Here is a 56,376-nt window from a genome sequence, read left to right on the forward strand (position 1 = left end):
CGAAGATCAGCGCTAATCACCAAAAAACAATATGAATCAAGCCGCACGTTTAACAGCAAATTAATCATTTCTATTTGCAAAGATTACTTCCCTGTCGGAATTTTTTACACATGACGGGCAATATACTTATCCTACTGAACAAAAACAAGGAGTTATGAAACTGGCACGTTCCATGCTCATCCTTATGCTAAGAACAATCACATGAGGGATGCCCAAAATGAACTCGATCACACGTCGTTGCGCCGCACTTGCGTTGCTGGGGATGGCCGGCATCGCTTCCAACGCGGCCTTGGCAGGACCGCTGCCAAGCTACTCCAGCACCTACCCCACGCCCAATTCGGCCTGCGCAACGTACGGCAATTTCGTTTCGTGTTCGACGGGCGTACTGAACTATCTGTCCGGAAGCAGCGTCACCGGATTCACGGGCGATTACACCTTCAGCGCGGCGCAGGGCGCCCTGCACGATTCGATTGTGGTTGCCTCGAACGGCGGCGCCATCCTGGCCAACGGCGACGCCGTGCTGCCGTCGGAAGATGGATTCAAAACCAACAATGGCGGCCAGAAAGACTATTTCTTCACCGGCGACCAGAACGACCCCAGCAATAACGGCGCACTGGCCAACGACACGGCGTTCAGCTGGGACATGGGCCTCGCTACACTGAACAGCAAGCTGACCTTCGACGGCGACTACCACCAGATGATGATCGCCTTCGACTTCAATAATCCGCAGAATTCGACGGCCAGCCTGCCGGTCTGGGCGCTGGTGACGATACGCGATAGCGAGGGCAACCTGGCCAACAAATATTTTGAAACCCAACAGCTCGACCTGTTCGACATCTTCAAGGACCCGTCGCTGTTTCAGTCGACAAAAACCTTCAACGGCACTGGCGTCACGACGCCCAATTCGACCGACTTTGCAATGACGGTCGGTGCCATCTGCGTGGTCAGCAGCACCACGTCCTATCCCTCGCCCGATGGCAGCAACTGCCCCTCTGGCGGCCAGCTGATCAACACCAACCAGGCGTCGAACGCCGTGGAATTCATCAACTACATCCCCAGCCTCGATTTGAAAGGACTCCAGGGCGCAGGCTACGACACCATGTCGGTGCAGGTCTGGATGGGTTGCTTCGGCACCGGCGGCAATACCTCTGGCCCGACATTAGCCAATGGCATACCGGTCGGTCCGTGCGATACGGGCGGCTATGGCGACATTTTCCTTATCGCGGGCGCGGCCATACCGGACCGGAATGGCGTGCCGGAACCGGGGTCGCTCGCACTGGTCTCGCTGTCGCTGTTCGGCCTGTATGCCGCGCGCCGGCGCCGCCAGGCACCCTGATGCGTCCTGCGACGCACGCCCTGGTGCGCACAGTCGACCCGCACCGTGGCGCTTGCTTTAGCGCTTGCCTTGGCGCTGCCATGTCGCGCACACCCGGTGCGCGACATGACAACGGCCTTATCGCACACCGCACCCGCACGTGACCGGCACCCGGTCCGGGCGGACGAATCCGCTGCCCGATCCACCCCGCGTCCTTTGCTTCTCCTCCTCCCTGCCATGCCATCGCGCTGACCTGACCAGGCAGGGCGATTTCTTTTGGAACAGCGCTTGTTCCGTTCAAATTTCCACACACCAGCATTGATTTTTAGCAAGCCGAAGGGCTTGACATCCCGGCCTTGGATTTTTGACAGCTATCAAAGCCGGCAAGGTCTCCCTCGATAAACTCAAATCTCATCTGCTCGCCTGCCGCCGCGTTTCAGGCCACAACACAATAACAACCACTGCGAGGCCCTATGTCCAGGAACACCGCCCTACTCGCCCTCTGCGCGCTGTCGCTCGGCTGCATGCTCACCGCGGCAGCCCGGCAAGCGCCGCCGCAAGACGCGCAGGACAAGCTCGATAACGCCGGTCGCGTGCTCGCGTCCGATACCGACAGCGGCGTCGTCACCAGCCAGGCCGTCACCGTTGCCGGCCACGATTTTTGCCAATACTTCATTGCTGCTTGGCGCGAGAAAGAAGGCAGCGAACGCTACACCCTTGCCATCCTGGAACGCCCGTCCGCACGCCGCGGCAGTGAAGTGCGCATCGACTTCGCCCAGCGCCGCGTGTTTGAAACGCGGCTACCGGCCGCCCGAGCGGCGATCAAGGCGCTCAGCGAAGACGCCGCCGAAAGAACCTACCAGGCGGTCGTACAAGCCGATGCCGAGCGCCAAAGCATCAACGACGCCGACCTCGCGCCCGACGAATTCTGATCCTGTCCAATGCTGTCTCTGTCAACGCCGTACAAGTAAGGAAATCAGCCATGCCACTCCATTCCATCACGCGCGCTGTCGCGCCATGCCTGGTCGTACTGGCGAACGCCGCCACCGCGACTGAACTGGTGTATTTGCCCATCAACCCGTCATTCGGCGGCTACCCGGCCAACGGTGCCGGCCTGCTCGCCACCGCCACAGCCACCAGCAAGCACACGGAGAACAAGGGCCTCGGTGGCACTTCCTTGTTCGACCAGTCGCCGCTCGCCCAGTTCAATCAAACGCTCGAACGTTCTGTGCTAAGTCAACTCGCCTCCGCCGCCACCTCCAAACTGCAAGGGCCGGATGGCAAGCTGGTGCCCGGGACGTTTTCCAGCGCCAACTTCACCATCACCGTGGTCGACCTGGGCGGCGGCATGCTGCGCATCACGACGACCGACCGCAGCACCGGCGCCACCACCACCTTCGAGGTGGCGCAATGAACGCCCTGCGCTGGGCGCTCGCCGCCACGGCCGGGGCCAGCCTGCTCACCGGCTGCGCCTTCCGCCATCCACCCTCGGCGCTCACGAGCGCTGCGCAGCTGGCGCCCGCCACGCCCGGCACGCGCGACCTGCTCAAGCTGCCGGCCCCGAAAGGCAAGGTGGCCGTCGCCGTGTACGGCATCCGCGACCAGACCGGGCAATACAAGCCGGCGCCGGACAGCTCGTTTTCGACCGTGGTCACCCAGGGCGCCTCGTCGATGCTGGTCAAGGCGCTCAAGGAGTCGGGCTGGTTCATCCCGGTCGAGCGTGAAAACCTGCAAAACCTGCTTACCGAACGCAAGATCGTGCGCGCGCTGGAAATGCCGCAACCGGCCGGTACGCCGCCGGTGCAAATTCCACCGTTGCTGGCCGCCTCGGTGCTGATCGAGGGCGGCATTGTTGCCTACGAAAGCAATGTGCGCACCGGCGGCGCGGGCGCGCGCTTCCTGGGCATCGGCATGAGCACGCAATACCGGGTCGACCAGGTCACGGTCAACCTGCGCAGCATCGATATACGCGGCGGACAGGTACTGCAGAGCGTCTCGACCACCAAGACGATCTACTCCTATGAGATCCATCCCAGCGTGTTTAAGTTCGTGAATGTGAAAAATTTACTTGAACTGGAGGGCGGCATGACGCGCAACGAGCCGACCCAGCTGTGCGTCAGCGAAGCCATCGAAGCCGGTGTGGCCCACCTGATCGTGGCGGGACTCAAGGAGGGCAGTTGGGCGCTGGAGGATGAGGGCCAGTGGAGCAATCCGGTGCTGCAACGTTACCTGGCCGAACGCGAGCCACTGTCGCCAGCGAAACCGGCCGCCAGCGGGTCAGGAGGTGTGCCATGAACGCGCGTCCGACCTCATGGGTGCGCACCAGCCTCGCTGTCATGGGCTTGTGCGCGGCCCGCTTCGCGGCAGCAGGCGACCTGGCGCCGTCCGAACTGAATGCCGCGCCGGTACAGGCTCATGCGCTGGTGCTGCGCCAGCAAGGCAGCGGCAACGCCACCGCCATCGAGCAGGCCGGACAGCAGCACCTGTTCGAGGGTGTCCAGGCAGGCAGCGGCCAGCGCGCCAGCATCGCGCAGCGCGGATCGCTCCAGCGGGCCACACTGTTGCAGGAAGGCAGCGCCAATACGCTGAGCCTGCTGCAAAGCGGTAGCGGCAACCAGTCTGCCGTGGAGCAGGCCGGGCAGGATAATCAGGCCAGCATCGTCCAGGATGGCGTGGACCACCGCGCCGATATCGACCAGCGCGGCAGCCTGAATACAGCGCGCATAGAACAATACGGCCGCGAAGGAAGCGCACGGCTAAGCCAGTCCGGCAGCGGCAAGACTGCCACGCTGATTCAACACCAGGGGCGCTGACTTATTCCAGGTCCTCCCCTTCACTGTCCCGGAGTATTCACATGAAAACCATGTTCCCGCTACTCGCGGCAGGCATCGCCTTGTCCGTCTCGGCCAATGTTGCCCGCGCCGCCAGCAATGCTGTCGGCACCCAGCACGGCAATGCCAATCCGGGCAGCATCCTGCAGGTATCGAGCGCCCTCGCCCGCGCCAGTATCAACCAGACCGGCAATGCGAATCATGGCCAGATCGCGCAGAACCAGATCTATTACGTCGACGCGCTGGTCGAGCAGGACGGCACGAACAACTATGCCAGGCTGCGCCAAAACGATGTGGGCAATCTGGATGCCAGTGCACGCCAGAGCGGTAGCGCCAACCGGATCGAGGTGGTCCAGCATGACGCCGGCATGGGCGGCGCCCGCATTACGCAAATTGGCGGACTCAATACGGCAACGGCCGATCAGAACCACATCGCATTTACCCAACTCGGTATCGAGCAGTTCGGCATCGGCAACCGCGCAACGGCGAAACAGTTCGTGACCGACCAGACTGTCATGGAGATCACGCAAAACGGCGCGGGGAATGTCGCCGACGGCGCCCAGTCCGGCAGTCGAAACCTGAGCACTGTCGTCCAGAGCGGCATCGACAATGTCGTGGTGCAGACGCAAAACCTGGTGGGCAATGAATCCCTGATCATGCAGACCGGCAGCGACAACAAGGCCATCGTGAACCAGACCGGCATGACCGGCTTGGGCCTGGCGTCGAATACCGCCTGGGTAAGCCAGAACGGCGACGGCTTCGTGGCGCAGCTCACGCAAACCGGGGCGATGAACCGTGTCGGCGTCAATCAGCAATAGCGGCGCATGGCCGCTGTGCGCCAATAGAATTCAGCTACCGGGGTCGCTGAACCTGATCCGACCTGACCCCGTCCATGTATGGAGGCATTTCATGAAACTGCATTTATCCACTCTGGCAAGCGCACTGACGCTGGCGTTCGCCGCCACCTCGGCCCACGCCCAACTCGAATCCATCACGGCGCAAAAAGGCGTTGGCAACAGCGCCTATACGGTGCAGCAAACCGCGTCAGGCTTGATCAAGGCGACGATTACGCAGATCGGGGATAACAACAAGGCGGGCGATCCCGTTGCGAAAACCGGCGGCATTGTCCAGATCGGGGCGAACACCGATATCAGCGCCACGATCGCGCAGCAGGGCAACCAGAACAACGCCGGCATTCGTCAGGAAAAGGCCGTCCGTGCCAGCGCGACCGTGGCGCAAACAGGCAATCAGAATATCGCCGCGGTCCGCCAGAACGGCGCCTGGCAGTCCGATGCCACGCTGTCCCAGAGCGGCCAGAAAAACAGCGCCACGCTCGATCAGCAGGGCGTTGTCGATTTCGAGATCATCGCCAAGCAGTTCGGAACGGATAACAAGCTGGCCGTCAACCAGATCAATTCCGGCCACCAGGGCGCCTATGTCACGCAGAACGGCGTCGCCAACGGCGTGACGGTGGCCCAGACCCAAACCGACTTCGCCGAAGTGACAATCAATCAGATCGGCACGGGAAATAACGTCAAAGCGGTTCAAAAGAACGCACAGTTCGTCCAGTCGACGGTTGCCCAGAATGGCACCGGCAACAATGCGCTCACCGACCAGGCGGGCATCCGGAATAAGAGCGCCATTAATCAGAAAGGCAATAACAACCTGGCCACCCTGACGCAGAACGCCAATGCGAACGAATCGCTGGTGACGCAAAACGGCATCGCCAACAAGGCCACCGTGAGCCAGACCGGCACCGGCAATGCCGGTGCGCTGGCCAATGTCTCGTATATCACGCAAACCGGCAATGGCTATATCGCGACCCTGACCCAGAACGGCAGCAATAACCATTCCGGCATCGTTCAATATTAAAAAGATGGCCATGATGGCGCGGGCAACTGCGCCGTTTTCGCCGGTTCATGCGCTCCGCATCGCGTTATGCAATAAAATAGCGCGATGCAACTATCAACCATCCGCCAGCGCCTGCGCGCCTTGGGCGCCCTGCCCTTGCACGAACAGCGCGTGCTGCGCGACTGGGTCCAGGGCCGCCCCTACGATCAGGGACGGCGCCGTCCCAACGACTTCCTGCCCCTTGGCGTGCGCACCGCCCTGCCCGCGCTCGACGCCGAGCTGCAGGCGATGGCACGGCTGATTTCCTCGCATCCCGCTGAAGATGGCTCGGCCCGCTTGCTGGTCGGACTGGCCGATGGCCAGGCGGTCGAAAGCGTGCTGCTGCCGCGCGACGGGCTGTGCGTGTCCAGCCAGGTCGGCTGTGCGGTCGGCTGCCAGTTTTGCATGACCGGGCGCGAGGGACTCATCCGCCAGGTCAGCAGCGGCGAAATCATCGCCCAGGTGGTGCTGGCGCGCACCCGGCGGCCGGTGAAAAAAGTGGTGTTCATGGGCATGGGCGAACCGGCCCACAATCTCGACAATGTGCTCGAGGCCATCGAACTGCTGGGGACGGAAGGCAATATCGGGCACAAGAACCTGGTGTTTTCGACGGTCGGCGACCCGCGTGTGTTTGAACGTTTGGCGCAGGGCGTGGTCAAACCTGCATTGGCACTGTCGCTGCACACGACCAAGCCCGCGCTGCGCGAGCAATTGCTGCCGCGCGCGCCGCGCATCACGCCCGAGCAACTGGTCGAGGCAGGGGAGCAGTACGCCCGGCTGACGGGCTATCCGGTGCAGTATCAGTGGACCCTGCTTGAAGGCATCAATGATGGGGAGGACGAAATCGACGGCATCGTACGCCTGTTAAAGGACAAGTATGCCGTGCTGAACATGATTCCATACAACACCATTCCGGATCTGGCGTTCAAGCGGCCCAGCTGGGAGAGCGCGCGTGCCATTGCCGCCACCTTGCATCAGCGCGGAGTGCTGACCAAGCTGCGCGATTCGGCGGGGCAAGATGTCGATGGCGGCTGCGGGCAACTGCGCGCACGCTCCGCTGTGCCGGCACGCAAGACGATTGCGATCAGTCGCGCCGACGCATCCTGACGGTTCGGTTCCGGTGGGAACATGGCGGGGCCGAACCGCCAGGATGGGACAGCCTGTACGGACGCTATCTGCGCCGTTCCCGCCACTGCGTGCGGGTGTAGATGGTGTCTCAGCCGTTGCCTTGCCTGAACCGCTGCCTGGTCTGAGCCGGGGCGTCCTTGCGCCGCCCTGCCTGTGCCGCCGCTCGCCTGCGCCGCCGCTCGCCTGTGCCACCGCTCGCCTGCGAAACCGCTCGCCTGTGCCACCGCTCGCCTGTGCCACCGCTCGCCTGTGCCACCGCTCGCCTGTGCCACCGCTCGCCTGCGCCACCGCTCGCCTGTGCCGCCGCTCGCCTGTGCCACCGCTCGCCTGCGCCACCGCTCGCCTGTGCCACCGCTCGCCTGCGCCACCGCTCGCCTGCGCCACCGCCCTGCCTGCGCCGCCGCTCGCCTGCGCCTATACATCTGGGCCCTTGCACTCCATCCCCCTTGCCGTCGCGCCCCGGCCGGCCCGTCGTTTAGCGCGCCGGAATGCCTTGCCCGGCCTCCGCTTCGGCCGGCTTGCGCTGCACCCAGTTGTCGTACTTGCGCTCAAGCCGGCGTGAGGTGCCGTCGCGGTCCATCGCGTCGAGCGCGGCATTCATCTTGCCAATCACGGCGTCGGGAATGGCGGGGTTGCAAGCGAGATAGACCTTGATCCGGTTAAACACCAGCACGGGGACAATCTTCCCCGCCCAGCCGTTTTGCTCCATGACGCCGCTGCCAGGACGCAAACCGGCGGCCCACAGGTCGATCCTATTCATCAGCAATTTTTGCGGATTGAGCATGTCGTTCGGCGCCGGATCGACCTGGAAACCGCGCGAGCGCAGATAGTCGTCGCGCGCGTCGCCGTTGTAGGTGCCGATGCGCAGCCCGCGCGCGTCTTCCAGCGTGCTGAGCTGATAAGCGCGGTCGGCCCGTCCCAGCAGCACCCACTCGCCCTCGTCGGTCGGCCCCACCCATTTGAACAGTTGCTCGCGTTCGGGCGTGCGCGTGGTCGCGTAGACGCAGCCGTTGGGCCGCTGCACGGCCGCGGTATAGGCGCGCTTCCAGGGAAGCAGGTCAATCGAATAACTGATCGATGCGCGCGCCATGATTTCGCGGACCTTGTCGGTGGAATAGCCGATCACGCGCTCCCCGTCCAGCATGCTGGCCGGGGGCGAATATTCGGTCGTGATGTACAGCCGGGGAGCAGCCTGCGGCGCGGCGGCCTGGACATCCGCCCCGGCCAGCAATCCCGCAACAAGTAATAACTGCTTTACCATACCCGGCCCTTGCGATTCCCTCGTCAAAGCATACCAGTTCCCGCGTTGGGGCGGCAATCGTGCTGCTGAGTACGAATCAGCCAGGGGAAATTTAATCCGGGAATGCAAAAAAGGGGGGCGGAGGAGAATATTGAGCAAGTCATTTTGGCCCTGACATTCAACACCGCCATGCCTGCCACTGGCAGAAATGACGGTGTTGAAGTGTATGGTCAAAAACGCTTCACTTAGCGGCATTAGCCACTGACAGGCATGACGGTGTCACGTCCGGGGCCAATAAGGCCGATCAATCTCTGCGCAGCGGGCAAGGCCGCCGCGAAGATTTACGCCTGGACTTGCGCCAGCGCCACGGTGGCGTGACGCGCCACCAGCTCGTGATACAGCGCGGTGTAGCTCTTGGCCATCTGCTCGGCGGTAAACAATTCCCAGTAGCGCGCTTCGGCACGCTTGCCCATGGCTTGCGCCAGTTCCGGGTTGTCCCACAGCGTGCGCATGGCCTCGCCAAACGCTTGCGGATCGCTCGGCGGCACCACCAGACCAGTTTCAGCGTCGATGTTGATGTAGGTCGTGCCGGTACCGATCTCGCTCGAAATCATCGGCTTGCCGTACATCGCCCCTTCCAGCAGCGAAATACCGAACGCTTCCGAACGCAAATGCGAGGGGAACACCAGCGCGTAGCACAGGGTCAGCAAGGCCACCTTGTCGGCCTCGTCGAGCGCGCCGACGAACAACACGTGGGTCAGGCCGAGCCGTTCGGCGTGCGCCTTGAGTTCGGTCTCGATCGGACCGGCGCCGACGATCACCACCGGATAATCGGTATTGGCGACCGCATCGAGCAAGATATGCAAGCCCTTGTAGTAGCGCAGCACGCCGACGAACAGGAAGAAGCGCTCGCCGATCTGGGCACGCCATTTATCCATGCGCGCCTGGTCCGGTTCAGGATAAATGGTCTTGTCCAGGCCGTAGGTGATGACGCGCGTCTTGTCGCGATAACGGTCCAGCACGGCCGACGAGGCCATGTAGTTGGGCGAGGTGGCGACGATGGTGTCGACACTTTGCAGGAAACGGTGCTTGAGCGGCTGGTACAGGCGCAGCAACTGCTTCTGGCGCACGATGTCGGAGTGGTAGGTCACCAGGCTCGGCTTCTTGATGCGCGAAATAAAGTGCGCCAGGTCCATGAAGGGCCACGGGAAGTGATAGTGCACCACGTCCGCTTCCTCGGCCATGCGCGCCAGTTCGCCAAAGGCGGCCAGCGAAAAACCGGTCGAGGAAATCTCGAAGTCGAGCGGCAGCAGGCGCACCTTGTGGCCTTCGAAGTCGACGTCGCGCTTTTCCTTCTGGCGCGTGAGCGTCAGTACCTCATTGCGTACGCCCAGGCGGCCCGTGCCGACGCACATCTGCCGGATGACCTGCTCGACGCCGCCCACCGATTCCGGGAAATAGGTTTTATAGAAATGTAGGACACGCATAGTTTCGCAAATGGCTCAGTACGACGTCAGATTATTGGGAAAGGACAGCACGATACACGGCGGCGGTTTGCAGCGCGGTGTCGTGCCAGGTCAACTGGGCTGCGCGAGCGCGGCCCGCCGCGATGCAACGCGAGCGCAGCGCATCGTCGCGCGCCAGCGCTTGCATCGCCGCGGCGATGTCGCCAGTGTTGCCCGGATCGACGTCAAGCGCCGCGCCCCGGGTTACTTCCGGCAAGGAACTGCTATTCGAGGCCACCACCGGCACCCCCGACGCAAACGCCTCGACGACGGGGATACCGAAACCTTCATACAAAGACGGAAACACAAACACGCCCGCGCCCGCATACACATGGCGCAGGCTGTCGGCGCCGGTCAGCTGGTTCAGCCACACGACCTGCTCGCCGTCCTGCCGCGCCGCGGTGATGCGCGCGATCAACTCTTCGCAGCGCCAGCCGGCGCCGCCGACAATCACCAGCTGACGCTCGGCCCGCAGCGCATCCGGCAAACTCAGGTAGGCGCTGAGCAGGCGCTCGACGTTCTTGCGCGGCTGCAAAGTACCGACAAACAAAAAATAGCCAGCCCGCAGGCCGTTCTGGAGCAAGGTCGCAGCCACGGCGGACGCATCAGGCGCTTGCAGCCACGCCGGGTCGACGCCGTTGGGCACCACGCTGATCCTGTTTTCATCGACCCCGAAGCATTCGACCAGTTCACCGATCGCAAAGTTCGACACCGCGATCACATGCTGGGCCTTGCGCGCGGCTTTTTGCTGCATCCAGTTCTTGGCGCGCCGCATGCCGGGGCTGCACCACTGCGGATACTTGATCGGCAGCGCATCGTGCAGGGTCGCCACCACCGGGCAATCCATGCGCACGATGCGGTAATCGGTCGCGTGAAAAATATCGGCCGGCATGTGCACCCGGTTCGCGCGCGGCGTCAGCAAATCGGCCAGGCTGGCCGCCTCGAACGATTGCGGCATGGCCTGGCCCACGCTGATCGCCGTGGCGTCGCCGCGCGGGCGCGGATACGAATACGCGGCCACCTCGCAGCCGGCCTGCGGCAAGTGCTGCAGCAGCGCCTGGGTGTACACCCCGATCCCGTCCAGCCGTCCACCGGTCAGGCCCGGTTCGATCATGGTCGTACCCAGGCCGACGCGCACGCGGCTCACGCCTGGTACATCCAGCGCAGCGTGTCGGCGAGCGGAATCGGGGACATGGCCCCGATCGCGCTGCGCAGTTTTTCATTGTTGCCCATCAGGACCAAGACATCCTTGGCGCGCACGAAAGCCGGATTCACCCTGACCTCGATCCGGTAGCCGGCAATCGACTCCATCAGCGCGATGACCTCGCCCAGCGAATGCGCCTGGCCCGAGCAGATATTGAAGGTCTGGCCGGCGACATTGGCCACCAGCAGGCGGCGGTAGCTGTCGGCCACCATGCGCACGTCGGAAAAATCGCGCGCGATGGCCTGGTTGCCCAGTTCGATCACCGGCGCCGCCTTGCGGAAATGCGCAACGATCTTCGGCAACAGGAAATTTTCATCCTGGCCCACACCGGTATAGTTGAATGGCCGCACGATGATGATCGGCAGCTTGTCGCTCCACAACTGCGCCATGTGTTCCATGGCCAGCTTGCTGACGGCGTAATCGTTGGCTGGCGCGGGGGCCAGGGATTCATCGATCCGGCCGACGCTGGCGTTGCCGTAGACATTGGCGGACGATGCCAGCAGCACCGCCGACGGCTGCTGGTGCTGGCCAGCGAGCGCTTCGAGCAGGTTGCGGGTGCCGACGATGTTGACGCGGTAAATCAGTTCGGCGTTGGCATGCGCCACGAAGGCGATCCCGGCCAGGTGCACCACGACATCCGGCTGCACCTGTTCGATCATGGCGGCCACGGCGGCGCGATCAAGCAGGTCGACCGCGAACACATCGGCGTCAAGCGGATGCGCGCCATGGCCCGGCACCACGGTGCCGAACACGCGATAGCCGGCCGCAGCCAGTTCGCGCGCCACGTAGCGTCCCGTGAAGCCGTGCAGGCCGGTGATCAGGGCACGCTTGCCCTGCCCTTCGGCGCCGGGCGCGGGAGACGTTTCCGTGACCATGGCCGGCATATCAGAAGGAAAAACCTTGTTCGTTGCGGCGCATGTCGGCCTCGACCATCATCTGGCACAACTGCTCCAGCGTGGTCTTCGGCGCCCAGCCCAGCTCGCGCATGGCCTTGCCCGGATCGCCGATCAGCAACTCGACTTCGGCCGGACGGTAGAACTTGGGACTGATGCGCACCAGCAGCTTGCCGGTACGGGCGCAATGGCCGGTCTCGGCTTCGCCCTTGCCCGTGAAGTCGATATCGATGCCGGCGCCCTTGAACGCCATGGTCACGAAGTCGCGCACGGTTTCGGTACGGTTGGTGGCCAGGATGAAGGTGTCAGGCTGTTCGGCCTGCAGGATGCGCCACATGCCTTCGACGTATTCCTTGGCATAACCCCAGTCGCGCTTGGCGTCGAGGTTGCCCAGTTCCAGCACGTCGAGCTTGTTGAGCACGATCTTGGCGACCGAATCGGTAATCTTGCGGGTGACGAATTCACGGCCGCGCAGGGGCGATTCGTGATTGAACAGGATGCCGCTGGAACCGAAAATGCCATACGACTCGCGGTAATTGACCGTCATCCAGTGGGCGTACAGCTTGGCCACACCGTACGGGCTGCGCGGGTAGAACGGGGTATCTTCGACTTGCGGGATGGCCTGGACCTTGCCGAACATTTCGGAGGTCGATGCCTGGTAGAAGCGCGCTTTCGGGTTGACGATGCGAATCGCTTCGAGCAGGTGAACCGGCCCCAGGCCCGTGATGCTTGCGGTGGCGACTGGCTGCTCGAACGACACACCGACGAAACTCTGGGCCGCGAGGTTGTACACCTCGTCCGGCTCGGCGCTCTGGATCAGGCGGATGCTGGACGAGAGATCGGTCAGGTCGTATTCGACCAGGCGCAGATTGGGATGAGCCTGGATACCCAGCTCTTCGATACGCCAGAAATTGACCGAACTCGTGCGGCGATAGGTCCCCGTGACTTGGTAGCCTTTTTCAAGCAACAACTGCGCGAGGTAAGCGCCATCTTGCCCGGTGATCCCGGTAATCAGGGCTTTTTTTGTTGTTTTTTGCATATTCGTGATATTCGTGTGTAGTTGGAGAGCGGTAATCTGCACGTCCGACTCGCAGTTAACAACTCAGCATTGTAACAGAATCGATTTGATCATTCTTTACGCAAAAGAACCTCGTGCAATACAAACAACAACTGGCGCGCACATTATGCCCTGATTTACCGGAGGGACGGCGCCAGCTTACGCATTGTTACGCCTATCTTGAACTGTAATGAAATGTAGTAATACACGTTTTTCTTGAGCGAAATTACTACAAAGGGGAGGGGCCAAAAAAAAGGCCGGCATCCATGACGATGCCGGCCGTTTTCAGCGCGTGAAACAGGCGCGCCGTGTTACGCGCGGGTCAGCGTTCCGAGACCGCGTCGACCACGCACAAGGCCGTCATGTTGACGATGCGGCGCACCGTGGCCGACGGGGTCAGGATGTGCACCGGCTTGGCGCAGCCGAGCAGCACCGGGCCGATCGCGATGCCGTTGCCGGCCGCGGTCTTGAGCAGGTTGTAGGCGATGTTGGCGCTGTCGATATTCGGCATCACCAGCAGGTTGGCTTCGCCCTGCAGGGTCGAGTGCGGCATCAGCTGCTTGCGCAGCTTGGCGTCGAGCGCCACATCGCCGTGCATCTCGCCATCGATTTCCAGCTGCGGCGCCTTTTGCTGCACCAGCGCCAGCGCCGCCCGCATCTTCTGGGCCGAGGCGCTGTTGGCCGAGCCGAAGTTCGAGTGCGACAACAGGGCCGCGCGCGGAATCAGGCCGAAGCGGCTCATCTCGTCGGCCGCCATGATGGTGATCTCGGCCAGCTGCTCGGCGCTCGGGTTTTCGTTGACGTGGGTGTCGACGATGGCCATCTGGCGTTCCGGCAAGATCAGGAAATTCATGGCCGCGTACACATTGGCGCCCTCGCGCTTGCCCAAGACCTGGTCGATATAGTGCAGGTGCAAATTGGTGGTGCCGAAAGTGCCGCAGATCATGCCGTCGGCGTCGCCCTTGTGGATCATCATCGCGCCGATCAGGCTGTGGCGGCGGCGCATTTCCAGCTTGGCGTATTCCTGGGTCACGCCTTTGCGCATGGTCATCGCGTAATAGGTCTGCCAGTAATCGCGGTAGCGGTCTTCGTGGTCCGGGTTGATCACGTCGAAATGCTCGCCCTGCTTCAAGCGCAGGCCGAACTTCTCGATGCGCTGCTCCAGCACGCTCGGACGGCCGACCAGGATCGGGCGCGCCAGTTTCTCGTCGACCACCACCTGCACCGCGCGCAGCACGCGCTCTTCTTCGCCTTCGGCGTAGACGATGCGCTTGAGTTCCGGCGGGGCCGCCTTGGCCACCGCGAACAGCGGCTTCATGAAGGTGCCGCTGCGGTACACGAATTGCTGCAGGCTGTCGGCGTAGGCTTCCAGGTTGGCGATCGGACGCGTCGCCACGCCCGACTCGAACGCCGCCTTGGCCACGGCCGGGGCGATGTGGATCAGGAGGCGCGGATCGAACGGCATCGGGATCAGGTATTCCGGGCCGAACGAGAGGTTGCTGATGCCGTAGGTGGTGGCCACCACGTCCGACTGCTCGGCGTGGGCCAGGTCGGCAATCGCGTGCACGACTGCAATTTCCATCTCGCGCGTGATGGTGGTGGCGCCGCAATCGAGGGCGCCGCGGAAAATGTACGGGAAGCACAGCACATTGTTGACCTGGTTCGGATAATCCGAACGGCCGGTGGCGATGATGGCGTCGCCGCGCACCGCCTTGACGTCTTCCGGCAGGATTTCCGGGGTCGGATTGGCCAGCGCCAGAATGAGCGGATTGGCCGCCATTTCCTTGACCATATCCTGCTTGAGCACGCCGCCGGCGGACAAGCCCAGGAAAATGTCGGCGCCCGGCATCACTTCGGCCAGGGTGCGGTAAGGCGTGTCTTGCGCGAAGCGCGCCTTGTCCGGGTCCATCAGTTCGACGCGGCCCTTGTAGACCACGCCGGCCAGGTCGGTCACGTAAATATTTTCGATCGGGAAGCCGAGGTCGACGATCAGTTCCAGGCAGGCCAGCGCCGCCGCGCCCGCGCCCGACACCACCAGCTTGCACTCGCGGATATCCTTGCCGACCACCTTGACGCCGTTCAGGATGGCGGCGCCGACGATGATCGCGGTACCGTGCTGGTCATCGTGGAAGACCGGAATCTTCATGCGGTCGCGCAACTGGCGCTCGATATAGAAGCACTCGGGCGCCTTGATATCTTCCAGGTTGATGCCGCCAAAGGTCGGTTCCAGCGAAGCGATGATGTCGACCAGCTTGTCCGGGTCTTGCTCGTTGATCTCGATGTCGAACACATCGATGCCGGCGAACTTCTTGAACAGCACGCCCTTGCCTTCCATCACCGGTTTGGAAGCCAGCGGACCGATATTGCCCAGACCCAGCACCGCGGTGCCATTGGTGATGACGGCCACCAGATTGCCGCGCGCCGTGTATTTATAGGCGTTGCCCGGGTCCTTGACGATTTCTTCGCAGGGAGCCGCGACGCCGGGCGAGTACGCCAGGGCCAGGTCGCGCTGGTTGAGCAGCTGCTTGGTGGGCGTGACGCTGATTTTTCCGGGACGGGGGCACTCGTGATACTCGAGCGCGGCGAGGCGCAGTTGCTGGCGCAGTTCTTCCTTCTTCTCTGGTGACGAATCCATGCTGGTACGGCCTTCCTGTGTACTGTCGGGGACTGACGATTTTATCAGACGTGATCTTTCAACAAGCTACGTATTTTCACCAACTTCGGGGCAATTGCCCCAAAACACGAAAATTTCATCGCAACGGACAAAAAAGCGATCGCTCGCTCGGCGCTACAGCCCGGTACACATGGCCGACAGTTGATACAAATCCTAGACAGAAACGCAATAGACCCATGCCGGGGGCCGGCCAGACAATGCACGGGCATCGCGGCGCTGCGGGCGGGAGACCCGCTCCCGGGCGGCGCGAGCCTTCGCCAACCCTGTCAAAAGAGCCTCCCATGAACCCTATTCAACAATGCCTTCCCGCCGGCCTGATCGCCGCCACCCTGCTGACCGGATGCGGCGGTGGCGGCGGTGACGGCGGCAAACCCTTGCCCCCTCCCGCGCCGGACCCGGTCGCGCGCGTCGACGTGCTGCTCAATCACGAGCGCGGCATGAACGCCATCAGCATCGACGACAAGCATGCTTACATCGCGCTGACCAATACCGAAACCGAGGGCACCGCCGTCCTGGCCACCGCGCGCGGGGTCAGCACCAAGTCGGCCTGGCAAACGGTCGCCCTGGGCGAGTGCAAGCTGCCGGCCAGCGAGCAGGTCGCAGTGCGGCGCGCGGCCGACCTCAAGCAGGTGGACGGCAAGACCCTGCTGGTGCAGCCGGCCTGGGGCAGCGCCGACGAACACACCTTGTGCGAGCTGGACCAGGCCAAGATGACCTTCCTGCCCAAGGACAAGGATTTCCGCATCTGCTACGAGACCTACTGCGAGCGCATGCAGGTGGGCGACGTCAAGGCGGTCGGCAAGCGCTGGTTCGCCAACGGCGGCGCCGGCCAGAACGTGCAAATCTCGAACGACCAGGGCCTCACCTGGCGTCCGATCATGGGCACCATGGATAGCATGAGCTGCACCCACCAGGCGTTCGAGGTAGTGGGCGGGCTGTTGCTGACGGGCGGCGAATGCCCGCTCGACATGGCCTACGTGCGCGCCTACGCCATGAACGCCGACAATTCCGCTCTGGCCTCCAAAGTACCGGTGCAGATCAGCGTGCCGGAACTGGAAAACCGCAACGTGCATCTGATTACCACGCTGGGCAAGAGCGAGCGCGTCTTCATCGGCGTCGAAGGCGGCTTGCTGCGCAGCGACGACAGCGGCAAGAGCTACAAGTTCGTGCTCAAGCAACCGCTCAGTGGCGGCACCGGCAACTATCCCTACATCACCCGCTTGCTCTCGCCCGCCGGCAAACCCAATGTGATCGTGGCGGCCGGTTTCGACAAGGCCAAGGGCTTGCCCTACCTGGCATGGTCGGCCGACAACGGCGACAAATGGACCGACCTGTCGGCCCTGCTGCCGGGCTACAAGCGCACGACGGCGGACGCCACCAGCGAAGTCACCTCGATTGCCGAAGATGCGCAGGGACGCATCCTGGTAACGGTCAACGAAGAGTTCAAGAAAAAAGGCCGCCTGGTGGAGGTCACGCTGGGCCGCCTGTAAGCTGGCGATGCGGAGCTGGCATGGCTGTACAATCGCGCATGCTCTCCGAATTCGACCTCATCAAGCAGTACTTTAAGCGCCCCCGGCCAGGGCGGGCGGCGCTCGGCATCGGCGACGATTGCGCGCTGCTCGTGCCCTCGCCCGGCATGCAGATGGCTATTTCATCCGACATGCTGGTCGAGGACCGCCATTTCTTCGCCGGCGCCGATGCGCGCATGCTGGGCCACAAGTGCCTGGCGGTGAACCTGTCCGACCTGGCGGCGATGGGCGCCAGGCCGGTCGCGTTCACCCTGGCGCTGGCGCTGCCGGCGGCCAATCGCGACTGGCTGGCCGGGTTTGCGGCCGGCCTGTTCGCGCTGGCCGACCAGCATGGCTGTGAGCTGATCGGCGGCGACACCACCAAAGGCCCGCTCAACATCTGCATCACCATTTTCGGCGAACTGGCGCCCGGCCACGCGCTGCGGCGCGATGCCGCCATCGCCGGCGACGACCTCTGGATTTCCGGCACGCTGGGCGACGCCCGCCTGGCGCTGGCCGGCTACCGCAAGGAATATCCGCTGGACGCTGCCGCGCTGCTGGCGGCAGGCGCCCGCATGCACACGCCCAGCCCGCGCGTGGCGCTCGGCATGGCGCTGGCCGATGCCAGGCTGGCCCACGCCGCCATCGATATCTCGGACGGGCTGGTGGGCGACCTCGGTCACATCCTGGCCGCCTCCAGGGTCGGCGCCACGCTCGATGTCGATGCGCTGCCCGCCGGACCGGTACTGGCCGCGCAGCCGCAGGCACTACGGCGGAGCTTCTGCGCGGCCGGCGGCGACGATTACGAGTTGTGCTTCACCGCCCCGCGTTCACGGCGCGACGCCATCGTGGCAGCCGCTCATGCAAGTGGCACTGCGGTGACGCGCGTGGGGACCATCGATGCCGCACCGGGCCTGCGCCTGGTCGACGGCGCCGGGCACGCGCTCGACCTGCAGCTGGCCGCTTTCGACCACTTCGCCAGCGCTTGATTTTTTCCGATGAATCTAGCGCCGTTTTTAAGTCTCGGGGGCGGGCGCCCAACCGCCCCTACTCCGCCTCCACCTGCCCGGCTTCGACAAAGTGCGCATTGTGCGGATCGTCCTTGGGACCATTCATCAGCCAGTAATGATGAAACGCCAGCCGCACGTTATCGCGCAGCTGCGTCTCGTCCCACGGCTTGGTGTAGAAGCGGTAAATCGCGCCACGGTTGATCGAGTCGAGCACCGCTTCGAGCCCCGTGTAGCCCGACAAGATAATCCGTATCGTATCCGGATACAGCTCCTTGACCTTGCTCAGGAACTCGGTACCGCTCATGCCCGGCATGCGCTGGTCGCACACGATCACCTGCACCGTGTGCAGCGCCAGCAGCTCGAAGCCTTCGCCCGGCGACACCGCCGTCAGGATCCGGTAGTTATCGCGCTTGAACAGCCGGTGCAGCGACGACAGCACGTTGACGTCGTCGTCCACGATCAGCAAGGTCTGGCGGTGGTTGTCGGGCGACTCCGGCTCGGACGGCTGCGCCAGATTGGCCAGCACCATCTCGCCGAACTCCGCGGCCGGCAGCGGGCGGCTGAAATGGAAACCCTGCACTTCGTCGCAGCGGTGGCGCCGCAGGTAGGCCATCTGCGCCGGCGTCTCGACCCCTTCCGCGATTACCTGCATGTGCAGCGAATGGGCCATGCCGATGATGGCCAGGGCGATGGCCGCGTCGTCCGGATTGACCGTCACGTCGCGCACGAAGGCGATGTCGATCTTGAGCTTGTCGATCGGGAAGCGCTTCAGGTACGCCAGGCTCGAATAGCCGGTGCCGAAATCGTCGATCGCAATCGTGATGCCAAGCTGCTTCAGATTGCCCAGCACCGCAATGGTGTGCTCGGCGTTGGACATCAGCGCGCTTTCGGTCAGTTCCAGTTCCAGCAGCGCGGCATCGATCCCGTGCCGGCCGACCGCCGCGCGGATTTCGCCTTCCAGGTCGCCCTCGACAAACTGGCGGCTCGATACATTGACGGCCACCCGCACGTCGCCCACCTCGCTGGCCGACCATAGCGCAATCTGGCGGCAGGCTTCGTCGATCACCCACCCGCCGACCCGCACGATCAAGCCGGTTTCCTCCATCACCGGCACGAATTCGGCCGGGAACACCAGGCCGTAGCCGGGCCGGTTCCAGCGCAGCAGCGCTTCGGCGCCGCTGATGCGGCCCGTGCGCAGATTCACCTTGGGCTGGAAGTACAGCAGGAATTCGCCATGCTCCAGCGCGTGCCGCAGCGCCAGTTCGAGGTCGAGCCGCTCCAGCACCTGCACGTTCATGCCGGCGGTGAAAAAGCGGTAGCCGTCGCGCCCCGCTTCCTTGGCGCGGCCCATGGCCGTGTCGGCGTACTTGATCAGCGTTTCGGGGTCAAGCGCGTCGTCCGGATACATGGCGATGCCGATGCTGGCCGTCAGGCCGGCCTGCTTGCCCTGCAGGTCGAACGGCGCGCGCAGCGTATCGCGCACTTCGTTGGCGACGTTGACGGCGTCCTGCTGGTTGCGCGTCATGGTCAGGATGAGGGCGAATTCATCGCCGCCCAGGCGCCCGACCGTGTCGCGGATGCGCACGCACTGCACCAGGCGCGTGCTGAACTGGCGCAGCAGCTCGTCGCCCAGGGCCGAGCCGAGCGAATCGTTGACGGTCTTGAAGCGGTCGAGCGCAATGAACAGCACCACGATGCGCCACTGCTTGTCCTGGGCCAGCTCAATCGCTTCGCGCAAGGTCTGGTAGAACAGGGTGCGGTTGGGCAGGCCGGTCAGGCTGTCGTAGCTGGCCAGGTGCGCCAGGCGCTGGCGCGCGGCCAGGCGCTCGCTGATGTCGCGCGCCACCGCGATCAGCATGCGCGTGCTGCCCACGGCCTGGGTTTGCCAGTAGATTTCCACCGCCACTTCGCGCAGGTCGGCGCGCGTCAGCTGGTCTTCGACCAGGTCGGGGTAGCGCGCGGCGTCGCGCTCCGGGTCGGCCTGGCGCGCCAGCTGGCCGGGGCCGGCCAGGCCGAACACCGTCGGGTCGAGCCGCAGCAGCGCGTCGCGCTGGTAGCCGAGCATGCGGCAGGCGCCATCGTTGACGTCGACCACGCGCATGCTGCCGGTGTCGATCAGGAAGATGGCGTCGTCGGTGGCGTCCATGGCGCTGCGAAAGCGCTGCAGTTCGGCGGTGCGCTCGCGCACCGTCTGTTCGAGCAGGGTGCCGTAGCTCTTCGATTCGCGGTGCAGCAGGCGCACTTCGAGCATGTTGCGGATGCGGGTGAGCACTTCGACCGGGTCGAACGGCTTGCCGACGAAGTCGCGCGCGCCGGCGTCGAGCGCGGCCAGCTTCTTGTCCGGTTCGGCCGTCACCACCAGCACCGGCAGGTAGGCTTCGGTTTCCATGGGCGCCAGCGCCTCCATCACCTGGAAGCCATTCATGCCCGGCATGTGCAGGTCGAGGATGATCAGGTCGTAACGGTGCTTGAGGTGCATCGCGGCCACCCCGCGCGGGTCGGTGGTGCTGCTGACGTTGGTGTAGCCGGTGGTCGTGAGCAGGTATTCGAGCAGCTGGACGTTGACCAGCTGGTCGTCGACGACCAGGATGGCGGCGTTATGGATGTCATCAAGCGATATCATGGGTTCCGCGCTTTCTGCGCAAGCTGCCGCGTGTCGGCGAATGCGAGGGTGCTGTCGATCGCCTCGTTGAATTCGTCGATATTGATCGGTTTGGTGAGGTAACGGAAAAAGCCGCTGGCCAGTCCGCGCTCGATATCGCGCGGCATGGCGTTGGCGGTCAGCGCGATGACCGGAATGTGCGCCGTGCGCGGATCGCTGCGCAATTCCTTGAGCGCGTCCGCCCCGCTCACGCATGGCAGATTGAGGTCCATCAGGATCACGTCGGGCAGGTGCGCCTTGGCCAGTTCGATGCCGAGGTGGCCATCGGGCGCGGTCAAGAGGTGCAGGTCGGGCCGGAAGCGCACGATCTCCTGCACCAGTTTCAGGTTGGCCGGGTTGTCTTCGACATACAGCAGGCTGTGGTCGGCCAGCGGCGCGGGCGCGGCCTTGTGTTCCAGCGTCAGCACGGTCGCCTCGCCAACGGCCGAGGGCACCGGCTGGGTCAGGCCCAGTTCGATCCAGAACACGGTGCCCACGCCGACGCTGCTCGAGACGCCGATTTCGCCGCCCATCAGCTCCACCAGGCGGCGCGTGACGACCAGGCCGATGCCGGTGCCTTCCTCGCTGCCGTTCTCCTGGCCCAGGCGGTTAAACGGCTGGAACAGCGAGGCGATCTGATCCGGACGCAGGCCCATGCCGGTATCCTGCACCGACAGGCGCACGCGGTTGGCGGTGACCACGCTGCAGTCGCACACCACCGCGCCCATCTCGCGGTTGTACTTGATGGCGTTCGAGAGCAAATTCAAGAGCACCTGTTTCAGGCGCGTGCGGTCGGCCTGCACCACGGCGTCCGGGGCGTCCGGGAACAGCATGCGGATCTTGCGCTGCTGCGCCAGCGGTTCGGTCATGTTGCGGCACTCGACCAGCATGTCGGCCAGCGCCACCGGTTCCATCGACAGCGTCACGGTGCCCGATTCGACCTTGGCCAGGTCGAGGATTTCGTTGATCAGGGTGAGCAGATGGCGCCCCGACTTGAGAATGTGGCCGGCAAACTCCTTCTTTTGCGCCAGCGTCGACGGCAGCGATTCGGACGTGAGGATCTGGGCGAAGCCGAGAATCGCGTTGAGCGGCGTGCGCAGCTCGTGGCTCATCGACGACAGGAAGGCCGACTTGGCCTGGTTGGCGTTCTTGGCCGCAGCCATGGCCACTTCCAGTTCGGCATTGGTCAGTTCGAGCTGCATGGTGCGTTCGTGCACGCGCACTTCAAGCTGCTCGTTGAGGTCCATGATTTCCTGCTGCGCGCGCGCGCGTTCCTCGGCTTCGCGCGCAATCGCATGGTGCGACGTTTCGAGCGCGCCGGTGCGCTGCTCGATTTCGCCCAGCATGGCATTGAACGAGTCGACCAGTTCGCCCGCCTCGTCGTCGCTGATGCGCGGGGCGCGGCGCGAGTAGTCGCGCGTGCTGACCACTTCGCGCGCGGTTTCGGTGAGCGCGACGATCGGCGCGGTGACGATGCGCCCGAGCCGGCGCGTCATCAGCCAGGCGATCAGCATCGCCAGCACGATCACGCCGGCGGCGATGCTCAGGTAGTCGACCGCGCGCGCGACCAGGGTGTATTCGGCGCGCAGGTACACGGTGCCGAGCAGTTCGCCGTTTTCGACCACCCGGCGGTACAGCAGCAGGTCGTCGCCGCTCACGCGCAGGTCGTCGGCCTGGGGACTGACCGGGAACGCGGCGCGCTCGCCCGGCGCGCGGTAGGAAGCGAACAGGATGCCCTTGGCGTCGTAGATGGCGCCGGCCCGCACCGACGGGCGGATGCGCAGCAGCGCCAGGTTTTCGGTGGCCAGGCGGGCGTCGTCGAAGGTGAGCGCGGCCGAGGTCATGTGGCCGAGCAGTTCGGCCTGGGTCGCCATGTCGCCCAGCAGGGCCTTGTGGTAGTTGCGCAGGTCGTAGGCGATCACGGTGCCGATCGATACCAGCAGTGCGGCCAGGGTGGTGAGCATCACCAGCGTGACCAGTTTTTGGCGGATCGAGCGAACGATCATGTGGCCCCCTGCACGCGGTTGGCGGCGGCCAGCATGCGCGCGCTGATGCGCAGCCGGCTCGACGTGACCTGGCCGAGGGCGACGTCGAAGCGCAGCCGGTCCTGGGCTACCACGAAGGCGATCATGCAACCGAGCGCGATGCCGTCGTCGGCATCCGACACGGTAAGCACCGACTGGCCGCGCGCGGCCGCCAGCATGTCGATCACGGTGGCGCGCTCGCCGGCGCCGATAAACAGGATGTGCAGGCCCTGCAGGGCGTCGCCGCGGCGCAGCTTGCGCACCGAAATGGCGTGCCCGCCGACGGTGCGCCCGGCCACCATTTGTTCGAGCTGGTCGGCCAGGCTATCGTTGCCGGCCACGCCGATCTGGAGCGGGCTGTCGGGGCGCGCGAAGCTGCCTTCGGGCCACTCGACGAAGCCGGCGAATTTGAACAGGTAAGCCGCCTTGACCTGGTTTTCGACGCTGGGCTGGGCCTGGGCAGCGCCGCTCCAGGCGAGCATGGCCAGTAGCGCCAATAGCGCCGGCAGCGCCAGCCAGCGTCCCGCACGCCTGCGCAATGCAAACCGGCTCAGGCCCGCCATGGCGGTTCGGCAAGCAAAAGAATCGGGGACATGGGACTCCAATCCGAATCAGACAGAAAAGCAAACTCAGCGCTAAAGCCCAGCTTATCAGAGCAACAGGCTGGCGGCGCACGGCACAAACCTGGGCGGCGCACGACGTTTTCCCCGGAACCACTCTACGCTGTTTTACTTCGCTTGGATATCCCTTTTGAAACATTGCAACAGGGTGGGCGGACAGTGTTGCAGAGCGCATGGTAAAGTAGAATCGCAGGGCCGCGCCGTCGTGCGCGCGCCCTCCCCTGATCAGTTTTCCGATCCCCGATTACCGTCCAAAAGGAGCAACACGTGACGAACGACATTCTCGATCTTTCCGCCAAAGTCGGCCGCGCGCTGCAAGCGAAAGGCTTGCTGCTGGTGACCGCCGAATCGTGCACCGGCGGCGGGGTAGCGCAGGCGGTCACCGAGGTGGCCGGCTCGACCGGCTGGTTCGATTGCGGCTTCATCACCTATTCGAATGCCTCGAAAACCGAATTGCTGGACGTGTCGGCGGCGCTGATGGCGCAGCTGGGCTCGGTCAGCGAAGAAGTGGCGGCCGCCATGGCCAGCGGTGCGTTGGCAAACAGCAACGCGCACGTGGCCCTGTCGACCACCGGCATCGCCGGCCCCAGCGGCGCGGTGCCGGGCAAGCCGGTCGGCACGGTCTGCTTCGGCTGGGCCAGGGGCGACGCGGTCCAGACCGAACGCCTGGTGTTCGCGGGCGACCGCCACGCCGTGCGCGAACAGACCGTGGTGCACGCGCTGCAAGGGCTGCTGCGCATCATCGAATAGCAGCGCGATGGCCGATGGCGACATCGTCCGGTTCTCCCCTTGCATTGACACCTGCCGGGCCGGCGCGCACCGGCGCCGGCCATTTTCTGGAGCAATTCGATGCACAATACGGTTCATTTCATCCTGCAGGGCAAGGGCGGCATCGGCAAGACCCTGGTCTCGACCATCCTGGCGCAATGGCTGGCAGGCAAGGACGAGCGGCCCCTGCGCTGCTACGACACCGACCAGGAAAACGCCACCTTTTCGCGCTACAAGGCGATGGACGTGAAACACGTGCCGGTCATGACCGATGCGCGCAACATCGACCCCAAGCGCTTCGATGCGCTGATGATCGACTTGCTGGAAGAAGAAGGCAACTGCGTGATCGACAACGGCGCCAACACCTTTTCGCCGCTGATGGGTTACCTGCTGGAAAATGATTGCTTCGATTTGCTCAAGGAATCCGGGCGCAAGGTATACATCCACACCATCGTCGGCGGCGGCGACACCCTGCACGACACGGCCATGGGGTTTGTCTCGACCGCCAAGTCGACCAGCGTGCCGCTGGTACTGTGGGAAAACGAACACTTCGGCCCGCTGCAATCGGCCACCGGCAAGGTGTTTACCGAGTCGCAGACCTATGCCGACAACGCCGCGCGCGTGTGCGGGCGGGTGGTGCTGTCGCAGCGCAATGCCGACACCTTCGGCGCCGACATCAAGAAGATGAACATCGCGCGCCTGACCGCCAATGAAGTGCGCGAAAGCGACAAATTCAACGTCATGGAAAAGCAGCGCATCAAGGTGGTGTTCCGCGACCTGTTCGAGCAACTCGACAACGTCCAGTGGTAAGCCGGCATGGACCAGCAAAAACTGCGCACCCTCGTCTTTGAGAAAACCGGCGTGCGGATCGATATCGACGATCCGATTTTCGCGCTGGTGGCGCTGAACGAGGCGGTGCTGGCCGAAGCGGTCGAGCGCCACGTGGAGCTGCTCGACGACGCCACCGCCGACCTGGCCGACCAGGTCCAGGCGCTGCAAGAGAGCGGCAGCCTGTGCCACTTCAGCAAGGCCGCTGGCGAGCGCCCGGCGCCGGCGGCACTGGTCGCGCCGCCGCCGGCCATCCACGTCCAGCCGCTGCGGGAAAAACGCATCATCGCGATTGCCGGCGGCGCGGCGCTGCTGTGCGCCTTCGTGGTGCTGGCCGGCCAGGCACTGTTATTGCGCCCGGCGCCCGCCCCCGCTGCGGCAGTGGCGGCGAACGAATTGACGCCCGGGCAAAGCGCTGCCCTGCGCGAGGGTGAAAAACTGGCCGCCATCGTCGCCAGGCTGGACCCCAAGACGCGCGCCGTCATCGCCGCCGAAATGCAAAAACCCTGAAATTGCGGCGAGGAACATGCCTCGCGGCAGAATTGCGCTATCATATCTACATATCTTCACATGTTGGCTATGAAACCTTCTCCCGATAACGACGCTTCGATTGCCCAACTGGCCGACCTGTTCCACCTGCTGGGCGACCCGACCCGGCTGCGCATCGTGCTGTCCTGCCTGGCAGGACCGATTGCGGTGGGCGACATCGCCGCCACCCTGCAACTGAGCAGCTCCCTGGTCAGCCACCACCTGCGCCTGCTGCGCGCGGCCCGCATCGTCAAGGCCGAGCGCCAGGGCAAGCAAGTGTTTTATTCGACGGCGGACGCCCACATCAGCGGCGTGCTGACCGACATGCTCGACCACATCGCAGAACCCACCAATGGAATCGACCCATGACCAGCGCCCACGACCACGATCACGACCACGCCGGACACAGCCACGCGCATGCGCCCGCCAAGGCGCCCGAAGCGGCGCACAAGCATGGCCACGGCCACGGCCACGATCACGGCCATGGGCACGGACACCATCATCACCAGCTCGATCCGAACGGCAATGGGCGCGCGTTCGCGCTGGCCATCGGCCTGAACACGGTGTTTGTCGGCATCGAATTCTTTTACGGATTCCTGGCCAACTCAACGGCGCTGATGGCCGACGCCGGCCACAACCTGTCCGATGTGCTGGGCCTGATGCTGGCCTGGGGCGCAGCCATGCTCACCAAGCGCGCACCGGACGGGCGCTACACCTACGGCTTGCGCAGCTCGTCGATCCTGGCGGCCCTGCTCAACGCCCTGCTGCTGATGCTGGCCTGCGGCGCGATCGGCTGGGAAGCGGTGCACCGTTTCGCCAATCCGGCGCCGGTACAGGGAATGACGATGTCGGTGGTGGCCGGCATCGGCGTGCTGGTCAACGGCTTTTCGGCCTGGCTGTTCATGGCTGGCAGCAAGGACGACCTGAACATCCGCGGCGCTTACCAGCACATGGCGGCCGATGCCGCGATTTCGCTGGGCGTGGTGCTGTCGGGCGTGGCGATCATGTTGACCGGCTGGACCTGGCTCGACCCGGCGGTCAGTATCGTGATCGTGCTGCTGATTTTAGTTACCACCTGGGGCTTGCTGCGCGAATCGCTGGACCTGGTGCTGGCGGCGGTGCCGGCCAATGTGGATGCCGCTGCGGTGGGCGATTATCTGAAGGCGCGGCCGGGTGTGGCCAGCATTCACGACTTGCATATCTGGGCCATGAGCACGACCGAGACGGCCCTGACCGCGCACCTGGTGATGCCGGATGGCTACCCGGGCGACGCCGCGCTCGACACGATCGTGGCGACCCTCAAGGCCGATTATGCGATCCACCATTGCACCTTGCAGGTAGAACTGGGCACGAGCGATCACAGCTGCACCTTGCATGCGGAGCAAGCAAAGCCGGCCTAGCGCGGCGCGCCACGGAGGCGGCTTTGGCTCAGCCGACGCCGGGCCGGCCAGGCTGCGGCGTAGTCATTCCAGGCCGTATTTGGACAGGAGCGCCCGCCACACCGGATCGGTCTTGCTGGCGGCAACGGCAGCGTCGATTTCCTTGGCCAACGCAGCATCGCCTTTGGCAGAAAAGACGTGGCGTTCAAAGGCGAAGTGGGGACGCGACGACGTGTACAGATTGCTTCCGGCTGCAGCTTCGGCTCCCATTTGCTTCATCAGAAAGCGAAAGGTGCTGCTCGCCATGATCGTCACGTCGACTTTGCCCGACGCGACTTTCTTGATATTCGAAAATTCTTCCTGCACGTCCTCGCGCTGGATGTCTTTGCCGAAGTGTTCTTCCAGGCCGGCATAGCGGTTCCCTTTGATACCGCCGAATTTCAAACCAGCCAAGTCCTCGGGGCCGCTGTATTCGAGCTTGCGGCTTTTGAGCGAGATGACGGCATTGGAGTCGCCAATCAATGCAGGCGACCAGTGATATTTCGCCTTTGCGCTGTCATCAACGAAGAATGGGCCGAGGAACAGCACGATACCCTTGAAGTCCGGGTCCTTCAGCACCGTATTGTTGAGCGTATCGCGAGAAACCTGTTTAAGCTGGAGTTGATACTTTCCCTTTAGCTTGTTATTCAGGTAGGCGACCGTTTCCTGCGCCAGTCCGCCATCGCCGACGACAAACGGCACCGCCGAATAGGAGTTGTAAGCTGGAATAATTTCGGCGGCAGCCAAAGCAGCATGCCCATTGGCAAGCATGGCGAGGCAAAACAAGAGACGTTTCATGACGGTCCTCCTCGGCGTAAGGGATGGCACACGATTCCGCTGTTTTTAACCAACTGGCGATTCATTTTACACTCAAATTGATCCCGCGCAATTGCTTCGTGGCGTGGAGTAGACGGTGGCTCCGAGAGGCCCGCCATGCCTTGCGTGGCGTCTTGTCGACCAAGAAATCAATGGTGTTTCTCCAATGCAGCACGGCAACGTCGAGCGGGAGAAAAAAGGCCGAAGAACAGCGCGAGCACCGCGTGGCCGGCAAGGTCGTCCTGCGCGGGCGGTCGATGCCCTCAAGCCGGCTGGCAACGGTGTCGCCGCGCCCGCATTCGCGACGACCGCGGCACCCATTTCCTCGCGCTGCACGCGCCGGGTCAGCCCGCCAGGTTGGCGAACAACGGCGTGGACAGATAGCGTTCGCCGAACGACGGGATGATCGTCACGATCACCTTGCCCGCGTTCTCGGGACGGCGTGCCACTGCGATCGCGGCCCACAGCGCCGCACCCGATGAAATGCCGACCAGCAGCCCTTCTTCGCGGGCGGCGGCGCGTGCGGTTTCAAAGGCGGCCTCGTTGCTCACGCAGATGACTTCATCGAAGGCCGCGCGGTTGAGCACTTGCGGCACGAAACCGGCGCCGATGCCCTGGATCGGGTGCGGACCCTTGGTGCCTTTGGACAGGATGGGCGACGCTTCCGGCTCCACGGCGATGGCCTGGAAACCCGGCTTGCGCGCCTTGAGCACTTCGCCCACGCCGGTAATGGTGCCGCCGGTGCCGACGCCGGCCACCAGGATATCGACCTTGCCGTCGGTGTCGCGCCAGATTTCCTCGGCCGTGGTGCGGCGGTGCACATCCGGATTGGCGGGATTGTTGAATTGCTGCGGCATGAAGTAGTTGGGATTGGCCGCGACCAGTTCCTCGGCCACGCGGATGGCGCCCAGCATGCCTTCCGGCCCCGGCGTGAGCACCAGCTCGGCGCCGTAGGCGCGCAGCAGCATGCGCCGCTCGCTGCTCATGGTTTCGGGCATGACCAGCTTGCAGCGGTAGCCGCGCGCCGCGCACACCATGGCCAGCGCGATGCCAGTGTTGCCGCTGGTCGGCTCGACGATGACGGTGTCGGGACCGATCTTGCCGGCCGCCTCGGCCGCTTCGACCATGGCCAGGCCGATCCGGTCCTTGACGCTGTGGGCCGGATTGTAGAACTCCAGCTTGGCCAGGATGTCTGCGCCGGCGCCATGCGCCAGCTTGCGGATCCGGACCAGCGGGGTGTTGCCGATTAACTCAGTGACGTCGTTTGCGATTCTCATGCTCACTCTCCCGCTGAAATGGTTGGACTTATTTGACGTTCACGAGTTCCACGTCGAAGATCAGATCGGCGTCCGGCGGAATGCCGCCGCCCGGTGCGCCGCGCTTGCCGTAGGCCAGGTAGCTCGGGATGACCAGGGTGCGCTTGCCGCCCACTTTCATGCCCATCACGCCCTGGTCCCAGCCCTTGATCACGCGGCCGGTGCCGAGCACGAATTCGAGCGGCGCGCCGCGCGTGAGCGAGGAGTCGAACTGGCGGCCGCGCTGGCGCGTGGCCATCGGCTTGTACAGCCAGCCGGTGTAATGCACGAATACCTTGCTGCCGGCGGTCGCTTCGGCGCCGCTGCCGACCTTGGTATCGGTGGCCACCAGCGGATCGAGCACCGGCTCGGCCAGCACCACGGTGCCAGGCGGGGTGGCAGGCTGCGCGGCCGGCTGGGCCGATGGGGCCGGTGCGGGTGGCACGTCGGTCGCTGGCACGGTCGTGGCCGCCGGCGGCGTCTCTGGAGCGGGCGGCGTCTGGCCGGCGGCCTGGGCCAGGGAGGCCGCCGCGGCGCACATCAGGAATACGGAAAAGGGACGGCGCATGATGGAATCGCTTTCAGTAAGAAATGGTCAAACTGGATACTTCTGCAACGCTATGATAGCAAGGCCTCGGGCGCCTGCACAGAAGGCACGTGAATCGCACTGTCGGCAAGGCGGCGCAGCAGGTGTCCGGCCGCGACCATGCCGAAGGTCGCGGTGACCACCATGCTCGATCCGAAGCCGGCGCAGTTCAGGCCGGTGATGCCCTCGCCATCGATGGCGCAGCTGTCGTCGCCTTCCGGGAGCGACACTGGTTCCATCGAAAACACGGCATCCACGTTGAACCTGGTTTTCAGGCTGCGCGGAAAGCCGTACTCGTTGCGCAAGCGCTTGCGCACCATCTTGAGCAGCGGCTCCTGTTCGGTCTTGGACAGGTCGCGCAGTTCGATCCGGGTCGGGTCGGTCTTGCCGCCGGCGCTACCGATGATCACCATCGGCAACTGGTGGTCGCGGCAGTAGGCGATCAGCGCGGCCTTGGCCTTGACGCTGTCGATGGCGTCGACCACGTAGTCGTACTGGTGGGCACCGATCATCTGGTCGAGGTTGTCGGGATCAATGAACTCTTCGATCAGCTTGACCTTGCAGAAGGGATTGATCTGGGCGATGCGTTCGGCCAGCGCGCCGATCTTGGCCTGGCCGATGGTGCCGCTCAAGGCCTGGATCTGGCGGTTGATGTTCGATTCGGCCACGTTGTCGAGGTCGATCAGGGTCAGTTGGCCGATGGCACTGCGGGCCAGCGCCTCGACGATCCAGGAACCGACGCCGCCGACGCCGATCACGCACACGTGGGCGCTGCGAAAACGCGCCAGCGCGGCCGGGCCGTACAGGCGGCCGATGCCGCCGAAACGGCGCTCGAAGTCGACCTCGCCCGATTCAGGAGGAAGTGGTGGGGTAGCGATGGTAGTCATGCCGCCATTTTAACGGACGCGGCCGGACAGACTGCTCTAAAATGACCGCTATGTTCCCAATGGCGTTGACGTCACCTCCGTCGTCCCCGCGCAGGCGGGGACCCAAGTTGGTCGAGCCGCCGGTGGTTGCGGAACGGACTTGGGTTCCCGCCTGCGCGGGAACGACGGTGTTGAGTGCAACGATCAGCTCGAAAGGGCTGGTGTCAACGCCAATACGGTATTTGCCACCAGCCACAAGCGAGAATCCCCATGAGCTACGCCCTGCCCGACAGCGCCCCCGGTTTCGACCAGCCGATCGCGGTGCTGAAACACTGCCACGACCGCATCCGCAAACAGCTGGCGACCCTGGAAAAACTGGTGCCGCACCTGGCCAGCCACGGCGCCGACGAGGAGGCGCGCCAGGCCGCGCGCGCGGTGATGAAATATTTCGACCTGGCCGCGCCCCTGCATCACGAAGATGAAGAACAGAACCTGGTGCCGATGCTCACGGCCAGCGCCAGCGGGGCCGACGCCGAGCTGCTGGCCCAGCTCGTCCCCGGCATCCTCGACGAACACCGCCAGATGGATGGCATGTGGCAAGCGCTGCACGAGCAACTGAGCGCGATTGCGGACGGCAGCGCCGCCGTGCTGCGCGCGCATGAGGTGCAGCGTTTCGCCGAAACTTACCGCGCCCACATGGAGCGCGAGGAAGGCCATATCGCGCCGATGGCCAAGCGCCTGTTCAGCCCGGGGCAGATGGCCACGCTGGGCCAGGCGATGCAGCAGCGGCGCGGCATTGTCCCAGCCGCCGTGGCGGCGCCCGCCAGCGCCACCGGCGACGCCGTGGCCAGCCTGCGCAAGGATTACGGCCAGGCCAGCCTGAACGAGGGCGATGTGGCGGACGATCCGTTCGTGCAATTTACGACCTGGTTCGAGGAAGCGCTCAAGGCCCAGGTCAACGAGCCGAACGCGATGAGCGTGGCGACCGTGGACGACCAGGGCCGGCCGACCTCGCGCATCGTGCTGATCAAGCAGTTCGATCCGCGCGGTTTTACCTGGTACACCAACTACCACAGCCAGAAGGGGCGCCAGCTGGCCGCCAACCCGCATGCGGCATTACTGTTCTTTTGGACGGAACTCGAACGCCAGATCCGGATCGAAGGAAGAGTGGAGCGCACTTCTGCGGAAGAAAGCGACAAATATTTCCATAGCCGGCCGCTGAAAAGCCGGCTGGCTGCGATTGCGTCGGCGCAAAGCGAGCCGATCGCCAATCGTGGCGCGCTGGAACAGCATTACGACGTAGTAGCCAAGCAATACGGCGAGGAGCCGCCACGTCCCGACAACTGGGGCGGCTTCCGTCTGGTACCTGAACGAATCGAGTTCTGGCAGGGACGCCGCTCGCGCTTTCACGACCGCATCGTGTACACGCTGCAAGGCGATGGCAGCTGGGCACGCGAGCGCTTGCAACCTTAGCAGGACGTGTGCACGCACACGAGCCTGCCGCTATTGCCGGAGGTGTGCGTGTTCAACCAGATCAGACTGAGGGCCTGGAGCGAAGGCTTGCGCAGCCAGCCTTCGCTGCCCCTGCGGGTGCAGCTGTGGAATGGGCAGCGCCTCGATTTTTCGCCCGATCCGCCGCGCGTGACGGTGCATGTGCCGCATGCGCGCGCGCTGCGCTATCTGCTGTCCCCATCGCTGTACAACCTCGGCCGCGCTTACGTGGAAGGGGCGATCGATGTCAGCGGACGCGCCAGCGACATGGTTGCCGTCGTCAACGCGCTGGCCAACAACATGCGCGCGCCCCTGCCCACGTTCGGACTGGGGCGCCTGCTCGGCGCGCTGGCGCGCAGCCACACGCGCAAGCGCGATGCCGCGGCGATACGCTATCACTACGATGTCTCCAACGCGTTCTACGCCGCCTGGCTCGATCCGGGCATGGTGTATTCGTGCGCCTATTTCGACAACGGCGCCGAAACGCTGGCCGAGGCGCAGGTGAAAAAGATCGACCACATCCTCACCAAAATCGGCGTGCGCCCGGGCCACCGCCTGCTCGATATCGGCTGCGGCTGGGGTGCGCTGGCAATCCGGGCGGCCCAGCGCTACGGGGCGCGCTGCGTCGGCATCACCCTGTCCGACAACCAGGCCAGGCTGGCGCGCGAGCAGGTCGAACGCGCCGGTCTGGGCGGGCTGGTCGAGATCCGCCTGCAGGATTACCGCGACGTCGGCGGGCAGTTCGACCGCATCACCAGCGTCGGCATGTTCGAGCATGTGGGCGTGCGCCAGCTGCCCGCGTATTTCCGCCGCATGGCCACCCTGCTCGCGCCCGACGGCGTGGCGATGAACCACGGGCTGACCACGACCGACGTGGACAGCCATGGCGCGCCGCACGGGGGCGGCGAATTCATCAGCCGGTATGTGTTCCCGTACGGGGAGCTGGCGCACCTGGGCACGGTGATCAAGGCGATGCAGGAAGGCGGGCTGGAGGTGCGCGACGTGGAAAACCTGCGGCGCCACTATGCGCGCACGTGCGCCATGTGGAGCGACAACTTCGAGGCGCACGCGGAGCGCATCAAGCAGTTGACCGATGCGCGGCGCTTTCGCATCTGGCAAGTGTATCTGGCGGGCTGCACGCACGCGTTCACGCACGACTGGATCAGTTTGTATCAGGTGGTGTGCGGCAAGGCGGGGCGCGATCCGGCGGCGATACCATGGTCGCGGCGCTATATGTACGCGCAGGCGTGAGGCGGCGGCGATCCTGCATGCCGCGCGCCTGGCGCCGCCGTGCGGGGGCTTGCCACCGAAGCGCGTGCGTCGAAGCCATGCTTGCCCATGAAGCCCAGGTCGGCCACGCGCGCTCGCTTGCCCGGGAGCGCGGCCGGCAACAGCGGGCCTGTGTCAGCCCTGCCTTGTCAGGCCGGCCGGCTCATTTCGGTTTGAGCTTCGCGTTTTTGGCGGCATCGTCGTCGCCCGGGCGCACCGGCATCCTGGAATCGGACGAGAACGGCCGGTTTTCATGCGATTCCTGCTCCTCGCCCGGCAGCGCCCTTGGCTGCTCGCCCTGTGCCTGCGGTGCCGCATGCGCCATGTCATGCACCACCAGGCAGGCCAGCCCCGGTACCGCGTTAAGCGGGACGTAGGCATTGTTCGCGCCGAGCGATACGACGTTATAAACCGGAACGGCGCTGACATCCTTGCCCAGTACCGATTTGATGTGTGCCGATTGCTCGCTGCTCAGGGCCAGCCATCCGGCCGGGAAGAATAACGCTGATGTATTCACTATGATGCTCCCTTTTTATGTGGTTTTTAATAGGTGGTATTGAAGAAGAACGTCTGGAACAGGCGGCCGTTTTCCTTGGTGTCGCCAAAATGGCCCCGGCTGCAGTGAAAGCGCTGGCCGCGAAACAGAATCAGGCGGTTGAAGCGGTTGCCGATCTGGTCGGTGACCAGCCAGCGGTCCCAGACGCCCGCGTCGGTGTCGCATTGGCGGCGCTGGGCATCATCGGCCGGATACGTCTCGTTGCCGGTCTGGTGATGCCTGAAGAAGGCGGTGCCGGCTGACGGGGGAGCGTTCGGCGTCAGGTACAGCACGCCGGACCAGGTGGTCGTGTGATCGGCATGCACCCAGGTGCGGTCGGTGGCGACACTGAACTGGAACGCGCCGTTGTAGGTATCGCGCGGCCAGTACGTGATCGGCAGTCCTACCACCGATTGAATTGCCGCCGCCAGTTCGTCGTGCAGGAAGGCTTGCGTGCGCGCACCCGGATAATTTCCCTTGACCGAGAAATCCTGGCGCAGGGCAAACGCACGCACGCCCAGTGGGTCCTGATAAAAATCGTCGGTGACGATGATCGATTCGCGCATGGTTCACATCACAGTCTGTGCAACATCGCGCTGCTGTTCGGAGTACGGGCTGACATGATCTATCCTTCCGTGCAAGTGGCGCTCAAGGAACAAAAATGGCCTGGGCGATGCCGCATCACTCAGGCCACGCACGACGCGCTTAACGGGCAAGCAGCACCCGTGCGCCTGTTAATACCCTTGGTAACCTTGCACGCCCGGGTAGCCCTGGAAGCCCTGTGCCCCTTGGAAGCCCTGTGCACCCTGAAAGCCCTGTACACCCTGGAAGCCCGGATAGCCCTGGAAGCCCTGGCCTTGCGCGCCCTGGAAGCCTTGCACGCCCTGGAATGCCTGCGGCCCCTGGAAACCCTGCGCTCCCTGGTAGCCGACCATGGCCTGCGGCCCCTGGAAGCCCTGTTGTCCCACCACGCCCTGGAATCCTAACGGTCCCAGGAAGCCCTGCGGCCCCTGGAAGCCGACGAATGCCTGCGGCCCCTGGTACCCTTGCTGTCCTTGAACGCCCTGGAATGCGTAGGGATTAAAGAAACCCGCCGGCCCCTGCATGCCCTGGAATCCGAAGGGTCCCAGGAAGCCCTGCGATCCCTGGAAGCCGAATACCGCCTGCGGTCCCTGGAAGCCCGCCGGCCCCATCGAACCCTGGAATCCGAAGGGACCCAGGAAGCCCTGCGCACCCTGGTAGCCCACCATCGATTGCGGCCCCTGGTATGCCTGCGACCCCTGGACGCCCTGGAACGCCTGCGGTCCCTGCACGCCCTGGAATGCCTGCGCCCCCTGGAATCCCTGGAAGCCTTGCGATCCCTGCACTCCCTGGACCGCCTGTGCGCCCTGCGCACCCTGAACGCCAGGGAAGTCGGGGACAATCCGGATCGACGTCATACGTTGCCCGCTGAGGGCGTGAATCTGACGAATCTGATCCTCATTCAGCGCTAACACCATGCCTTGTTCATTCATGTCCGTGCACTCCTCTAGATTTGAAAAAAACCAAAAATGACGCGTTGAGAAAAATTGGCCGTGACCCGACACTCCTACGGAGCCTCGGGCAACGATAAACAGCCTTGGAAGCAGATCCGAGGCTGGAACAGCATCGTGCTCAATCCCGAGAGCAGTAGGCGTGAGTCAGAATAAGCTGCCGGCGTTGCCGGGGAACCTGACGATTCGTATAGGGCCTCCCCTATCCGATCGAACAGGCGACATGCGTTGAAAAAGAGATGATTCGGACAACGATGGAGGAAATTCGCCGGCGTCAGGCGGCGGCCAGGCGGGTGCGCAGTGCCGCGTACACCTCGTCCAGCGCGGCGCCCAGGTCGTGCGCCAGCGCGTGCGCGTGCTGCGCCTGGGCGGCATCGCGCAGGCTGGCCGCCAGCTGCTCGGTGCAGTCGATGGCGCGGCGCGCGCCGAAATTGACCAGCACGCCCTGCAGGCTGTGCGCGGCGCGCTGCGCCGCCTCGCCGTCGGCGGCGGCCAGCGCCTGGTCGAGCGCCTCAAGCAAATGCGGACCGTCGCCGATGAACAGGGCGGCCAGTTCGCGCAGCAGCTCACGGTCGCCATCCAGGCGCAGCAAGGCGCCGTCCCAATCGAGTACCGCACCGGCCCGCTGTCCGTGAAAGCGCGCGAGTACCTCGCGCAAGCGCATGCTGTCGACCGGCTTGGACAGATAATCGTCCATGCCGGCTTCCAGGCAGCGCTCGCGGTCGCCCTGCATCGCGCGCGCCGTCATCGCCACCACCGGCACGTGGCCGCCGTGCGCCGCCTCCCATTGGCGGATGCTGCGCGTGGCCGCCATGCCGTCCAGCCCCGGCATCTGCACATCCATCAGCACCAGGTCGGCGCCGCCGTGCAGCGCATATTCCATGGCATCGATGCCGTTGTCGGCCAAGGTCACCCGGTGCCCCAATTTTTGCAGCAGGCGCAGCGCCAGGCGCTGGTTGACCGGATTGTCCTCGGCCAGCACGATGTGCAGGCGGCCCGCCGGCAGCGGCGGCAGCAGGGGCGCCGGCAGCGCCGCCGCCACGCTCGCGCGGGTCAGGGCTGGCGCGTGCGCCGGCGCGGCGGCGGTCTGCCCGAGCGGCACCGTGAAGCGGAACACGCTGCCGCTGCCCGGCGCGCTGCTGACCGAGATATCGCCATGCATCAGGATCACCAGGCGCCGGCAAATGGCCAGGCCCAGGCCGGTGCCGCCGTACTGGCGTGTGGTCGAGCCGTCGACCTGGGAAAAGGGGTCGAAGATCAGGGTTTGCTGGTCGGGCGCGATGCCGATGCCGGTATCGCGCACCGTAAACTCGGCCTCGCAGCGCTCCTCCAGGGCGTGCCGCATCGCCACGGTGAGCGTCACCCCGCCTTCGCTGGTGAACTTGATCGCATTGCCCAGCAGGTTGATCAGCACCTGGCGCAGCCTGCCGGGGTCGCCCTTGACGGCACGCGGCAGGTGGGGCGGCAGCTCGCAAGCGAGCGCCAGCCCTTTGCGGCGGGCCGGCAGGGCCAGCGAGCGCACCGTTTCGCGCACCAGTTTGCCCATGTCGAAGGGCACGTCCTCGATATCGAGCTTGCCTGCTTCGATCTTGGAAAAATCGAGGATGTCATCGATGATGGTCAAGAGCGCGTCGGCCGAGCCCTTGACCAGTTCGATGTCTTCGCGCTGCTGCGGCGCCAGCGCCGATTCGAGCACCAGTTCGGTCATGCCGAGGATGCCGTTCATGGGCGTGCGGATTTCGTGGCTCATATTGGCCAGGAAATCGCTCTTGGCGCGGCTGGCCGCCTGCGCCGATTCGACCGCGCGCTGCATGGCGTCGCGCGCGGCGCGCTGTTCGCTGACATCGATCGAAAAACCCAGCAGGTACGATTCGCCGCCGCTGCGGATGACAATCCGGTTGACCACCAGCTCGAGCGGCGGATCGAGATGCGCCAGGCGCCGTTCGCTGGTGACCATGTGCCCGGTGCTCCAGGCGCGCTCGTCTTCCTCGTGGCTCTGGCCAGCCCAGGTGCGCGAGGCGAAGTCGTCGATGGTGCGGCCTTCGATCTCGGCCCGGCTGTGCCGCGCGAACTGCTGGAACTTGCGGTTGCAGCGCACGAAGCGCCCCTGGCGGTCCTTGAGGAACACGGGAATGGGCAGCTGGTCGAGAATTTGTTCGGTCAGTTCGCGCGTGCTTTCGCGCTGCTGCACCAAGTGTTCGAGCGCGCGGGTCATGCCGAGCAGGTCGACCTCGCCGGTGTCCGGATCGGACGGCCTGGCCAGGTGACCCAGGCTCGCTTGCAGCGAGCGCAGCACGTCGGCCTGGCGCGCCGCTTCCGCGCGCAACTGGTCGTTGGCGCCGGTCAGTTCCTCGGAGCTGATCTCGAGCATGCGGGTGCGCACCTGCAAGTCGCGGTCGGATTCCTCGTAGCTGCGCGAGACGGCGTCGAACAAGGCGGCCAGGCCTTCGGCCAGGGCGGCGTCGCCGAGCGCGCGCAAGCCGCCCAGGCGCTCCTGCAAGGCCCGCTCGCTGCTGACCCCGAGCGCGCGCCGCAGCTGGCGCAGCAGTCGCTTGTGGCGCATGGCCTCAGGCCGCGTCCTGGCGGTCGGCGTCGCGGAAGCGCGCGCGGATCTCCAGTACCGCCGGCCAGCGGCGCAGCAGCGCATCCACGCAGCGGGGGTCGAAATGGCTGCCGCTATTGTCGACCAGGTAGGTGCGCGCCGCGTCCAGGGTCCAGGCCTTCTTGTACGGGCGCACGCTGGTCAGGGCGTCGAACACGTCGGCCACGGCGACGATGCGCCCCTCCAGAGGAATGGCCTCGCCCGCCAGGCCGTTGGGATAACCCTCGCCGTCGAAGCGTTCGTGGTGGGTGTGGGCGATCACGGCGGCCAGTTGCAGCATGCCCGCTTCGCTGGCCTTGAGGATGTTGTAGCCGATCGCCGCGTGCTGGCGCATGATGACCATCTCGTCGGGCGTCAGGCGGCCCGGTTTGAGCAGGATATGGTCGGGTGTGCCGACCTTGCCGATATCGTGCATGGGCGCGGCGTTGAGGATGCATTCCTGCTCCTGGCTCGACAGGCCCAGCTCGGCCGCGATCAGGCAGGAGTAATGCGCCATGCGCTGGATGTGGGCGCCCGTTTCGGGGTCGCGAAATTCCGAGGCGCGGCACAGCAGCAAGATGGTTTCCTGTTCGCGCGCGCGCAGTTCGGCGGTGGCCTTGCCCACTTCGCTGGCCAGCCAGCTGGCGCGGCTTTGCAGGGCCAGCGTGGCGCGCCGCAGTTCGAGCATGTTGCGGGTGCGCGCCAGGAATTCGACCTTGTCGATCGGCTTGATCAGAAAATCGTTGGCGCCGTTTTCCAGCGCGCGGTGGCGGATTTCCACATCCTGGCTGGCGGTGACCATCAGCACCGGCGGGCGCTCGCGCGCGTCGCCCAGCGCGTCGCCTAGCGCGTCGCCTAGCGCGTCGCCTAGCGCGTCGTCCAGCGCGGCGATGAAGTCGAGGCCATTCAAGTCCGGCATCAGGTAGTCGAGCACCAGCAAATCGCAGGGATGCGCGCAGCACCACGCCAGCGCTTCGCGCGCCGACTGGAAGGCCACCGTCTCGACCCCGGGGAGCTTTTCCATCAGACGCGACATCAGCACCAGATTGATGTGCGTGTCGTCGACGATCACTACCTTCATGGCAATTCCCGGGTTACGAGGTGGTGCTGGCGGGCGTCACGTGAGCCGCCCGGCGAAGGTGGCCAGGAACTTGCTGACCTTGGGTGCCACCACCAGCGCGCAATAGCCCTGCAGCGGATGGCGGCTGACATAGTTCTGGTGCTCGTCTTCGGCCTTGTGCCAGGTCCCCGCCGGCTGCACCTGGGTCACGATCGGCGCGTCCCAGACGCACGCCATTTCGGCGATCACCTGGCGCGCGGTCGCTTCCTGCTCGGGCGAATCGACAAAAATGATGGAGCGGTATTGGGGGCCGACATCGTTGCCCTGGCGGTTCAGGGTGGTCGGATCGTGGATCGTGAAGAAGATTTCAAGCAAGTCGTGGTACTCGATGGCGCCCGCATCGAACACGATGCGCACCACTTCGGCATGCCCGGTGGCACCGGCGCAGACCTGTTCGTAGGTCGGATTGTCTTCCTGCCCGCCCATGTAACCGGACTCGACCTTGAGCACGCCGCGCGCTTCCAGGAACACCGCTTCGAGGCACCAGAAGCAGCCGCCGCCCAGAATGGCTACTTGCGTGGCAGATTGCTTGGTCATGGCGCACCCCGCTGACTTATTGATATGGGATAACTGTAACGCAAAGCGCTCCCGTATGCACCTGCAATCGGTCCGGCCGGGGGCGCCGGAACAGCCCGGGAGCGCCAAAATTTGGCATAATGGCATAAACCACAGGGCAATAATGAACACTAGCTCACCCCGCGCCGATACGCGCGCATTCGACACGGCGCAATTTCGCCAGGCATTGTCGCAGTTTGCCACCGGCGTCACCGTGATCACGACGCGCCTGGCCGACGGCAGCTTCCGTGGCTTGACGGCCAGTTCCTTCAATTCGGTCTCGCTCGACCCGCCGCTGGTATTGTGGAGCCTTGGCAACATCGCCAACAGCTTGCCCATCTTCAGCGGCAACTCGCACTACGTCATCAATGTGCTCGGCGCCGACCAGGCCCATCTGGCGCAGCGCTTTTCCAAGCGCAGCGAAAATCCGTTCGGCGACATTGAATACGAGCTCTCGCGCACCGGCCAGCCCATCTTGAAGGGCGTGTCGGCGTGGTTCGAGTGCCACAACCGCAGCCGCTATCCCGAGGGCGACCACGTGATTTTCGTGGGCGAAGTCGAAGAATGCGCGGTGCAGCCGCAAGCCTCGCTCATTTTTCACTGCGGGCAATTCGGCAGCACCCAAACGCGGTAAAATCGGCACTATCCCCAAAAAGCAGTCTATACAAGTTTGGTTTATCCAAGCATTCCACCATGCGTCATTAATTAAAACAGAGACAGGAACCGCCATGACCCGATCCGATGCGCCCAGCAAAGCCAAATTCCACTGGGACGACCCGCTGCTGCTCAATCTTCAGCTCACCGACGATGAACGCATGGTGCGCGACGCCACCGCCGCGTACTGCCAGGACAAGCTGGCGCCGCGCATCCTCGAAGCGTTCCGCCACGAGCGCATGGACACCAGCATCTTCCGCGAGATGGGCGAACTGGGCTTGCTGGGACCGACCATTCCCGAGCAGTACGGCGGTCCGGGCATGAATTACGTGGCCTACGGCTTGATCGCGCGCGAAGTCGAGCGCATCGATTCGGGCTACCGCTCGATGATGAGTGTGCAATCGTCGCTGGTGATGGTGCCGATCTATGAATTCGGCACCGAAGAGCAGCGCCAGAAATACCTGCCGAAACTGGCGACCGGCGAATGGATCGGCTGCTTCGGCTTGACCGAGCCGAACCACGGTTCCGACCCGGGATCGATGATCACGCGCGCCAAGAAGGTTCCAGGCGGCTACGCCCTGTCCGGCTCGAAGATGTGGATCACCAATTCCCCGGTGGCCGATGTGTTCGTGGTGTGGGCCAAGGACGACGAAGGCGCGATCCGCGGCTTCGTGCTGGAAAAAGGCATGGCCGGCCTGTCGGCGCCTGCGATTCACGGCAAGTTCGGCCTGCGCGCCTCGGTCACGGGCGAGATCGTCATGGACAATGTGTTCTGCCCGGAAGAAAACGCCTTCCCGGACGTGCGCGGCCTGAAGGGTCCGTTCACCTGCCTCAATTCGGCCCGCTACGGCATCGCCTGGGGCGCGCTGGGCGCGGCCGAGGCGTGCTGGCACACCGCGCGCCAGTACACCATGGACCGGGTGCAGTTCGGCCGTCCGCTGGCCGCCAACCAGCTGGTGCAAAAGAAACTGGCCGACATGCAGACCGAAATCACCCTCGGCTTGCAGGGTTGCCTGCAACTGGGCCGCATGAAGGATGCCGGCACGGCGGCGGTGGAAATCACCTCGATGATGAAGCGCAATTCCTGCGGCAAGTCGCTGGACATCGCCCGCGTGGCACGCGACATGCTGGGTGGTAACGGCATTTCGGACGAGTTCGGCGTGATCCGCCACATGGTCAACCTGGAAGTGGTCAACACCTACGAAGGCACGCATGATATTCATGCGCTGATCCTGGGCCGCGCGCAGACCGGCATCCAGGCTTTCCAATAAGCACGCGCAAACTGAGAAAACCCGCTGCGGCGGGTTTTTTTTCGTCTGTCATGTATTTCCCGAGTACAGGCCCGGCCGGGCCGCACAGGATGGCAGACCGTACGGAGCGTGATCCGGATTAAGCGCCGGCCAAGCCCGCCTTTCTATCATGCGTTAACGGCCCGTCTTCACGACAAGGCAGACGGCGCTGCATACCATGGTCGGGCCGCCAGGCACACCATGCCGCTGACTTGAATTTTTTGGGAGGAAAATCGCATGGACACGCCAATTTCGCGAAAAGAACGGCTGGAACGCTTGCACGGCATCCGGTTCGAGAGAAAAAACCTGGTCCTGTGGGTGACGTCGAGCGGATGCACCGGCAAGGACGATTTCCAGATACGCCTTGTCAAGGGGAGGACAGCGCCGACCCTGGAGATTGTGCGGATCAAGCCGGACCTGTGCAAGGCGGTGAACCACGTCGTCGAACTGAGTTTCTCATGGGAAGAGCTCGGCCTGGATGCGGAGGAACTCATGAGCGCCGCTGTCAAGGTAGCGAACACCTTCGACAGCCTGGGATAGCAACGCGCATGCCATGAAAAAACCCGCCGAAGCGGGTTTTTTTACATCAGAACTTGTAGCCGATCCCGAAACTGATCACTTGCGGATCGAGCGTGATGTCCTGGGTCTGGCCCGAGGAGAAATCGACCTTGGTCTTGAGGAAGGTCTTGATGTACGCCACGTCCGCGAACCAGCGGTCGTTGATGTTGTACACCAGGCCGGCCTGCAGGCTGCCGGCCAGCTTGTTCTTGACCTTGAAGGTGGTCGGCGGGCCGCCGATGTCGCTGATCGCGGTCATTTGGCCGGAACCGGTTTCCTTGGCGAAGTAGGCATACGTCACGCCCACGCCCAGATACGGACGCAGCATCGCTTCCGGCTTGAAGAAACGGTACTGGACCAGCATGGTCGGCGGCAAGGCCTTGACCGTGCCCAACTTGCCCGTGCCCTTGATGGCGCCGTCGCCGTACAGCGTGTGCTTGAACGGCATGCCCAGGTCCAGCTCGGCAATCACGTTATCGGTCAGGCTGTAGGAAAACGAGAAGATCGGCTTGGTGTCGGAGCCGATGTCGGCTTTGGTGCCCGGCAGCGCAGGCGCGCTGACGTCGCCGCTCTTGACCTTCGGGGTGATCTCGGCAACGCCGACCTTGGCGGTCCATTGACCGGCCGACTGCGCCGATGCGCTGGACGCGACTGCCATCACGGCGGCAGCGGCGACTGCCTTGCCGACGCTATTCATACGTAAATTCATTTTTTCTCCAGGTTCTTATTATAGGTACGGTCGGCTTACAGCCAGCCTTTGATGATCATCTGTTCGGCCACGTATTTCGCGATCAGCGAATTTTCGAACGGGGTCGGATGGACGCCATCGGCGAACATGTAGCGGCTGACGTCGCCAGCGATGGTGTTGCTGCCATTGCAGCCCAGCGAGCTATGTCCCAGGGCATTGTCGGCGCAGGCAGCGATCTTGGTTTCGCTCAGGCCATACGGAGCCGGATTGGTGATCTGGTCGTGGCTGATGGCATACAGGTCCACGTGCAGGATCTTGGCTTCGCCGGCCAAGCCAGCGCGCAGCTGGGCATTGAACTTGTCGACCATGGCGATGACCAGCGCCTGCGGCACGCCTTTGGCGGTGGACGACGGGGCGTGGCCCAGGTCCGGCAGGTTGTTGACGACAACATAGTTGGCGCCTTTGCCGACCACCTGGGTTTTCGCCAGTGCCGCCATTTCATCGCCTGCCACTCCCATCGCGGCAATCATTTTCGGTCCTTGCTCGGCGGCGTAGGCGGCACCGGCCTTGGCGCCTTCGGTTTCGGCGGCAGCCTGGGCCTTGGCGACCATCGGGAGATACACGGATTCCTGGCCGACCGTCTGGTTGCCCGGCTGGGTTGCGGCGGCATAGACGGCAGCGCCGACGATGGTTTGCTGGGTCGAACCGGTGCGCTGCGACTCGGCCATGATGGCGCCGCCGATGGCTTGCGCAGCCGTGCCCGGATTGGTCGCGCCAGCGGCGAGCAGGCCGGTCAGGCTGGTGGCGAAGACCTTGTTGCCTTCGGCCTTGCCGGTGGCAGTGGCGGTGGCGGACAGTTGGCCCAGCATGGCCAGGGCGTCGTTGCCGCCACCGATCATCAGCACCACTTCATCGCCCTTGAACTTGCCGCCGTTGCGCGCCAGGTGGTTGGCCACCTGGGTCGCCACCGGCACCGTCAGCTGGCCGATCGGGTCGCCGGTGAGCTTGTTGCCCGGACCGACAGGGTTGGTGACGCGCGCGCCACCCTGGGCATAGCTCAGGCAAGCGTTGTTGTTGACCACAGGGACCGAAAAGCCTTTGCTGGCGTCGCCATCCAGGCCGGTCTGGGCCGGGCATGGTGCGGGCAGGCCGAACTGGGCGGCCATGTACTCGGTCCAGTTCTTGCCGGTCAGTGCAGGGTTTTTGGCGGTATTGTCGCCATTGATCGTGAATTTGCCGCCGCCGATCTCTTTGACCTTGCCGACGTTGTAGGTGCCCACATCCGACAGGCTATCGCCGAACGAGACCTGGGACGAGAATTTGGTTTTCAGTTCCTGATTGCCCGGCTCGCTGCCGCCGCAGGCGCTCAGTACCGCTGCGGTGAGCAAAGCCAGCGCAAAATTTGTGTGACGCATTGTGTCTCCTGGTGAAATTTATATTCTTATTAAACGAACGCCCGTGCTTTTCCCTACCCAACTAATATGCCAGTCTTCCCATCACTTGTATAGGAAAACAGCTTGGCAAAATGTCAGTTCAGTGCAACAGAACGGTCAGCGTAAAAAAGTTGCCGGATTATATCAACCGTTCCGGCAAGCGTGCGGTAATTTACGCAGTGCTCAAGGCGCCAGCGCGGCGTTGAAAAAACCGCGCGCGGCGCTCAGGCAAAACGGCGCCACCAGGCCGGCGTGGTAGCTGTCGGCCACGGCGCGCTCGCCCGATTTGCCCTCCTTGATGGCGTCGAGCTTGACGGCCAGCTTGGCGGTGGCGAAGTTGACTTTTACCGAGCGGTAGGGATCGGTGCTGCCCGGGGTATCGTCGACATCGACCTCGGTGACCAGCGCAGCGCCGCTGCCGGCGCGGAAATAGTCGACCGCGGCACGCGTATTCATGTACGCCACGGTGCGGTCTTCATGCCCGCCGCACAGCAGCAGCGGCGCGGCAGGGGCGAAGGTGCGCAAGTCGTTCTTGACGAACAGTTTGCGCAGCGGATGCTCGGGCGCGCAAGCCAGCGGGGCGCCGGCCGTGACGTTGCACGGATGGGCTTTCAGATCGGCCAGGTAGGCGTTGCGGTAGCTGGTCTTGAACAGGTTGCCGGCACCAAAAGAGTCGGCGTAGCCATCCGCCTGCGGCAGCGAATCCTTGGCGAACAGGGCATTGTCGGGCCAGCCCGGGGACTTGAGCAATTCTTCCACGCTGATGGCGCCGCTGGCAAATTTGTCGACCGCGGCGGCAAACGGGGCTTCGTACAGGTCGCTGGCGGCGCCGTACACGCCGGCGTTGGCACGCTGGCCGGCATTGATCAGCGCCGGCAGGAAGCCGGTGGCGCCCTTGCCTGGCTTGCCGGTGAACATCTCGTCACCGAACTGGCCCAGCGCATACGGACCGGACATGCCGGCCGCCGCCGTGAGCTTGAATTCGCCAGCCAGGCTCTGCATGGCACGCTGGGTGGCGACGGCCACGTAACCGCCCTGCGAGTAGCCGGTCACAAACAGTTTGCCGGAGTCGGCCGTCTTGATGGCGCCCAACACGCTGCGCGCGGCGCGCAGGCCGTCGATCATGTCGTTCGATTGCTGGGCCGCGTCGAGGTAGGGATGATAGGCCAGGGTGGAGCTGTCGTAGCCGGCGTAGTTGGGCGCGACCACGATGTACCCGCGCGCGGCGAACATGGCGGCGATCAGGCGCGATTCGGTACCGGTCAAGGTCGCCATGTCGTAGTTCCGGTCGGCGCTGGTGCCGTGCGCGTACAGCAGCACCGGGCGCGCGCCGCTGCATGCGGGATCGCTGCCGGATGGCACCATGATGGCGGTGCTGGCGTCGGTCGCCTCGCTGATGCCGCCGACGGTGTTGTAGCGCACCTTGTAGGTCGTCACGGCACAGGTGAGGTCGCCCGTGAGGGCGGTGGTGCCGCTTGCCAGCGAGTCGAGCAGTTTGCCGAACACGGCCGGCTCCAGGGTCGTGATGTTGACGCCGTTGGCGCTGACCGGCATCACGGCCGCGCCGCCGCCGATCACGCTGCCGCGCGCCGGTGTTGGCGTTGGGGTCGGCGTCGGGGTGGGTGTCGGCGTGGGGGTGGGAGTTGGGGTCGGCGTCGGGGCAGGCGCGTCGTCGCCGCCTCCACAAGCCGTTAATGATAGGGTGAGGAGGGCAGCAAAGGCGAGGCGCATGATTAGTCCGTCAGGAAAATGGTTCGTGGTTGAGCAGGCCGTGCACGATGCCAGTCGATCCGTGCGCGGCGCGGCGCAAACGGTCGTTTACGCCCAGCCAGGCATCGTCCTGCGGCGGTGCTTCGACCAGTATCAGGTCGGCCCCGGCCGTATCCATCGCGCGCAGCGCCGCGTACAGGGCGTGTGCGAAACCTTCCGGGCTTGTGGGTAACTGACTCTCAGCGAACACATCCGGGAAGTGCGAGTAGTGTATCAAAGCGACATGTTTTCCCGCGTTCTTCAATCGTGCGAGGGTGCCGGCAATCTCGGCGCTGGCTTGCATGGCCACCGGCGTGTGCGGCGCGTAGTGCGATTCCAGGGTGCCGGAAGCGCGCGGGGCGGCCGCGTCGGGGGCGGCCGGCAGCGCGTCGATCACGGCGGCGATCGCTTCGGCGCTGATGTGGCCGGGACGCAGCAGCACCGGGCCGTGCGTCGCCAGGCGCGACAGGTCGACGATGGTCGACTCGATCCCGACCGCGCTCTGTCCACCGTCGAGCACGGCGTCGACCGTGCCGTCAGCGCCGAACTCGTCGATGACATGCCGGGCCGTGGTCGGGCTGACATGGCCGAACTTGTTGGCCGACGGTGCCGCCACCCCTCCCCTGCCGCCCTTGAACGCTTGCAGCAGCGCGATGGCGACCGGGTGCGAGGGGCAGCGCAGGCCGACCGTATCCTGGCCGCCCGAGACGGCGTCCGGAATGTTCGGAGCGCGCTTGAGGATCATGGTCAGGGGGCCGGGCCAGAAGGCGGCCGCCAATTGCTGCGCTTCGGCGGGAATGTCGGTCGCCCAGTAGCCCAGGTCGGCACCGGGCGCGACATGCACGATGACCGGGTGGTCTTGCGGACGGCCCTTGGCCTGGTAAATGCGGGCCACGGCGTCCGGGTTCTCGGCGTCGGCACCCAGGCCATAGACGGTTTCGGTCGGCAAGGCCACCAGCCGGCCCTGCTCCAGCAGGCGGGCGGCTTGCGCGATCGCGGCCAGGTCGAGCGCAGCGCCCGTCATGCCGCGATGCCGAGAATGGCGCAGGCGGCGGCCAGCTGGGCCTGGGCTTGCGCCAGGGTCGGCGCGATGAAGGTCACATGGCCCATCTTGCGGCCGCGCCGCGCCGCTTCCTTGCCGTACAGGTGGAGGCAGGCGCCGGGCAGCGCCAGCAGCTCGGCCCAGGCCGGTTCGGACGGGGTGTCCGAACCGGGCGCGAACCAGATGTCGCCGAGCAGATTGAGCATGACGGCCGGCGAATGCTGGCGCACCTCGCCCAGCGGCAAGCGCGCCATGGCGCGTACCTGCTGCGCGAACTGGCTGGTGACGCAGGCATCCATCGTGTAGTGGCCGCTGTTGTGGGGACGCGGCGCCATTTCGTTGACCACCAGCGAACCGTCGGTGAGCACGAAAAACTCGATGCACAGCACGCCCACGTAGGCCAGTTCGCCGACGATGACCTTGGCGGCCTGCTGGGCTTTGGCGGCGCTCTCGGCACACACATTCGGGCCGGGAACGGTGGTGGTGAACAAGATGCCGTCACGGTGCACGTTTTCGGCAATCGGGTAGACCACCGATTCGCCATCGGCGCCGCGCGCGGTCAGGACCGACACTTCGTAGGCCAGCGGCAGCATTTTTTCGAGCAGGCAGGTGACGCCGCCCATGGCATTGAATGCCGCGCGGACATCGTCACGGGTGCGGACCACGGCCTGGCCCTTGCCGTCGTAGCCCATGCGCACGGTCTTGAGGATGCCCGGCAGCAGCAAATCCTCGATGCTGTCGATATCGTCCAGGGCGGCGATGGTCTTGTGCGGCGCCGGAGGCACCCCGGAACGCGCCGCGCAACCCGCCAGGAAACGCTTTTCGGCAATCCGGTCCTGGGCGATCGCCACGCAGTCGGCGCCCGGAGCGACAAAGGCGTGGGTCGCCAGCAAGCGCAGGCTGTCGGCAGGCACGTTTTCAAATTCGGTAGTCACGGCCACGCAGGACTGGCCCAGCCGGGCCAGCGCCTGGGCGTCGCTGTAATCGGCCGCGATCAGGCTGTCGGCGGCGTGCCCGGCGGGACTGTCGGGCGCCGCTTCCAGCACGGCCACCTTGAAACCCATGGCCTGGGCGGCGTGCACGAACATGCGGCCGAGCTGGCCGCCGCCCATGACGCCGAGCCGGGCCGGCGGCAGGAAAGGAGAATGCGATGGAGAATGCTGCATCGTCATACCGGCAGGACCGAAGCCTTGGCAGCGGCGGTCTGGCGCGCGCGGAACTGTTCCAGTTGCCCGGCCAGGGCGTCGTCGGTGCAGGCCAGCATGGCAACGGCGGCCAGCGCCGCGTTGGCCGCGCCCGCTTCACCGATGGCGAAGGTGGCAACCGGAATGCCCTTTGGCATCTGCACGATGGACAGCAGGGAATCCTTGCCCGACAGATAGCGCGACGGCACCGGCACGCCGAGCACCGGCACGATGGTCTTGGCCGCGATCATGCCCGGCAAGTGGGCGGCACCGCCGGCGCCGGCGATGATGGCGCGCAGGCCGCGCGCGCGGGCGCTGTCGGCGTAGGCGAACATCTCATCGGGCATGCGGTGGGCCGAGACAACCTGGGCTTCGAACGGCACGCCGAAGTCCTTGAGCATGTTGACGGCGTGCTGCATGACTTCCCAGTCCGACGAGGAACCCATGACGATGCCCACCAAGGGCTTGTTTTCTGGAGTGCTCATCATCAAGCCTTCAGCGTTTCGCCGGTCAGGCGCTCGAGCGCTTCGACGTATTTGGCGCGGGTGTTGGCGATCACCTCATCCGGCACGGCCGGGGCCGGCGCGGCCTTGTTCCAGTCGGTCAGGGTTTCCAGGTAATCGCGCACGAACTGCTTGTCGTACGATGGCGGCGACATGCCGACCTGGTAGCTCGACATCGGCCAGAAGCGCGACGAGTCCGGGGTGAGGATTTCATCGATCAGGTGCACGGTGCCGTGCTCGTCCAGACCGAATTCGAACTTGGTATCGGCGATGATGATGCCGCGCGTGGCGGCGTATTCGGCGGCCGCGGTGTAGAGCTTGATCGCGTAGTCGCGCACCTGGGTGGCGATGTCGGCGCCGACGATCTTCTGGGCTTCGTCGAACGAAATGTTTTCGTCATGGGCGCCGGCCGGGGCCTTGGTCGATGGCGTAAACAGCACGTTCGGCAATTTTTGCGCTTCCTGCAGGCCGGCCGGCAAATCGATGCCGCAGACCTTGCCGGTTTTCTGGTAATCCTTCCAGCCGGAACCGATCAGGTAACCGCGCACGATGGCTTCGATGCCCAGCGGGCTCATTTTCCTGACCACGATGGCGCGTCCTTCGACCTGCTCGCGCTCTTCAGGCGAGACCAGCGAGACCGGATCGATGCCGGTATCGTGGTTGGGCATCAAGTCCTTGTACTTGGCGAACCAGAAATTGGACATGGCCGTCAGGATCTTGCCCTTTTCGGGGATCGGCTCATTCAAAATGACGTCGAAGGCGGACAGGCGGTCGGTCTGGATGACCAGCAATTTGTCGTCGCCGACGGCGTAAATGTCGCGCACTTTCCCACGGTGCAGGAAAGGCAGGGACTTCAGGTTTGTTTCGAGAACGCCAGACATGTGAATCCTTGAGGTGGTTAGGGCAGCCAGCCCGGCTTGCTATCGGTGTGCAATTCATGCGTCACCCGGCCTTCGTAGGGCGTGTCGAAGGTGCCGAGGGTGACGGCGATACGGTCGCTGTGCTCGGCCATCTGCCAGGTCAGGTTGGCGCCGCACACGCTGCAGAACGCGCGTTCGACACCGGGTGACGATGCGTAGCGCGTGATCGCGTCCGCGCCACGGGTGATGCGCAGGGCGCCGGAGGCGACGTTCGCATACGGGCCGCAGGCGGCGCCGTGCTGCTTCTGGCACATGGTGCACCAGCACAGGCTGGTGCGATCGACGTCACCGTGGATTTCGTAGCGGACCGCGCCGCAGAGGCAGCTGCCTGTGTACATGATGAAAGATGGTCAAAAAAACAGCGATAATGACAGGACAAAAACACACGCGCCCAAAGGCGCGTGCGGGTGTTACGGTGTATTCGTACTGCAAAACATCCTGCAGTTTACTTCACGATCTGGGCCAGCTCGCCTTTTTTGTAACGCTCGGCCATCTGGTCCATGGTCATGACCTTGATCTTTGCCGCCTGGCCTTCGCAGCCGAACGAGAGGAAGCGCGCCTTGCAAATCTCGGTCGCCGCTTCGCGCGCTGGTTTCAGGAAGTCGCGCGGGTCGAACTTGGATGGGTTCTCGAACATGTACTTGCGCACGGCCGCGGTCATCGCCAGGCGGATATCGGTGTCGATGTTGATCTTGCGAACGCCATGACGGATGCCTTCCTGGATTTCTTCGATCGGCACGCCGTAGGTTTCCTTCATGTCGCCGCCGAATTCGCGGATGATGGCCAGCAGTTCTTGCGGCACCGACGAGGAACCGTGCATCACCAGGTGGGTGTTGGGGATGCGCGCGTGGATTTCCTTGATGCGGTCGATGGCGAGGATATCGCCGGTCGGCTTGCGCGTAAACTTGTAGGCGCCGTGCGAGGTGCCGATGGCGATCGCCAGCGCGTCGCACTGGGTGCGCTGCACGAAGTCGGCTGCTTGCGCCACGTCGGTCAGCAACTGTTCGCGGGTCATCAGGCCGTCGGCGCCGTGGCCGTCTTCCTTGTCGCCCTTCATGGTTTCGAGCGAACCGAGCACGCCCAGTTCGGCTTCGACGGTCACGCCGATCGAGTGCGCGAATTTCACCACTTCACGCGAGACATCGACGTTGTACTCGTAGGAAGCGACGCTCTTGCCGTCGGCTTCGAGCGAACCGTCCATCATCACCGAGGTGAAGCCGGAGCGGATCGCGGTCATGCAGACCGCCGGCGACTGGCCGTGATCCTGGTGCATGACGACCGGAATGTGCGGATACGCTTCGACAGCGGCATCGATCAGGTGGCGCAGGAACGCTTCGCCGGCATACTTGCGGGCGCCAGCGGACGCTTGCATGATGACGGGCGAGCCGACCGCGTCGGCGGCAGCCATGATGGCCTGCACCTGTTCGAGGTTGTTGACGTTAAACGCAGGCAGGCCATAACCGTTTTCGGCGGCATGGTCCAGCAGTTGACGCATGGATACGAGGGACATGGTAATACTCCAAACAATAGAAACCGGTGTGCTGCCACGGGAGCGCAGACCGCGCGGGTAGCGCGCAACGCTGGTGGGCAACGGCGGCGGGGGCTGTGATTCAGCCGCGGCCGCATATGCAATGCATGCCGCGCCCACGAGGGGCGCGGCGATCAATTAACCAAACTCGCCGACGCGCACGATCTTGAGCGCATTGGTGCCGCCGACCTGCCCCATCGGCTCGCCCCAGGTGACGACGATCATGTCACCTTTTTTGACGATTCCTTTGGCGACCATCAAGTCCTCCGCCTGTTTCAGCACAGCACTGCTATCGCCTTCCTGCATCAGGTTGTAGGCGCGCACATTGCGGTACAGCGAAGCCTTGCGGTGCGTGGTGGTGCTCGGCGTGAGCGCGTAGATCGGGGTGTCGATGCTGTGACGGCTCATCCACAATGCGGTCGAACCGGACTCGGTCAGGGCCACGATGGCTTTCACGCGCAAGTGATGCGCAGTGAACAGGGCGCCGTAGGCGATCGACTGGTCGATGCGGGTAAACGTAACGTTGAGGAAGTCGGCGTCGAGCTTGTTGTACTCGGACTGCTCGGCTTCCAGGCAGATCGCAGCCATCATTTCGACGGTTTCGATCGGGTAGCGCCCGGACGCGGTTTCGGCCGAGGTCATGACCGCATCGGTGCCGTCGAGCACCGCGTTGGCGACGTCGGACACTTCGGCGCGGGTCGGCACGGCGTTGACGATCATCGATTCCATCATCTGGGTGGCGGTGATGGCCAGCTTGTTCGATTCGCGCGCCATGCGGATCATGCGTTTTTGCAGCGCCGGCACGGCCGCGTTGCCCACTTCCACGGCCAGGTCGCCGCGGGCGACCATGATGCCGTCGGAGGCGTCCAGGATTTCCTGCAGCACAGGAATCGCTTCGGCGCGCTCGATCTTGGCGATCATCATCGGCTTGTGGTGGAACGGCTCGCCGGCGATATTGGCCAACTGGCGCGCCATTTCCATGTCGGTCGCGCTTTTTGGGAAGGAAATGGCGAGATAGTCGGCCTGGAAACTCATGGCCGTCTTGATGTCTTCCATGTCCTTGGCGGTCAGGGCCGGCGCGGTCAGGCCGCCGCCCTGGCGGTTGATGCCCTTGTTGTTGGACAGTTCGCCGCCGACCTTGACCACGGTGAAAATCTCGTGGCCGAGGATGCGTTCGACCACCAGCACGATCAAGCCATCGTTGAGCAAGAGCTTGTCGCCGGGACGCACATCGCGCGGCAAGGCTTTGTAGTCGAGGCCGACGCGTTCCTGGTTGCCCAGTTCGCCGTTCTCGCCCCACTTGGCGTCGAGGATGAACTTCTCGCCGTTTTCCAGGAAAATCTTGCCCTGTTCAAATTTACCTACACGAATCTTGGGACCCTGCATGTCCGCCATGATCGCCACTTCGCGCCCGCACTGGGCGGCGGCGCGCCGCACCAGGTTGGCGCGGTCGATGTGGTCCTGCGCCTTGCCATGCGAAAAATTCAGCCGGACGACATCCACGCCCGCTTCGATCATGCGGACGAGAATATCGAAATCGGTCGAAGCCGGGCCAATCGTTGCGACGATCTTGGTACCACGAAACATAGAGTGTCCTTGAAGTGAAAGCGCAGCCGGGAGGGCTGCGCTGTGGGCTTACTGGGAACTGCGTTGTAACAGGATTTCAACTGCCGGCAAGGTTTTTCCTTCGAGGAATTCGAGGAAGGCGCCACCGCCCGTGGAGATATACCCGATTTTATCGCTGATCGCGTATTTTGCAATCGCGGCCAGGGTGTCGCCGCCGCCGGCGATCGAAAAGGCATTGGAATCGGCGATGGCCAGCGCCAGCGTCTTGGTGCCTTCGCCGAACTGGTCGAATTCGAACACGCCGACCGGGCCGTTCCAGACGATGGTGCCGGCCTTGGCGATCTGCGCGGCCAGCATGGCGGCCGTTTTGGGGCCGATGTCGAGGATCATGTCGTCATCAGCCACATCCGCCACATCCTTGACGGTGGCCACCGCCGTTGGCGAAAATTCCTTGGCGCACACCACGTCCACGGGAATCGGTACCTGGGCGCCGCGCGCGGCCATCATGTCGATGATGGCTTTCGCTTCCGCGACCAGGTCGGCTTCGGCCAGCGACTTGCCGATGTTCAGGCCGACGGCTTTCATGAAGGTGTTGGCGATGCCGCCGCCGACGATCAGATTGTCGACCTTGTCGGCCAGCGCCTTGAGGATCGACAGCTTGGACGAGACCTTGGAACCGGCCACGATGGCCAGCAGCGGACGGTTGGGAGCGCCCAGCGCCTTGCCCAGCGCGTCCAGTTCGGCGGCCAGCAGCGGGCCGGCGCACACCACCGGCGCAAATTTCGCGATGCCGTGGGTGCTCGCTTCGGCGCGGTGGGCGGTGCCGAAGGCATCGTTCACATAGATATCGCACAGCTTGGCCATCTTTTGGGCCAGTTCATCCGCGTTCTTCTTTTCACCCTTGTTGACGCGGCAGTTTTCGAGCAGCACGACCTGGCCCGGCGCAACATCGACGCCATCGACCCAGTCTTGCTTGAGTTCCACCGGCTGGCCCAGCAGTTCGGCCAGGCGCGCGGCGACCGGCGCCAGGCTGTCTTCCGGCTTGAATTCGCCTTCCGTCGGACGGCCCAGGTGCGAGGTGACCATGACGGCGGCGCCCGCCTTGATGGCGGCGGCAATCGCCGGCACGGAGGCGCGGATGCGGGTGTCTTCGGTGATGTTACCGGCGTCGTCCTGCGGCACGTTCAGGTCGGCGCGGATGAAGACGCGCTTGCCCTGCAGGGCATGTTGGTCGATCAGGTCTTGCAAACGGGTGAAATTGAGAACAGCGTGCATTGGCGATCCACGAGTCAAATGATGAAAGAACGCTATTTTACCGCAAGCCCAGCCCGAAAACCCTACTGTAAGCAGATACGCAAGGCTGTAAAGAACAGCATGCCGAAAATGATGGTTTCAAGCATATTTCTTCGCAGCAGGTAATAGCCGGTCGCGGCCAGTCCGGCGATCAGTTTGAAGTTATCCAGGCCCAGTTGCAACTGGCCGGTGTTGCCCAGGAACAGGTCGGGCGCGATGATGGCCGCCAGCGCGCAGGCCGGGGCGAAGCGCAGCATTTCCTGGACCCGCTTGGGGATGGTGATATGGTGGCCGATCAGCCAGAACGAGCTGCGCGTGGCGGCGGTGGCAAAGGCCAGGGCCACGATGGTGATCCAGATTTCGACGTCAGACATGGGGTTCTCCCTTGGCGGCGAGGGCTTTCCGCGTGCGTTTTTCGTTCAGTTCCTGGACCGTCATGGCGGTCAGCATGCCGAGCAGGACGGCGGCCAGCAAGCCCAGTTTGTAGGGCAATTCGTAAGCCAGCACGGCGGTGGCGCCGGCCACCAGCACGCCGCACAGGGCCGCGCGGTTGATGGTCAACGGAATCATGATGCAGAGAATGGCCAGGGTGCCGGCAAAGCCCAGGCCCCACTCGCTCGGGACCGCGCTGCCCAGGAACACGCCGGCGATCGAGCCGACTTGCCAGGAGACCCAGTTGGGATACAGCAAGCCCTTGAGATAAGACACTTTGCCGTGGGCCGGTTCTTCGCTGGGGAAGCGCTGCAGGAACAGCGCCACGGTCAGGTCGCCCGCCGTATAGCCGAGCAAAAAGCGCTTTTGCCATGGCAGGTGGGCAAAATGGGGCGCCAGCAAGGCGGAAAAGATGACGAAACGCAGGTTGACCACCAGCGCGGTGGCGAACACCACCCAGATCGGCGCATCGGCCGCGATCAGGGGGAGCGAGGCCAGTTGGGCCGAACCGCCGAAGACGATCAGGGTCATGCCCAGCGCTTGCGGCACCGTCAGGCCGCTCTTGACCATCGCAATGCCGACCACCAAACCCCATGCACCGATGCCGAACAGGGTCGGCAGGCCGGTCTTGAACGCTTCGCGCCAGATGGCCCGGTCCTCATCGGCAGGACGCAGCGCGGCCGGGGGCGGAGTCACGTCATTCATGTGGTTTTCTTGCCACAACTAGATCGGGCAATGGGTAGAAATGAAACAATGCGGTCTGGCATGAAGCGCAATCAGGGTGAGCGCCGGTATGCATGTTTTCATAGGGAAACTAGCGAACGCGGCCGTAATTTGGTAGGAGTATTTTACCGATCATTTCGGCTAATTGCCCGAATCCGCTAAAATCGAGGTTTTGCATGCCTGACGGAGAATCCATGAACGCCACGAAAACGCCTGCGGTAGAACTCGGCGACAAAGACTTGCCAGCCCATTGCCCGAATCCGGCGATGACGCTGTGGTCGTCGCATCCGCGCGTCTTCCTCGATTTTGGCCATGACGGCCTGGCCAAGTGTCCGTACTGCGGCACCGAATACCGCCTGAAGCCGGGCACGGTGATGGCGCACCACTAAGCATCACGGTCCTGCCCGGCCCCCTCCCCCCCACACTTTGCCGAGGCCGCATGAAACGACGCAAACAACTCAACGGTAGCGCGGCCGAGGTCGAAGCCGCGTTCTATGAAGCGCTCAACCGCGGGGATGTCGACGCGCTGATGCAGCTGTGGGCCGATGACGAGGAGATCGTCTGCATCCATCCGGGCGGGCCGCGCCTGCATGGACATGCGGCGATCCAGGCATCGTGGGAAGCGATCCTGGAGCGGGGCGCCCTGCAGATCCGGCCGTCGCAGCTGCACGAGACGCATAATTTGATGAGTTCGGTGCACACCGTCATCGAAGGCGTGACCTCGAGCGGCAGCGAGCCGGCCCATCTGCTGGCCACCAATGTGTATATCAAGACGCCGCAGGGCTGGCGCATCGTGCTGCACCATGTGTCGGTCGCGCCCGGCGCGGTGCCGGCGCACGAGCATCCCGCTTCCAGCCTGCACTGATTGCACCGGTGCCGAACTCCTATACAACGCCTCTGTGGCTGCCCGGCGGGCATCTGCAAACCATGTATCCGGCCGTGGCCATTGCGCGCCCGGCGGTGGCATTCCGGCGCGAACGCTGGGAGGCGCCGGACGGCGACTTCGTCGATGTCGATTTTGTCGATGGCGAACCGGGCAAGCCCCTGGTGGTGCTGTTCCACGGGCTGGAAGGCTCGTCCGCCAGC

The 56,376-nt window shown here is 64.3% G+C and carries 55 protein-coding genes (1 of these 55 only partly in view); 23 read left to right on the forward strand and 32 right to left on the reverse strand.

Annotation, left to right across the window (positions count from 1 at the left end; translation table 11 throughout):
• The first annotated feature begins 217 nt into the window (after nt 1-217).
• The 8 genes from PO883_RS24605 (at nt 218) to PO883_RS24640 (ending at nt 7,143) form a co-directional block, all read left to right on the forward strand.
• Nucleotides 218-1,336 carry a PEP-CTERM sorting domain-containing protein gene (locus PO883_RS24605; RefSeq protein WP_289312096.1) on the forward strand — a complete coding sequence of 373 codons (1,119 nt, stop codon included), beginning with the start codon at nt 218-220 and terminating at the stop codon, nt 1,334-1,336.
• 452 nt (nt 1,337-1,788) lie between these two features.
• On the forward strand, nt 1,789-2,247 hold the full coding sequence (locus PO883_RS24610; RefSeq protein ID WP_289312097.1) for a CsgE family curli-type amyloid fiber assembly protein: 459 nt from the start codon (nt 1,789-1,791) through the stop codon (nt 2,245-2,247).
• A gap of 50 nt (nt 2,248-2,297) precedes the next feature.
• Nucleotides 2,298-2,729: a curli assembly protein CsgF gene (locus tag PO883_RS24615; protein WP_289312098.1), complete on the forward strand. Its 432-nt coding sequence runs from the start codon at nt 2,298-2,300 to the stop codon at nt 2,727-2,729.
• Entirely contained in the window at nt 2,726-3,610 is an 885-nt protein-coding gene (locus PO883_RS24620; RefSeq protein ID WP_289312099.1) for a CsgG/HfaB family protein, read from the forward strand. Before PO883_RS24615 ends, PO883_RS24620 begins: the two co-directional genes overlap by 4 nt.
• A complete protein-coding gene (locus PO883_RS24625) occupies nt 3,607-4,128 on the forward strand; it encodes a hypothetical protein (protein WP_289312100.1) in 522 nt (173 codons plus the stop codon). Before PO883_RS24620 ends, PO883_RS24625 begins: the two co-directional genes overlap by 4 nt.
• Before the next feature lie 41 nt (nt 4,129-4,169).
• On the forward strand, nt 4,170-4,964 hold the full coding sequence (locus PO883_RS24630; RefSeq protein WP_289312101.1) for a hypothetical protein: 795 nt from the start codon (nt 4,170-4,172) through the stop codon (nt 4,962-4,964).
• Between the two features lie 91 nt (nt 4,965-5,055).
• Entirely contained in the window at nt 5,056-6,018 is a 963-nt protein-coding gene (locus PO883_RS24635) for a hypothetical protein (protein WP_289312102.1), read from the forward strand.
• A gap of 84 nt (nt 6,019-6,102) precedes the next feature.
• Complete coding sequence (locus PO883_RS24640; protein WP_289312103.1) at nt 6,103-7,143, forward strand: RNA methyltransferase; 1,041 nt, start codon at nt 6,103-6,105, stop codon at nt 7,141-7,143.
• A 496-nt stretch (nt 7,144-7,639) separates the two neighbouring features.
• On the opposite strand, the gene PO883_RS24645 is transcribed toward PO883_RS24640, so the two are convergent.
• The 6 genes from PO883_RS24645 to PO883_RS24670 form a co-directional block, all read right to left on the reverse strand.
• Entirely contained in the window at nt 7,640-8,425 is a 786-nt protein-coding gene (locus PO883_RS24645; RefSeq protein ID WP_289312104.1) for an ABC transporter substrate-binding protein, read from the reverse strand.
• A gap of 320 nt (nt 8,426-8,745) precedes the next feature.
• Nucleotides 8,746-9,891 carry a glycosyltransferase family 4 protein gene (locus tag PO883_RS24650; protein ID WP_289312105.1) on the reverse strand — a complete coding sequence of 382 codons (1,146 nt, stop codon included), beginning with the start codon at nt 9,889-9,891 and terminating at the stop codon, nt 8,746-8,748.
• Nucleotides 9,892-9,922: 31 nt separating this feature from the next.
• Nucleotides 9,923-11,056 (reverse strand): glycosyltransferase family 4 protein, encoded by a 1,134-nt coding sequence (locus PO883_RS24655; RefSeq protein WP_373890100.1) that lies wholly within the window; start codon nt 11,054-11,056, stop codon nt 9,923-9,925.
• Nucleotides 11,053-11,988 (reverse strand): NAD-dependent epimerase/dehydratase family protein, encoded by a 936-nt coding sequence (locus tag PO883_RS24660; RefSeq protein ID WP_373890101.1) that lies wholly within the window; start codon nt 11,986-11,988, stop codon nt 11,053-11,055. The genes PO883_RS24655 and PO883_RS24660 overlap by 4 nt, the downstream gene beginning before the upstream one ends.
• Nucleotides 11,989-11,998: 10 nt before the next feature.
• Nucleotides 11,999-13,045, reverse strand: coding sequence for a GDP-mannose 4,6-dehydratase (gene gmd, locus PO883_RS24665; RefSeq protein ID WP_289312107.1), 1,047 nt, complete (start codon nt 13,043-13,045; stop codon nt 11,999-12,001).
• A 340-nt stretch (nt 13,046-13,385) separates the two neighbouring features.
• Nucleotides 13,386-15,698, reverse strand: a complete 2,313-nt coding sequence (locus PO883_RS24670; RefSeq protein ID WP_167087662.1) for an NADP-dependent malic enzyme — start codon at nt 15,696-15,698, stop codon at nt 13,386-13,388.
• Between the two features lie 320 nt (nt 15,699-16,018).
• Here PO883_RS24670 and PO883_RS24675 point away from each other — a divergent pair, with 320 nt between their 5' ends.
• Together PO883_RS24675 and thiL are read left to right on the forward strand one after the other, a co-directional pair.
• Nucleotides 16,019-17,227, forward strand: a complete 1,209-nt coding sequence (locus PO883_RS24675; protein ID WP_289312108.1) for a hypothetical protein — start codon at nt 16,019-16,021, stop codon at nt 17,225-17,227.
• A 38-nt stretch (nt 17,228-17,265) separates the two neighbouring features.
• Nucleotides 17,266-18,234, forward strand: coding sequence for a thiamine-phosphate kinase (gene thiL / locus PO883_RS24680; RefSeq protein WP_289312142.1), 969 nt, complete (start codon nt 17,266-17,268; stop codon nt 18,232-18,234).
• Between the two features lie 58 nt (nt 18,235-18,292).
• Here thiL and PO883_RS24685 read toward each other — a convergent pair whose 3' ends face one another.
• The 3 genes from PO883_RS24685 to PO883_RS24695 are packed head-to-tail and all read right to left on the reverse strand — an operon-like array spanning nt 18,293 to nt 23,483.
• A complete protein-coding gene (locus tag PO883_RS24685) occupies nt 18,293-20,878 on the reverse strand; it encodes an EAL domain-containing protein (RefSeq protein WP_289312109.1) in 2,586 nt (861 codons plus the stop codon).
• Nucleotides 20,875-22,902 (reverse strand): ATP-binding protein, encoded by a 2,028-nt coding sequence (locus PO883_RS24690; protein ID WP_289312110.1) that lies wholly within the window; start codon nt 22,900-22,902, stop codon nt 20,875-20,877. Before PO883_RS24690 ends, PO883_RS24685 begins: the two co-directional genes overlap by 4 nt.
• The gene (locus PO883_RS24695) at nt 22,899-23,483 is read right to left on the reverse strand and encodes a YfiR family protein (RefSeq protein ID WP_289312111.1); all 585 of its coding nucleotides are present in this window, start codon (nt 23,481-23,483) and stop codon (nt 22,899-22,901) included. The genes PO883_RS24690 and PO883_RS24695 overlap by 4 nt, the downstream gene beginning before the upstream one ends.
• A 324-nt stretch (nt 23,484-23,807) precedes the next feature.
• Between PO883_RS24695 and PO883_RS24700 the strand changes: the two genes are divergently transcribed.
• The 5 genes from PO883_RS24700 to PO883_RS24720 all read left to right on the forward strand — a co-directional run bounded on the left by PO883_RS24700 (nt 23,808) and on the right by PO883_RS24720 (nt 27,064).
• Entirely contained in the window at nt 23,808-24,290 is a 483-nt protein-coding gene (locus PO883_RS24700) for a CinA family protein (protein ID WP_167087674.1), read from the forward strand.
• 99 nt (nt 24,291-24,389) lie between these two features.
• Nucleotides 24,390-25,118, forward strand: a complete 729-nt coding sequence (locus tag PO883_RS24705; protein WP_167087676.1) for a hypothetical protein — start codon at nt 24,390-24,392, stop codon at nt 25,116-25,118.
• 6 nt (nt 25,119-25,124) lie between these two features.
• Complete coding sequence (locus PO883_RS24710) at nt 25,125-25,646, forward strand: hypothetical protein (RefSeq protein WP_289312112.1); 522 nt, start codon at nt 25,125-25,127, stop codon at nt 25,644-25,646.
• Between the two features lie 69 nt (nt 25,647-25,715).
• Complete coding sequence (locus PO883_RS24715) at nt 25,716-26,033, forward strand: helix-turn-helix transcriptional regulator (RefSeq protein WP_289312113.1); 318 nt, start codon at nt 25,716-25,718, stop codon at nt 26,031-26,033.
• Nucleotides 26,030-27,064: a cation diffusion facilitator family transporter gene (locus tag PO883_RS24720; RefSeq protein WP_289312114.1), complete on the forward strand. Its 1,035-nt coding sequence runs from the start codon at nt 26,030-26,032 to the stop codon at nt 27,062-27,064. The genes PO883_RS24715 and PO883_RS24720 overlap by 4 nt, the downstream gene beginning before the upstream one ends.
• 63 nt (nt 27,065-27,127) lie before the next feature.
• Here PO883_RS24720 and PO883_RS24725 read toward each other — a convergent pair whose 3' ends face one another.
• The 4 genes from PO883_RS24725 to PO883_RS24740 all read right to left on the reverse strand — a co-directional run bounded on the left by PO883_RS24725 (nt 27,128) and on the right by PO883_RS24740 (nt 30,666).
• Nucleotides 27,128-27,880, reverse strand: a complete 753-nt coding sequence (locus PO883_RS24725) for an ABC transporter substrate-binding protein (RefSeq protein WP_167087684.1) — start codon at nt 27,878-27,880, stop codon at nt 27,128-27,130.
• Nucleotides 27,881-28,242: 362 nt separating this feature from the next.
• Nucleotides 28,243-29,175 (reverse strand): cysteine synthase A, encoded by a 933-nt coding sequence (gene cysK / locus PO883_RS24730; protein WP_289312115.1) that lies wholly within the window; start codon nt 29,173-29,175, stop codon nt 28,243-28,245.
• Between the two features lie 28 nt (nt 29,176-29,203).
• Nucleotides 29,204-29,761, reverse strand: a complete 558-nt coding sequence (locus tag PO883_RS24735) for an FKBP-type peptidyl-prolyl cis-trans isomerase (RefSeq protein ID WP_289312116.1) — start codon at nt 29,759-29,761, stop codon at nt 29,204-29,206.
• Nucleotides 29,762-29,811: 50 nt separating this feature from the next.
• Nucleotides 29,812-30,666: a tRNA threonylcarbamoyladenosine dehydratase gene (locus tag PO883_RS24740; protein ID WP_289312117.1), complete on the reverse strand. Its 855-nt coding sequence runs from the start codon at nt 30,664-30,666 to the stop codon at nt 29,812-29,814.
• Between the two features lie 249 nt (nt 30,667-30,915).
• Here PO883_RS24740 and pdxH point away from each other — a divergent pair, with 249 nt between their 5' ends.
• On the forward strand, nt 30,916-32,118 hold the full coding sequence (gene pdxH, locus PO883_RS24745) for a pyridoxamine 5'-phosphate oxidase (protein ID WP_289312118.1): 1,203 nt from the start codon (nt 30,916-30,918) through the stop codon (nt 32,116-32,118).
• Nucleotides 32,119-32,166: 48 nt separating this feature from the next.
• On the forward strand, nt 32,167-33,387 hold the full coding sequence (locus PO883_RS24750; RefSeq protein WP_289312119.1) for a cyclopropane-fatty-acyl-phospholipid synthase family protein: 1,221 nt from the start codon (nt 32,167-32,169) through the stop codon (nt 33,385-33,387).
• A gap of 181 nt (nt 33,388-33,568) precedes the next feature.
• Here PO883_RS24750 and PO883_RS24755 read toward each other — a convergent pair whose 3' ends face one another.
• The 6 genes from PO883_RS24755 to msrA all read right to left on the reverse strand — a co-directional run bounded on the left by PO883_RS24755 (nt 33,569) and on the right by msrA (nt 39,710).
• Nucleotides 33,569-33,922 carry a hypothetical protein gene (locus PO883_RS24755; protein WP_289312120.1) on the reverse strand — a complete coding sequence of 118 codons (354 nt, stop codon included), beginning with the start codon at nt 33,920-33,922 and terminating at the stop codon, nt 33,569-33,571.
• Between the two features lie 26 nt (nt 33,923-33,948).
• Complete coding sequence (locus PO883_RS24760) at nt 33,949-34,506, reverse strand: DUF6445 family protein (RefSeq protein WP_167087692.1); 558 nt, start codon at nt 34,504-34,506, stop codon at nt 33,949-33,951.
• 168 nt (nt 34,507-34,674) lie between these two features.
• Nucleotides 34,675-35,439, reverse strand: coding sequence for a hypothetical protein (locus tag PO883_RS24765; RefSeq protein ID WP_289312121.1), 765 nt, complete (start codon nt 35,437-35,439; stop codon nt 34,675-34,677).
• Between the two features lie 307 nt (nt 35,440-35,746).
• Nucleotides 35,747-38,035, reverse strand: a complete 2,289-nt coding sequence (locus PO883_RS24770; RefSeq protein WP_289312122.1) for an ATP-binding protein — start codon at nt 38,033-38,035, stop codon at nt 35,747-35,749.
• Nucleotides 38,036-38,039: 4 nt separating this feature from the next.
• The gene (locus PO883_RS24775; RefSeq protein ID WP_289312123.1) at nt 38,040-39,134 is read right to left on the reverse strand and encodes an HD domain-containing phosphohydrolase; all 1,095 of its coding nucleotides are present in this window, start codon (nt 39,132-39,134) and stop codon (nt 38,040-38,042) included.
• Between the two features lie 36 nt (nt 39,135-39,170).
• Nucleotides 39,171-39,710: a peptide-methionine (S)-S-oxide reductase MsrA gene (gene msrA, locus PO883_RS24780; RefSeq protein ID WP_289312124.1), complete on the reverse strand. Its 540-nt coding sequence runs from the start codon at nt 39,708-39,710 to the stop codon at nt 39,171-39,173.
• A gap of 142 nt (nt 39,711-39,852) precedes the next feature.
• Here msrA and PO883_RS24785 point away from each other — a divergent pair, with 142 nt between their 5' ends.
• The 3 genes from PO883_RS24785 to PO883_RS24795 all read left to right on the forward strand — a co-directional run bounded on the left by PO883_RS24785 (nt 39,853) and on the right by PO883_RS24795 (nt 42,211).
• Nucleotides 39,853-40,362: a flavin reductase family protein gene (locus PO883_RS24785; RefSeq protein WP_167087700.1), complete on the forward strand. Its 510-nt coding sequence runs from the start codon at nt 39,853-39,855 to the stop codon at nt 40,360-40,362.
• Nucleotides 40,363-40,456: 94 nt separating this feature from the next.
• The gene (locus PO883_RS24790) at nt 40,457-41,653 is read left to right on the forward strand and encodes an acyl-CoA dehydrogenase (RefSeq protein ID WP_167087701.1); all 1,197 of its coding nucleotides are present in this window, start codon (nt 40,457-40,459) and stop codon (nt 41,651-41,653) included.
• Between the two features lie 255 nt (nt 41,654-41,908).
• Nucleotides 41,909-42,211 carry a hypothetical protein gene (locus PO883_RS24795; RefSeq protein WP_289312125.1) on the forward strand — a complete coding sequence of 101 codons (303 nt, stop codon included), beginning with the start codon at nt 41,909-41,911 and terminating at the stop codon, nt 42,209-42,211.
• A gap of 46 nt (nt 42,212-42,257) precedes the next feature.
• On the opposite strand, the gene PO883_RS24800 is transcribed toward PO883_RS24795, so the two are convergent.
• The 13 genes from PO883_RS24800 to PO883_RS24860 all read right to left on the reverse strand — a co-directional run bounded on the left by PO883_RS24800 (nt 42,258) and on the right by PO883_RS24860 (nt 55,272).
• Nucleotides 42,258-42,938, reverse strand: coding sequence for an OmpW family protein (locus tag PO883_RS24800; protein WP_289312126.1), 681 nt, complete (start codon nt 42,936-42,938; stop codon nt 42,258-42,260).
• A 35-nt stretch (nt 42,939-42,973) separates the two neighbouring features.
• On the reverse strand, nt 42,974-44,332 hold the full coding sequence (locus tag PO883_RS24805; protein ID WP_289312127.1) for an SGNH/GDSL hydrolase family protein: 1,359 nt from the start codon (nt 44,330-44,332) through the stop codon (nt 42,974-42,976).
• A 201-nt stretch (nt 44,333-44,533) separates the two neighbouring features.
• Nucleotides 44,534-46,081 (reverse strand): S9 family peptidase, encoded by a 1,548-nt coding sequence (locus tag PO883_RS24810; RefSeq protein ID WP_289312128.1) that lies wholly within the window; start codon nt 46,079-46,081, stop codon nt 44,534-44,536.
• Between the two features lie 10 nt (nt 46,082-46,091).
• On the reverse strand, nt 46,092-47,123 hold the full coding sequence (locus tag PO883_RS24815; RefSeq protein ID WP_289312129.1) for an L-threonylcarbamoyladenylate synthase: 1,032 nt from the start codon (nt 47,121-47,123) through the stop codon (nt 46,092-46,094).
• Nucleotides 47,120-48,313, reverse strand: a complete 1,194-nt coding sequence (locus PO883_RS24820; protein WP_289312130.1) for a 5-(carboxyamino)imidazole ribonucleotide synthase — start codon at nt 48,311-48,313, stop codon at nt 47,120-47,122. The genes PO883_RS24815 and PO883_RS24820 overlap by 4 nt, the downstream gene beginning before the upstream one ends.
• A complete protein-coding gene (gene purE / locus PO883_RS24825) occupies nt 48,310-48,810 on the reverse strand; it encodes a 5-(carboxyamino)imidazole ribonucleotide mutase (RefSeq protein WP_289312143.1) in 501 nt (166 codons plus the stop codon). Before purE ends, PO883_RS24820 begins: the two co-directional genes overlap by 4 nt.
• Before the next feature lie 2 nt (nt 48,811-48,812).
• Nucleotides 48,813-49,709 (reverse strand): phosphoribosylaminoimidazolesuccinocarboxamide synthase, encoded by an 897-nt coding sequence (locus PO883_RS24830; RefSeq protein ID WP_289312131.1) that lies wholly within the window; start codon nt 49,707-49,709, stop codon nt 48,813-48,815.
• 17 nt (nt 49,710-49,726) lie between these two features.
• The gene (locus PO883_RS24835; RefSeq protein WP_289312132.1) at nt 49,727-50,086 is read right to left on the reverse strand and encodes a GFA family protein; all 360 of its coding nucleotides are present in this window, start codon (nt 50,084-50,086) and stop codon (nt 49,727-49,729) included.
• Nucleotides 50,087-50,193: 107 nt separating this feature from the next.
• On the reverse strand, nt 50,194-51,258 hold the full coding sequence (gene fba, locus PO883_RS24840; RefSeq protein ID WP_166877905.1) for a class II fructose-bisphosphate aldolase: 1,065 nt from the start codon (nt 51,256-51,258) through the stop codon (nt 50,194-50,196).
• Between the two features lie 156 nt (nt 51,259-51,414).
• A complete protein-coding gene (gene pyk, locus PO883_RS24845) occupies nt 51,415-52,863 on the reverse strand; it encodes a pyruvate kinase (RefSeq protein ID WP_167087716.1) in 1,449 nt (482 codons plus the stop codon).
• A gap of 48 nt (nt 52,864-52,911) precedes the next feature.
• Nucleotides 52,912-54,117, reverse strand: coding sequence for a phosphoglycerate kinase (locus PO883_RS24850; protein ID WP_289312133.1), 1,206 nt, complete (start codon nt 54,115-54,117; stop codon nt 52,912-52,914).
• 62 nt (nt 54,118-54,179) lie between these two features.
• On the reverse strand, nt 54,180-54,509 hold the full coding sequence (locus tag PO883_RS24855; protein ID WP_167087720.1) for an AzlD domain-containing protein: 330 nt from the start codon (nt 54,507-54,509) through the stop codon (nt 54,180-54,182).
• Nucleotides 54,502-55,272, reverse strand: coding sequence for an AzlC family ABC transporter permease (locus tag PO883_RS24860; RefSeq protein WP_289312134.1), 771 nt, complete (start codon nt 55,270-55,272; stop codon nt 54,502-54,504). The genes PO883_RS24855 and PO883_RS24860 overlap by 8 nt, the downstream gene beginning before the upstream one ends.
• A 212-nt stretch (nt 55,273-55,484) precedes the next feature.
• On the opposite strand from PO883_RS24860, the gene PO883_RS24865 reads away from it, so the two are divergent.
• From PO883_RS24865 to PO883_RS24875, 3 genes are all read left to right on the forward strand, one after another.
• Entirely contained in the window at nt 55,485-55,679 is a 195-nt protein-coding gene (locus tag PO883_RS24865; protein WP_099874977.1) for a zinc-finger domain-containing protein, read from the forward strand.
• Between the two features lie 50 nt (nt 55,680-55,729).
• Complete coding sequence (locus PO883_RS24870) at nt 55,730-56,155, forward strand: nuclear transport factor 2 family protein (protein WP_289312135.1); 426 nt, start codon at nt 55,730-55,732, stop codon at nt 56,153-56,155.
• 62 nt (nt 56,156-56,217) lie between these two features.
• Nucleotides 56,218-56,376, forward strand: partial view of a YheT family hydrolase gene (locus PO883_RS24875; protein WP_289312144.1) — the 5' portion only. It continues 858 nt past the right edge of the window; the window shows 159 of its 1,017 coding nt (coding positions 1-159); the start codon lies at nt 56,218-56,220; its stop codon lies off the right edge, out of view.

The sequence above is a fragment of the Massilia sp. DJPM01 genome (assembly GCF_030348125.1).
In the GTDB taxonomy this organism is placed as follows: domain Bacteria; phylum Pseudomonadota; class Gammaproteobacteria; order Burkholderiales; family Burkholderiaceae_D; genus Telluria_A; species Telluria_A frigida.

Coding starts and splice junctions, on each gene's coding strand:
- PO883_RS24790 (WP_167087701.1), top strand. CDS start 40,457: ATGACCCGATCCGATGCGCCCAGCAAAGCCAAATTCCACTGGGACGAC.
- PO883_RS24685 (WP_289312109.1), bottom strand. CDS start 20,878: ATGATATCGCTTGATGACATCCATAACGCCGCCATCCTGGTCGTCGAC.
- thiL (WP_289312142.1), top strand. CDS start 17,266: ATGCTCTCCGAATTCGACCTCATCAAGCAGTACTTTAAGCGCCCCCGG.
- PO883_RS24630 (WP_289312101.1), top strand. CDS start 4,170: ATGAAAACCATGTTCCCGCTACTCGCGGCAGGCATCGCCTTGTCCGTC.
- PO883_RS24855 (WP_167087720.1), bottom strand. CDS start 54,509: ATGTCTGACGTCGAAATCTGGATCACCATCGTGGCCCTGGCCTTTGCC.
- PO883_RS24830 (WP_289312131.1), bottom strand. CDS start 49,709: ATGTCTGGCGTTCTCGAAACAAACCTGAAGTCCCTGCCTTTCCTGCAC.
- PO883_RS24795 (WP_289312125.1), top strand. CDS start 41,909: ATGGACACGCCAATTTCGCGAAAAGAACGGCTGGAACGCTTGCACGGC.
- fba (WP_166877905.1), bottom strand. CDS start 51,258: ATGTCCCTCGTATCCATGCGTCAACTGCTGGACCATGCCGCCGAAAAC.
- PO883_RS24615 (WP_289312098.1), top strand. CDS start 2,298: ATGCCACTCCATTCCATCACGCGCGCTGTCGCGCCATGCCTGGTCGTA.
- PO883_RS24705 (WP_167087676.1), top strand. CDS start 24,390: ATGCACAATACGGTTCATTTCATCCTGCAGGGCAAGGGCGGCATCGGC.
- PO883_RS24675 (WP_289312108.1), top strand. CDS start 16,019: ATGAACCCTATTCAACAATGCCTTCCCGCCGGCCTGATCGCCGCCACC.
- cysK (WP_289312115.1), bottom strand. CDS start 29,175: ATGAGAATCGCAAACGACGTCACTGAGTTAATCGGCAACACCCCGCTG.
- PO883_RS24760 (WP_167087692.1), bottom strand. CDS start 34,506: ATGCGCGAATCGATCATCGTCACCGACGATTTTTATCAGGACCCACTG.
- PO883_RS24835 (WP_289312132.1), bottom strand. CDS start 50,086: ATGTACACAGGCAGCTGCCTCTGCGGCGCGGTCCGCTACGAAATCCAC.
- gmd (WP_289312107.1), bottom strand. CDS start 13,045: ATGCAAAAAACAACAAAAAAAGCCCTGATTACCGGGATCACCGGGCAA.
- PO883_RS24695 (WP_289312111.1), bottom strand. CDS start 23,483: ATGGCGGGCCTGAGCCGGTTTGCATTGCGCAGGCGTGCGGGACGCTGG.
- PO883_RS24625 (WP_289312100.1), top strand. CDS start 3,607: ATGAACGCGCGTCCGACCTCATGGGTGCGCACCAGCCTCGCTGTCATG.
- PO883_RS24740 (WP_289312117.1), bottom strand. CDS start 30,666: ATGACTACCATCGCTACCCCACCACTTCCTCCTGAATCGGGCGAGGTC.
- PO883_RS24785 (WP_167087700.1), top strand. CDS start 39,853: ATGAACACTAGCTCACCCCGCGCCGATACGCGCGCATTCGACACGGCG.
- PO883_RS24620 (WP_289312099.1), top strand. CDS start 2,726: ATGAACGCCCTGCGCTGGGCGCTCGCCGCCACGGCCGGGGCCAGCCTG.
- PO883_RS24645 (WP_289312104.1), bottom strand. CDS start 8,425: ATGGTAAAGCAGTTATTACTTGTTGCGGGATTGCTGGCCGGGGCGGAT.
- pyk (WP_167087716.1), bottom strand. CDS start 52,863: ATGTTTCGTGGTACCAAGATCGTCGCAACGATTGGCCCGGCTTCGACC.
- PO883_RS24765 (WP_289312121.1), bottom strand. CDS start 35,439: ATGGTGTTAGCGCTGAATGAGGATCAGATTCGTCAGATTCACGCCCTC.
- PO883_RS24690 (WP_289312110.1), bottom strand. CDS start 22,902: ATGATCGTTCGCTCGATCCGCCAAAAACTGGTCACGCTGGTGATGCTC.
- PO883_RS24775 (WP_289312123.1), bottom strand. CDS start 39,134: ATGAAGGTAGTGATCGTCGACGACACGCACATCAATCTGGTGCTGATG.
- PO883_RS24640 (WP_289312103.1), top strand. CDS start 6,103: ATGCAACTATCAACCATCCGCCAGCGCCTGCGCGCCTTGGGCGCCCTG.
- PO883_RS24635 (WP_289312102.1), top strand. CDS start 5,056: ATGAAACTGCATTTATCCACTCTGGCAAGCGCACTGACGCTGGCGTTC.
- pdxH (WP_289312118.1), top strand. CDS start 30,916: ATGAGCTACGCCCTGCCCGACAGCGCCCCCGGTTTCGACCAGCCGATC.
- PO883_RS24810 (WP_289312128.1), bottom strand. CDS start 46,081: ATGCGCCTCGCCTTTGCTGCCCTCCTCACCCTATCATTAACGGCTTGT.
- PO883_RS24605 (WP_289312096.1), top strand. CDS start 218: ATGAACTCGATCACACGTCGTTGCGCCGCACTTGCGTTGCTGGGGATG.
- purE (WP_289312143.1), bottom strand. CDS start 48,810: ATGAGCACTCCAGAAAACAAGCCCTTGGTGGGCATCGTCATGGGTTCC.
- PO883_RS24650 (WP_289312105.1), bottom strand. CDS start 9,891: ATGCGTGTCCTACATTTCTATAAAACCTATTTCCCGGAATCGGTGGGC.
- PO883_RS24610 (WP_289312097.1), top strand. CDS start 1,789: ATGTCCAGGAACACCGCCCTACTCGCCCTCTGCGCGCTGTCGCTCGGC.
- PO883_RS24870 (WP_289312135.1), top strand. CDS start 55,730: ATGAAACGACGCAAACAACTCAACGGTAGCGCGGCCGAGGTCGAAGCC.
- PO883_RS24805 (WP_289312127.1), bottom strand. CDS start 44,332: ATGCGTCACACAAATTTTGCGCTGGCTTTGCTCACCGCAGCGGTACTG.
- PO883_RS24670 (WP_167087662.1), bottom strand. CDS start 15,698: ATGGATTCGTCACCAGAGAAGAAGGAAGAACTGCGCCAGCAACTGCGC.
- PO883_RS24865 (WP_099874977.1), top strand. CDS start 55,485: ATGAACGCCACGAAAACGCCTGCGGTAGAACTCGGCGACAAAGACTTG.
- PO883_RS24820 (WP_289312130.1), bottom strand. CDS start 48,313: ATGACGATGCAGCATTCTCCATCGCATTCTCCTTTCCTGCCGCCGGCC.
- PO883_RS24715 (WP_289312113.1), top strand. CDS start 25,716: ATGAAACCTTCTCCCGATAACGACGCTTCGATTGCCCAACTGGCCGAC.
- PO883_RS24850 (WP_289312133.1), bottom strand. CDS start 54,117: ATGCACGCTGTTCTCAATTTCACCCGTTTGCAAGACCTGATCGACCAA.
- PO883_RS24720 (WP_289312114.1), top strand. CDS start 26,030: ATGACCAGCGCCCACGACCACGATCACGACCACGCCGGACACAGCCAC.
- PO883_RS24815 (WP_289312129.1), bottom strand. CDS start 47,123: ATGACGGGCGCTGCGCTCGACCTGGCCGCGATCGCGCAAGCCGCCCGC.
- PO883_RS24735 (WP_289312116.1), bottom strand. CDS start 29,761: ATGCGCCGTCCCTTTTCCGTATTCCTGATGTGCGCCGCGGCGGCCTCC.
- PO883_RS24800 (WP_289312126.1), bottom strand. CDS start 42,938: ATGAATTTACGTATGAATAGCGTCGGCAAGGCAGTCGCCGCTGCCGCC.
- PO883_RS24770 (WP_289312122.1), bottom strand. CDS start 38,035: ATGCGCCACAAGCGACTGCTGCGCCAGCTGCGGCGCGCGCTCGGGGTC.
- PO883_RS24710 (WP_289312112.1), top strand. CDS start 25,125: ATGGACCAGCAAAAACTGCGCACCCTCGTCTTTGAGAAAACCGGCGTG.
- PO883_RS24860 (WP_289312134.1), bottom strand. CDS start 55,272: ATGAATGACGTGACTCCGCCCCCGGCCGCGCTGCGTCCTGCCGATGAG.
- PO883_RS24660 (WP_373890101.1), bottom strand. CDS start 11,988: ATGGTCACGGAAACGTCTCCCGCGCCCGGCGCCGAAGGGCAGGGCAAG.
- PO883_RS24725 (WP_167087684.1), bottom strand. CDS start 27,880: ATGAAACGTCTCTTGTTTTGCCTCGCCATGCTTGCCAATGGGCATGCT.
- msrA (WP_289312124.1), bottom strand. CDS start 39,710: ATGACCAAGCAATCTGCCACGCAAGTAGCCATTCTGGGCGGCGGCTGC.